The organism is Amphibacillus sp. MSJ-3 (assembly GCF_018919165.1).
Taxonomy (GTDB): domain Bacteria; phylum Bacillota; class Bacilli; order Bacillales; family Amphibacillaceae; genus Amphibacillus.
Genome location: NZ_JAHLQM010000002.1, coordinates 115,343 through 161,211, shown reverse-complemented (window position 1 = coordinate 161,211; position 45,869 = coordinate 115,343). Strand labels below are relative to the sequence as shown.

The window sequence follows — 45,869 nt, the reverse complement described above, 5'->3', positions numbered from 1 at the left end:
ATCAGTGAGTAAGTGTGGTGCAAAAGGGAAACCCATTCAGTGGGCCTTTTAGGCCGAGGCCGGTAACATAGGCTTTCAGCCGCAGAGCAAACCACCAGTTCACACTGGTGGTTTTGATTATAAGAGCTACTCAATTTTGCCATTGAATCAAACCAGGATATGTTTCTTATTTACTCAAATCAATCTTCTTATTAATAAAATAAATAATAAATCCACCGATCGTCATCGAAACCAGTTCTCCTAATGCAATGGTTAGATACATGAACCAAAAAGAGCTGGGTTCTTCAGAAACAAGATAGATTTGTCCAGCGATCGTAAACATTGATAAAGTGGCAATGATGGCTGTTACGGTCATCTTTACTTTTAAGTTTTTGATCTGTTTGGTTGCTGCTCTTGAAATAATCAAAACTAGAAAAGTAGACAAACTACCAACGACTACATCGATAATTCCAAAAGGTGAGAAGAAGTTAACAATCACAACACCTAATGTTACCGCAAATACATAGCGTTTATGTAAAAGGGCAAGGTAGTTAAACATTTCGGATAATCTAAATTGGATTGGACCAAAGCCAACTGGGGCGACGGCGAGTGTGATAACAATATAGAGTGCTGCAATTAGACCCATTTTCGCTATTTCTTGGACAGGTCTACTTGTCTTTGAGGGATTTGTATTCATCATATTTCTCCTTTGTAAAATAGCAAGTGCTATCTTAGTAATAACTATGACCAAAGGATGAGAGCTTTATCGCCCTAGCTAAGTGCCATAGTGCAAGTTCAAAAAAACTTGCTTGTCCATTATAACAGAAAATATTAGGGATGAACAGGGTTATTTCATTGTCCAACCCCCATCAATAGGAATAGTTGTTCCGTGTATATAGTCTGCTGCTTCACTAGCGATATACAGGGTGAGATTTGCGACCTCTTCTGGTTTTGCCCATCTACCAGCTGGCGTTTCATTCGCAACCCACTTAGCCATCTCTCCGTCCCCAGCAAAATCTGCTTGATTCATCGGTGTTTTAATGGCGCCTGGTGCAAGTGCATTTGCGCGGATTCCTGCATGGGCATAATCATAATCCAATTGTTTTGTATAACCAATAATGGCATGTTTTGAAGCGGTATAGGCTGCCCCGCCACCTCCTGCAACTAGTCCTGCAATCGAAGCCATATTGATAATGCAACCTTTTTTCTCTTGCAACATATGTGGTAATACGGTATTAGTCACTAAATATGTTCCCTTTAAATTCGTTTGAATGACTCGATCCCATAAGTCTTCATCTGTTTCTAACGTTTTTGCATAGTTATCCAGAATTCCCGCGGTATTGAGCAGAATATCGATCGTGCCATTTTGCTTGATCGCATGATAAACAGTTGTTTCTACCTTACTCTTTTCTGAAATATTACCAAGTCGGTAGTCAAACTGATCGTTAAATTGCTTTTTTAATTGGGACAACTTGTCTTCCTTAATATCAAGGGCAAAAACATTTGCACCCTGAGTTAAAAAGGCCTGGGCTTGTGCATAGCCAATTCCTGAATTAGCACCTGTAATAAATACACACTTTCCTTTAAATTCTTCAAATTGCATCCTAATCACCTCATGAGAAATAACCTGAAATTTATCCGGATTAATTTCAATTAATCAACAATTTCCCAATCATCTGCAAGTAAGTCACAAACTGTTGGGGTGAACATCGTATACCCTTCACCTTGAACATTGATTAGAAAATATGGATTTAAGCGCTCGCCATCGATCATACTCTCATCAACTAATTTGACATAGAGTTCAGCACCCGCCCAACCTTGTCGAATAATTTTTTTTCCAGCTTTCAAATGTGGTAAGATTTCTTCAAATGTCATATCAAATCATCCTTTATCTATTGATATTGAAATTATAAAGGAATCGTCTATGAATGACAAATGAGAGTAAGGATACTAAAGCCACCTGTAGGTAGGTGATTGGCCAGAACCTTTAATCACTTGTCTCACACGATTTAGCGATCTATTTATATAAATTAGATCAAAAAGGAATAAAAGCCAAAACGGGTAATATACCAATAAGAGGGATATCTATCTGCTGATCAAGTACTTATAAAAAGGGGATGATGAGATGGCACAATTAAATGAATCACTCACATTTAAGCGTGGTTTAACGATAAAAAATCGAGTGATTATGGCACCGATGACAACGATGATGAGTTTTCAAGATGGTGTTGTAACGAGAGATGAATGTGCTTATTATGGGCTACGATCTGGAGAAGTAGGAGCAGTTATTACGGGTGCGGCAAATGTCCAGGAAAATGGTAAGGGATGGGAAGGACAATTGGCTGTTTACCATGATCGCTTTATTCCAGGCTTATCCAGGCTAGCTGCATCAATTAAAAAAAATGATACAAGAGCTATTTTACAAATATTCCATGCAGGGCGAATGACAAATTCTAAGATCCTCCGAGGTGTACAGCCAGTTTCGGCAAGTGCTGTTCCTGCTGAGCGTCCGGATGCAGAAACACCTAGGGAGTTGTCGAGTGAAGAAATTACCGACTTAATTGAAAGCTATAAACAAGCGACTGAGCGTGCAATTAAAGCTGGGTTTGATGGGGTTGAAATCCATGGCGCAAACACTTACTTGCTTCAGCAATTTTTTTCTCCCCATTCCAATCGCCGGAAAGATGAGTGGGGTGGAAGTCGGGAGAAGCGGTTTAAGTTTATTAATGATCTTGTTGGAGCAGTGACTGAAGTTGTCGATCGATCAGAAAGGAAAAATTTTATTGTTGGTTATCGGTTTTCCCCAGAAGAATTTGAGACGCCCGGCATTCGTTTGCCAGATACTTTGTACTTAATTGACCAGTTAGCAGATAAACCATTAGACTACCTGCATGTGTCTTTCAATGACTATAAACGAATCTCGATCAGTGAGGCATATCAGGATAAGCCAATCATTCATTACCTATATGAAAAAATAAATGGTCGCCTCCCTTTTATTGGTGTAGGTGATATTAGAACGAAGAAGGATGCGGAAGACGTTCTCGAAAAGGCAGATCTTGTTGCACTTGGCCGTGCCTTACTGATTGATCCGCATTGGACTGCAAAAATTTTGGCGGATCGTGAAGATTTAGTTCGAAAAGAATTATCAGAGTATGAACGGGAAGAATTAATGATCGAAAACGGTGTCTGGGCCTTTTTGGAAGGGATGATGCCAGAACGATTAATTAAAAAATAAGTTTATTTTTAGCCCCCACCAAAGTATCGGTGGGGGTCAGTTTGTTTAGCTTGCTAAAAAAATAAATCTAAATAAACAAATGGCTTAATATCCAAATTCCTCTAACAACAGATATTCAATTATCTAGTTCGATTGTCATCATTATCTCTATTTCGGTCATATTCAAAGTCCTCGCCAAATTCGACACCATAATTGACACTACTTGTGTTGAGTGAGCGATCGCTGTCTGTCTGGTCTACCGGGTCAAAAAAGTAAGATAAACAGACGAGACCACTTAGTCCTATAAGGCTGTATAATAAACGGGATAAAGCAGCACCCTGTCCACCAAAGATGAAAGCCACTAAATCAAATTGAAAAAACCCGATTAGCCCCCAGTTAATTGCTCCGATTACCGTTAATACTAAGGCAATACGCTTAAATGTGCTCATGAAATCATTCACCTCCTCATCCAAGTTACGATCAGTTTTATCTTTTGCTCTAAACAAAATTTCATACAATCAATATGTGGAATTGGGGATAAAGTTAATCTTTAATCACAAGGATTTCCTTTTCCTGCGTAAATAAAAAAACAAAGGTGAATGACCTCTGTTTGCTTTTACCACTGGATCTTTTCAAATTGTTGACTAGAATAAATCTTGTTCTTTCGGATAAGAATAGAAGTATAAAGGGGAAAATTCAGATTGGGGTCGAAAAAAAGGAGAGGCAAACTTATTATTCTCACGGATCATTTTGCCGATTGCTTCCTCTATAAAAATAAATAAAGTGGCCCCCACTAAGTGAAGGTCCACCTTATTCTTGAATAGCTAACGAATGGTTTCAAAGCATTTTTAAAATGTTCACATTCATTTAATCAAAAAGTCGAATTCAATTTATAGGTTCGATCATTTCAAAGGCTCTCTCAATCGGTTTGTATAAGATAAAAGCCATAATGAAATTCCCAACAGCATGATAAGTATCAAAAGGGATCCCGGCGATGTAATAGGCCAAAAAATGGTCAAAGATAATGTATTCAAACAAGGACATGATAAAACCATGAAAGTATCCTGCGAAAAAGCCGATTAAAGCTAATAGGTAAATGAAGTATTTCTTATCCTTCAAATGGCGAAAAGATCCACTTATGATTGCAATAAGTGAAAAAGAGATAACTTGTGGCAGATTCCAAATGCCAAATCCTAAGAATAAGTTACTTACTATAATACTAATTGTTGCAACAAGTACGCCGTTTGTTCTACCCATCAGAATAGCTGTAATCATAATGATCATGGTAAGGGGTTGAACATTTGGAATGAAGCTCATATATATTCTGCCGATAACGGCAATACTGACCAACATGGATAACATGGTTAATTTCCTAACAGTCAACTTACTACTCCTAACTTTGGAAGCCAAATTCTATGATATCTTCATTGTGTTCTGCCAATAACGCAATACTGACCAACATGGATAGCATGGCTAATTTCCCAATAGTCAACTTATTACTCCCAACTTTGGAAGTCAAATTCTATGACATCTCCATTTTCAACCTTGTAATCGGCAGCTCCTACAGAAGCCATTTCCCCATTGATTGTATACATCCAAGCATAGGGTTCATCTTCCTCCGCTTTAATCCCATTGATGGCAGTAATAAAACCATTGTCCTCTTCAATGTCAAAGTTATCTTTCAAAATGTCCATTAAAGTCGATCCTTCTTCAACTTCTAATTCCTCTTCGGCAAGAATTTCTTCGCCGTGTTCTTGTGAAATGATGAGTTCTATTTGTAATTGCTGAACTTCACTTTGTGTTGATTGTCCACCATTATTATTCGGGTCAGTCGATCCACAAGCAAATAAAATATTTGTAGCTAACATTAAAGGTAAAAATAATTTTAAAAATTTCATATGATTATAACTCCCTCTAGAGAAAATTTTTTCAAACAAGAGGGCGTCGTAATAGTGACGCCGCTCATAAACTATTTATCCTAGCTTAACGAATTGTAAGTCCCCCACAACAAAGCAATTGAATGACATGTGAGGAATCAATAGTAGCCAAAGCCTGATTCGTTCATCTCACACTTAGGGAATAATGAAAACACCACTGAGAGACATTTTACTTATCTAATTGGACAAGCACCTGTAGTACAACCATCATTCCCAATATCTGCATCTTCAAGGTTATCAGTTACCTCGTATTGTTCAAGTAATTCAGCAGTAAATGGCACCATCTTTGCCTTTTTCTCCTCGAATTCACCTTTTGTGATGGCTTCATATGGCATCAATTGGTATGTTCCGCCATCTAATGCTAAGAAAGATACACCAACAAAGTTATCCCAACCTTGTTTGACTCTTTCCTCAGCCCTACTCCATTCATTAGGTTTAACGGTAATCGTATTTGATGTGTTGTGCTCTGTGTAATTATTTTGGAAACTAAAGTAGTTATCGAATTGTTCATCAACGGAAATATCATCTTTTGTTTTATCTGCTCCAGAAGCGACAGGGAAATCAACAACAAGCGTCTTGGCATTGGCCATTCGCTCTTCGTAAGTGTCTCCTTCTGTCCCAACTTCAGGATTTACGGTCCATCCGAGATCTAAGGCTACTTTAGCAAGTGGATCAGATGCATTGATTCTGATTCTTCTAATGTAGTAGGGCGAGTGTGACCAATGTAAGCCACTAGATACAGGTGAATCTGTTATTGGGTTTCGCGCAACTTGACTTAGCGTTCCTTCTGGTTTTACTGCTGTTACAAGTAATGGTGCGCTTATTCGCAACTCTCTAGCATACTTGTCAGCCTCACTTCTTGATGCATGGTGTAATTTCCTTTGTAACTCCTCTTCTTGGGCTTGAGTATAGCCTAGCAAGGCCATCGCATCCTTCCAACCTGTTAATGATGTACCTAGCAAACGATCACGCTTTTGCACTTTATCCCATGCTTTAAGTTCAAGTTCTGCTAAAGTCATTCTCAGTCCAATTCGGGCAGAATCTCTTTGTGCCTGTAACAAACCTTCTTCATCAAGCGTTTGATCCTCATTGACAAAGGCAGTTAAGTTAACTGTTGTTAAATTACAAACGTTTTTACTGAATAAAATAATTTCAACACATGGATTTAGCCCAATCTCTTCCATGATATATTCCAACCTGCTTCTTGTTGGCTTGGTCTCCCCTAGTTGTTTCAGTATTCGTCGGGCCCCCTCTTCAAGGTTGACAAAGGCAGGCTCACCTTCGCCTTTTAATAATTCAAATTGTAAACTTAATCTTTCATCGCTTGGTTTGCTTGTAAAGGCAACAGAGTTATTACTCATTCGTCGATGGTCAATGTTTTTTCTTGGCTCTCGAACAGGATACATGTAATAGCCATTTACTTGATCTGCGAATGTGAGTGCTGTATCTTTATCATCGAAATACTTTAAGCTTTTTCCATCATCATAAGATACAGCATGTTGTTTTAGCGACATGTCTTTAAACCACTTTGGTAGTTTGATCCCATTTTTAACTAAGGTATCCTTAACAACTTCATGTTGATCAAAGTGCTCTTGTGACCAAAAACCATTAATCCCGTATTTGGCAAGTAGAACCTCGATGTCATCCGCGTCAGAAAGGAAGATTTCAGCAGTACGCCGTACACCACCAACGACAACGTTGGCACCAATTAAATTTGCCATATCAAGAATATGAATCGGTCTGACTTGACCATAGCCCTCTTCATCTACTGCAATGGGCTCTAAGCTATCATCAATCTTGTTACTCAGTACATTTGCAAAGCCTTCATACATTGATTTTAATGGTTCATGTCCAGAAGCTGTTCCACCAAAAGTTTTCAGTCTTTCACCATTTGGCCGAATAGAGTTATAGCTAAACTTAATTGTGTGAATATGTTTATATTTTTTATTCGTTAAGACATCTAAATATAAGTGAAGCGATTCAACCCAGCCTTCCTTAGAATCACCAATATATATTTTAACAAAGCCATTACCGATTTCAACAAGTTTAGAATGCTCGAGTCGCTCTTCTTTAGGAAGCGGCTTATACTCAGAATGAAGGACCTTCACATTAGTTTTGATTTTCGGCATCGCTTTGGCCATTTTTAGTGTAGATTTAATCCCAATTCCAGTACCAACTAACAATAAGTAAAAGACTTCAGGTAAATCTCCCCAATCTTTTATATTGGTAAAAGAACAATTAAAGTTACCAAGTGTGAATTTCTCGTTGATAACATCATTTCCACCGCCAAGCCATAGAGTACGCCCTGAAGGAAATTGTTTCGTTTCATAAATACTTAAAAATATCCGCTCTGCTTCTTTTTGTAGAGCTCGATAGTCTGGTTCTAATCCAATTTTCTCAAGATGATCACTTGCTAAGGTCATATTATAATTCACTGCACGTTGGACTGTTTCATGCCAGAATTCTCTTCTGTTTTTACCCGCTTTCCATCTAGAGTATGTTCTGGTGTAGACAAAACTCCCAATTTCAGTTAGTGGATTTGGCTTGTTTTCCACAACTTTTTCGACAAAATCGTCGGTAATATATTCAATTAACATGATTGCTCTCCTTCTCCTTGCTTTCTAATGGTAACCAATTCATTGAACCAAATGCTTCATATTTGAAAAACGATCATTTGATGATTAAGGATATCACTTGCTCCCTTTTATAATAAGTATCAGATATAGGAAAAGTTCATTTAAATCAGAACCGATCACTTATCTTTAGATAAACAAGGAATCTTTTAAGAAAAAAGTGAATTTGTTTAAATCCTTATTTTATCGTAGTTAAACTGACTAAAAAGCCCCTATTCCAATAACCTAAGGGGAAGGGTCGGATGATAAGAAAGGGGAACAGTCAGTAAAAGTCTGATTTGTTTATCTAAAAGTCAGTGAGGGTTGAGGAAAATGTCCACTGAATAAAAGGTTCACTTTTATATCATAACTGTAAGTGAAAATAAAATCAATATATTGATGTTTAAAAAGTATGTAAATACCACATATAGTTATTAGACGAATAACCGTCGAATCATATGATAACAGCTTTAATGGAATAATGGAATTTACCGCAGTGTAACTGTCAGTAAGACCCCTCCTTCTAGTATTTGAAGGAGGATAAGAATTGTAATTAGGGGGTCAACTGACAGTAACAGCCCGATTGGTTCAACTAACATTCAGTGGGATGGGGAATTCAGCCTAAGGCCACCAGGTCCTATGGGAAGGTCTGCACGGCATAGCTAATGTAAGCCCAACCTCCACTGAATGAAGTTTCACTTTACCGCAGTGTAACTGTCAGTAAGCCCCTCCTTTAAGTATTTGAAGGAGGATAAGAATTGTAATTAGGGGGTCAACTGACAGTAACGGCCCGATTGGTTCAACTAACATTCAGTAGGATGGGGAATTCAGGCTAAGGCCACCAGGTCCTATGGGAAGGTCTGCATGGCATAGCTAATGTAATCCCAACCTCCACTGAATGAAGTTTCACTTTATCGCAGTGTAACTGTCGGTAAGACCCCTCTTTCAAGCATTTGAAGGGGGTCAGCTGATATTAGAAGTCCTGCTTTATCATTAATGGCCTGTATCTGAGCGACTTATAGAGGACTTGGAATGTTGATTTGCTTACACTTATATAACGGAAATAAGGCGATCCCGACTCTTATAAATGAAAAGGGTAGTCACTTCACCAAACGGAGAACTCAATTGACTTAGAAAGCAGATTTAACAATCGGGCCAGGCCATAACTGATTTGCTGACTTGGAACAATCTGCAGAAAAAAATAGAAAAAGAACGACTCAAAATAAAAATGATTGAGGTTATTAAAGAATAATATGTTAACATATAAAGTGATGTATTGCATTATTTGTAGCACATCACGATTTGAGTATGAGTGAAGAAAGGGTTGTGAAAAATGCTAGGGGCTATTGAAGCTGGTGGAACAAAGTTTGTTTTGGCAATAGGAAATCAGTCAGGAGACATTCTTGATAAAATCGTTATTCCAACAGAACATCCTGATATAACAGTACCAAAAGTTATCGACTACTTTAAAGATACAAAGATTAAGCGACTTGGTCTTGGCGGATTTGGTCCAATCGATATTAACCAAGACAGTCCTACTTATGGGCAAATACAGCAAAGCCCAAAAACAGCTTGGGTTGATTATCCTTTAGGGGCTGTATTACAAGAGAAACTAAATATCCCTATTATTATTGATACAGATGTAAACGTTGCAGCAATGTCAGAAGCGAAATTCGGAAGTGCAAGAGATGTTGATTCTTGTTTATATATTACGGTAGGGACAGGAATAGGGGCGGGTGCCTATTATCATGGTCGGACTTTACAAGGCTTGTCCCATCCAGAAATGGGTCATATTAAGGTTCGCCGTCACCCAAAGGATACTTACAAAGGAACATGTCCTTATCATGAAGACTGCCTAGAGGGTCTAGCGGCAGGACCTGCTATTGAAAAACGCTGGGGTAAAAAAGGTGATCAGTTAGCTGATTTACCTCATGTTTGGGAAATGGAGGCTTATTATTTAGCGCAGGCACTGACAAATTATATTTATGTTCTTTCGCCTGAAAGAATTATTTTGGGCGGTGGGGTCATGAAACAAAAACAATTATTCCCATTGATTCGCCAAAATGTAATCGACATGCTGAATGGTTATGTGAGTTCACCATACTTAACAAAGGATAAAATCGATGAGTACATTGTATCACCTGGGTTAACTGATGAAGCGGGTATTAAAGGGGCCTTACATTTAGTAATGGAATAAAAGGATCGAGTAGAAGCACTCTAAGGAGCTTTTACTCGATCTTTATATTGCCTAATTTTAGTTCTTCTTAAAATATCCCACAGACTGATTATACCCATTTGAAAGGCTTGGGAAATTAGGAAGTATATTGGGAGAGGAGAAGATGATATGAAGGTCATTGATGGTTTCAACGACAGAGGGAATCTTTTTAAAGAAGATCGACTTGGTTTTGGAGATGATTATATGTTTATCCTCGATGGTGCTACAGGGGTGGCGAATAATCAAATTCCTAATTATTCAAGTGATGCTGTATGGTTTGTAGAAACAGCGAGCAAATTTCTGAATGAACAGCTAGCCAATGCATCAAATAAGAAAACGGAAATTATTTTAAAGGAATTAACAAACCATATCAATGCTCAATTTAAAACTTTAAAGATCGGAGATGTTAGTAAGCTTGAGATGCCCTCTGCAGCATTTATTATGGCCCGAAAGATTGACCAACAGCTTGAGCTTATTTCTATAGGTGACTGTACAGGGGTGATTGAATTTCATTCAGGAAAATATGAGCTCATTTATGATAATAGAATATCGAAGTTAGACAATAAAGTAGTCAATACGATGCAACAAATAAAAAAAGAACGCGATATTTCAATGATTGAAGCGAAACCTTATGTTAAAGAACTTTTAATAAAAAACAGGTTATTAAGAAATGAAAAAGATGGCTATCAGGCCTTGGATTTTACCGATATCGTGCTAGAAAAGGTTGTTTATAGAAAGGTTCCATATCCTATGGTTAAATCAGTCTATTTGTTCAGCGATGGAGTCGATAGCTATTTCAATGATTTTAAGTTATCTGATGGTCCGATCGGATTAATAAAAGATATTAAAGACAAAGGTGTCCATCAATTATTAGATCGCCTTCGAATCAAGGAAGAATCGGATCCTAATTGCGATCGCTATCCTAGACTTAAAATGAAGGATGATGCAACACTTATCTGGGCAGTATGTGAAGAAGCTTAATGGCTATGTCATTCAACCTCCTATTTTAAATTTTGTTAGAAACTAATTAGTGAGTCCCTCAACAAACTTAGGATAACTATGATTAGTTAATGAAGCAGTTAAAGTCATTAACGCTAATCAGGGTAAAGTTGATCTGTCTTCCTTTCCTTTTGGTTTATTTAGTTTTCTAAACTGGGAAGGGGTCATGTTTGTTTCACGTTTGAATGCTTGTGTGAAGAAGGACTGTGATGAGAAACCTGTGATGTTGGAAATCTCGCCAACCGTTAAATTGGTTGTCTCTAACAATATCTTTGCCTCTTCTACTCGGATTTCATTTAAATATCTAATGGGTGTGATCCCGACTTCTTCTTTAAATAGATGGACTAAATAGTATTTATTTATATTGCTTACTTTTGCTAGTGTGTCTAAAGTAATTGGATCTTGAAAGTTCTGTGTCATATAATACTGCGCTAGGGCAATCGTGTGGTTTACCTTTTTACCTATGCTTTTCTCAAGTTTGACCTCTTTCATTCGAAGTAGTTTTGTAATGAGAATTTCAATGATATTTTGACAAACACGCTCATAATTTAATTTTTTTCTTTAATTTCGAGTAATAATATGTCTAAATGGTGGAGGATATCTGCTTCATCATCTTTATAAGTGAATAAACCATAGGGATTATCTCCTTCAGTTAAGGAAAAAGAGATCCCTTCAATTCCTAAGGCGATATATTCTAAAGAATCTTGAGGGTTAGATTGTTCGGTGTGTTCAACATTTGGATTTATGACGACTAGATCGCTTTTTTGGACTGGGATTTCATGAGAGGTTAGAATGAATGAGCCTTTTCCGTTTACAATATAAAATAACTCAGTGAAATGGTGTGTATGTGTGATGCTATTCCAACCCTTATCATATGCGGATCGTGTGATATACAATAGTTTAAAGGGAATAGAATCATATTTCTTCTCAGTGACTTGATAGAATTCATGTGCCACGATATCTCCTCCTTTGGACACTATTTTATTGTTTATCCATAATGGGGGTAAATGGGAAATAGTCAGCAATATGTATAGGGTAAAGAGGAACCCAGCCTCCATTGTGCAAGGAAAATCATTAGATGGTAGATTGCCACTATTGCGTGCCTCGTTAATAGGATTAAATAATCTTTTCAGATCGATAAATGCGAATCATAATAATTCCAGTCTAAAATCAAATGTTTGCTAAGTCAATTTAAAGTTCTAAAAGATCAAGTTTACAAATAAGTATTTAAATAACCAACATAAAGTCAATGTTTGTTTAGTGCTTTTGTGTTGTTTATCCTTTGATTTTGTTGACTATTTAATAGGATGTGCGTATACTAGAAATAAATAAATGGAAGCGCATTCATGATTGGCGAGGGGAGTAAATGTGATGGGTAACGATAACATGTCTATTCGTGAAGATTTTTATTTAAATGGGAAGAAACTGAAGGTGATCTCAGGTGCGATTCACTACTATCGAATTGTACCAGAGTACTGGCAAGATCGTTTAGAAAAGGTCAAGGCGATGGGGTGTAATACAATTGAAACTTATGTGCCTTGGAACGTACATGAACCAGAAAAAGGTAGATTTCAATTTACAGGACAATATGATCTGATTAAATTTATCGAACTTGCTGATCAGTTGGGTTTGTATGTTATTTTAAGGGCATCACCTTATATTTGTTCAGAATGGGAGTTTGGCGGTTTACCGGCATGGTTATTAAAGGATCCGGGAATGCGGGTAAGGAGTTTGTACCAACCTTATATGCAACATGTAGAGGACTATTTTGACGAGCTCTTTCCAAGGATCATTCCGTATCAAATTGATCATAATGGCCCAATTATCTTAATGCAAGTTGAGAATGAATATGGTTATTACAGTAATGAAAAAGGTTACTTGAATCAGTTAGCGGATATGATGACAGGTTATGGGGTCACAGTGCCATTAGTGACATCAGATAGTACAAGAGAAAGTATTCTGAATGCAGGAGCTATTCCTGAAAAAGCGTTACCGACCATCAATTGTGGTGTGAACCTAAAAGATCGATTAGGGGCATTAAAAGCACTTAGTCCGAATAAACCATTAATGTGTATGGAGTTTTGGATTGGCTGGTTTAATATTTGGGGTGGTGAACATCAGGTTCGGAATCCTAAAGAATTGAATAAAGATTTAAAAGATATGCTTGAGATCGGTCATGTTAATTTGTATATGGCACATGGTGGAACGAACTTTGGTTTTATGAATGGGGCGAATTATTATGCAAAGGAAGTGGATGGTTACCAAGAAGAGGAATATGCACCCGCCACAACATCATATGATTATGGTGCACCAATAGATGAGTCCGGCGAATTGACGGATAAGTTCTACTCATTTAAGCAAACGATAGAATCGGTCATTGGCCAAGTCAATGACGAAGAAAAAGTTTTCTCCCCAGTTAAGAAAAAAGCATATGGGAAGTGGCCAGTTACTAAGAAGGTCAGTTTATTTAGCGTGATTGATGACATATCAAAACCCATATATCACGAACATCCGGTGACTATGGAAGCTTTAGATCAAGCTTATGGTTATATTTTATATCGAAGCCAGTTGGGACGAAAATCGATGACGCAAGCTATAAAATTAATTGGAGCCAATGACCGTGCCCATGTTTTCCTCAATGGAGTTCATCAGTTTACTGCTTATCGTGATAGCTTTCGAAAGAAACAAATGATTGAATTAATAGCAGATCAGACTAATCAATTAGATATTCTAGTTGAAAATATGGGTCGTGCTAACTTTGGCCCATATTTAAATGAGCAAAGAAAAGGAATAAGAACGGGTGTCATGCTTGATGAGTATCTTCATACTGGGTGGGAGCACTATTCATTACCTTTAACAAATCTAGAACAAGTAGACTTTTCCAAACCTTATCATCAACAACAACCCGCCTTTTACCAAGTATCCTTCCATGTTGAGGAAGTGGCTGATACTTACTTAACATTACCTGGTTGGGGGAAAGGTTGTGTCTTTCTCAATGGTTTTAACTTGGGTCGTTTCTGGGAGGAAGGGCCACAGGCCACCTTGTATGTTCCGTCACCTAGATTAAAACAAGGGGAAAATCAATTAATCATTTTTGAAACTGAGGGTAGAGCCTCAGGTCAGATCGAATTTGTTCAATCACCAATTATCCAAAATGCGTAAAGTGGAGGTTATCATCGATGAATGAGCAAGGGAAAATTAGGAGACTAGAAGATTTAGACCGTGGTTTAATAGCAATAAAGACAGAAACTGGTGTTTTTCTAAGCTGGCGTATTTCAATTGAAGAATTTGATCATGCAGAATATGAAATTTACCGAGATGGACAATTAATTCATCACATCGATCGAACTCAGAATAGTAATTACCTAGATAAAGAAGGAAAAGTAGATAGCTTATATGTGGTAAGAGCTATCACTCGAAATGGAGTAGAGGAATCAAATCAAGTGTCTGTTTTAGATCAGAATTACTTTGATATTCCACTTGATAAACCAGTTGATGGGATAACACCAAATGGTGAACCTTATACATATTCAGCAAATGATTTATCAGTTGGTGATGTGACTGGGGACGGTCGTTATGAGGTCTTCGTAAAGTGGTATCCAAGTAATGCAAAAGATAATGCCCATACTGGCTATACAGGTCATACCTATTTAGATTGTTATACCTTAGAAGGAGAAAAGCTCTGGCGAATTGATTTAGGGCCCAATATTCGATCAGGTGCTCATTACACACAGTTTCTGGTTTATGACTTTGATGGTGATGGAGTTTCTGAATTAATTTGTAAAACGGCAGACGGAACCATTGATGGTCAAGGTAATGTCATTGGTGATCGATCGAAGGATTATCGCAATGAGAAGGGATTCATTCTTGATGGCCCAGAATATTTAACTTTATTTGATGGGCGGACAGGTAAAGCTTTAGATACGATTGATTATAAGCCAGATCGGGGTGTCCCGGGAAGCTGGGGTGATCATGACGGAAATAGAATTGATCGATACTTAGCGGGAGTAGCTTACTTAAATGGTGAAACAGCAAGTGCGGTCGTTTGTAGAGGGTATTACACAAGGGCTGTGTTAGTCGCCTATGATGTTGTCGATAAGAAATTAGTTGAACGTTGGTGTGCTGACTCCGATAATAATATGCCGAAACTCGCAGGGCAAGGTGCTCATTCGCTGAGTGTAGCTGATGTCGACAATGATGGATTTGATGAAATCATATATGGTTCAGCAGTTGTTGATCACGACGGGTCCCTTCTATATTCAACAGGGTTTGGTCATGGAGATGCGCTGCATGTCGGTGACTTTGATCTAGATAATCCTGGTCTGGAAATCTTTATGACCCATGAAGAGAGCCCGCATGAACATGGTTTTGAGCTTCATGATGCTAAAACAGGAAAAGTATTATTTAGTCTCCCGTCAGATGGAGAGGATATTGGTAGGGGTGTTGCTGCTGATATTGATCCAAGATTTAAAGGAGCACAACTTTGGGGCTATGCTCCAGAGGAATCAAATCGCGTTGCTGGGACGGAAGCTTTTTATACGAGTAAAGGGGATCCTATTGAAGGCCCGATTCCGCCAGCAAATTTTGTTATTTGGTGGGATGGTGATTTAGGGAGGGAAATACTAGACCATGATTTTGACCCAGCCATTCAGGCGGGAGTTGGGACGATCATGAAATGGAATTGGGAAACCGAGCAATTAGACTTGTTGCTTAGGGCAGATGGAACGCTTTCAAATAATGGGACGAAAGGGAATCCTAATTTACAGGCAGATTTATTCGGTGATTGGCGTGAAGAAGTCATCTGGCGTCTTGAAGATTCAAGTGCATTAAGGGTCTTTACGACAACAGATCTAAGTGAGCATCGCCTATATACACTTATGCATGATAGTCAATATCGGGTAGCTATTGCTTGGCAAAATGTTGCTTATAATCAACCGCCACATCCTAGCTTTTATATTGGCTTTGATCAATCTGCTATGCAAATTCCTCTACCTAAGGTTAAACTGGTTCGAAAAAAATAATGAAATAGAAGGTGAAGGTTATGAAAAAAGGATTAGACCGTATCCGACACAGATTGTTGAAGACGCCTTCGCATATAGGAAAATACAAGAGAAAGAATATTGTCTTACTATTATTATTTCTATGTGTACCAAGCTTACTGATTGGGATTTTAATTAATTTTTTTGGTGTAAGTCAGTTAAAAAAGGATTTCATTGAAACACACGAGAAACAAATAATAAACCAGGTGGATTATATTGATTCACAAATGCAGAGTCTAGAAGTAAATTTGAATTACTGGTCTTATGAAAATTTATTCAATAATAATATTGACCAAATAAACTTTCAAGACCAGTATCAACTTGCTAGGGAAATCTCGGGATCATTATTCTCTAAGCAAAATGGCAATAGCTTGATTGAGCGAATCAGTTTATTTGTAAATAGCGAAACCCCATTTGTCTTTAATCCACAATTCCGCTGGACGGGGGATGATCAGTTATCTAACTACCAATATTATCTCCAAAAAGAGGATACCTTTTATTGGGATCAGAATTTACTAATGTCTGAGGAAGATCATCACTTGTTTCCGCTTGTACTTGTGAAAAATATACCTACATTTGCTCAAAATCAGAAAAAAACAAATGTCTCATTTATTGTTGAACTCAATCAACAAGCTGTATTGCAAATGATTGATGGTTTAAGTTTAGCGAGTGAGGGTTTTTCCTTTATTGTGGATAAACAAAGTGGAATGTTGATTTCATCTGATATGAAGAGTAATCGATTTGTTGAGGAAGTTCTTATTGAACAAGGACTTGGAAATGATTCGTTTACTGTTGATTGGGAAGGGGAGGACTATTCGGTTTCTTCAGGAACGATTAATCGGGTAAATGCAGATTGGCTTTATATATCTGTCGTTCCGATTTCTTTTATGACCAAACCGATTAACCAATTATCCCAAACCATTATGATTATCAGTTTAATAGGTCTAGTCCTATCCTTTATTATTGCAAATGTGACTTTCCGATCCATTTACCGACCGGTTGAAAAGATTTTAGAACTATTTAAAGGAAATGCCTTATCTAATAAGGATGCTTTTCATTTAATTGAATCCAATTGGAAGAAACTAAATAATGAAAAGGAATTGTTAGAGAACCATGTCGCTACTTTAAATGAAAAACTAATTAGTAATTTCTTTTTTCAATTAGTCGAGGGTTTTTTGCAGAACCAGAGTGAACGAGAACTAAGAATGCGACTTGCCCAATATCAAATTTATTTAGATCATGAAACATTGCGCTATTTGGATATTCAAGTTTCAAGTAAAAAACATCAAAGTTATATCATCAAATGGATGAATAACATTTTTGATGAGAGCTATTACGTGATCCATTTTAATGATCACTTTCTTGGTATTATTTTTATTATTCAAGATAATGAACAATTTGAAGAACAAATAAATGAGTTATATTCAGCTATTAAGGCAGATCATAAATTTGAATTAGCAATTATGTATTTGAGTCAACCTGTTCAAGACCTTAGTGATTTGACACAAGCCGTTGAGAAAATTAGACAACGGAAATATAAAACTCGTGCACATGATCAACTCGTTTTAATTCATATGCCGAGTGTAATTAAGAATTCAGAGCAAGCAGGCGATATTTACCCATTTGAAATAGAACGGCGAATTTTAAAGGCGATTGATCTTTCTGAAATGGAGCAGGTTACCGAAGGGGTTGACCAATTTGTAGCAGCTATTCAGGAATATGATGAGCGCTCGATTCAATATAACTTTATTCAACTTTATGGCTCCATTCAAGCACGGATTATGAAGGAAGGTATCTACCCATTTGAACTATTTGAAGGGAAAAATATCGTTAAGGAATTTATCCATGCCTATGATATGGATACTCTTAAAGCTATTTTACTAGACGATGTTATCCAACCGTTTATCATGAAGCGGAAAGATCATTTGATTTGTAAGCAAACTCAGATGATTCATATTGTGACTACCTATATCGAACAAAATTATATGTATGATATTTCACTTGACCAATGCGCGGATGAATTAGGTTTAAATTCATATACCTTGAGTAAAATGTTTAAACAGTGTAAGGGGATTAACTTTATTGACTATTTGACAAATTATCGGATTGAACAGGCGAAGCATTTGTTAAGTACTTCCACAATAAAGATTCAGGAGATCGCAACATCAGTTGGATACCAACATAGTTACTTTAATCGAATCTTTAAAAAACATACCAACATGACGCCTGGCCAATATCGAAAAATGCAACAAACGGCTAACCTTACTCAAATTTCGAATTTTTCCAGCCTAAACTGGCCGTAAGTGATGAGATAAGGAAGGAATCTTTTATTGTCAAATGGCTAGTAAAGATCCGACTGCTTCATCTAATATTCAATAGAGATGGCATCTGCAGAACAAAGATTCACTTTATAGAAGAGGTGTGATTATGCTAACTATTTTTTTAGCGGGAGACTCAACGGTAGCAAATTGTCCGCTACATGAATATCCGATGGCTGGTTGGGGGCAATGTTTCCAGGAGTTTTTTGAAAGAGATAAAGTAAGCGTTGTCAATATGGCTAAAGGTGGTGCGAGTTCAAATAGCTTTATAGAAGACGGCTTGCTTAATGATATATTGAATCGAATAAGACCTGGTGACTATGTTTTTATTCAATTTGGTCATAATGATCAAAAAGAATATGGAAGCAAGACCCCGGAAAGGTACAGAACTATGCTCACAATTTACCTAGACAGGGTTCAAGCAGCCGGTGCCGATCCTATTCTAGTTTCACCTGTTCATAGACGTTTCTTTGATCAAACAGGGAAATTGAAAAATACCTTAGGTGAATTTTCGGAGACGGTGAGAGAGTTAGCCCAAAGTAGATCGATTCCCTTCATTGATTTATCGAAGCAAACGCAGGAATTATACGAAGACTATGGTGAGGAGAAATCGAAGAAACTCTTTACTTGGTTAAGGCCTAACGAACATGTTAATTATCCCGAAGGAGTAGAGGACAATACCCATTTTTCAATTGAGGGGGCAAGATTAATTGGGCAACTTGTTTGTGAAGAGTTAAAAAAGAATCAACATCCGCTTGGAAAATACATCAAATCAATTGAGAGGTGAAACAAATGAAACAATTTAACTTTGTTAAGGGAGATTTGATTTACCACAATCCTTTAGCGAAGGCAGAGGATTTGTCCGATTTCAAAATGGAAGGCTCTATAAAGACAAGTTTTGAAGATAAAAAGCTAATCCTTGAAAATGAAATGGATCCGGAGGAACATGGTGACTTCGCACATTGGGTTCTTTGGTGTAGAAAGGATTTTCCAGATGAAATCATTGTTGAATGGAACTTTAAACCGCTTAGAGAACCAGGTTTATGTATGTTTTTCTTTTCAGCTACTGGAAAAGAAGGCCAGGATATTTTCTCGCCAGCTTTGCCTAAACGGAATGGGCATTATCCCCAGTATCATTCAGGTGAAATCAATACCTTACACTTATCTTATTTTAGAAGGAAATGGGAAGAAGAACGAGCATTTTGCACATGTAACCTCAGGAAAAGTGCGGGTTTCCACTTAGTTGCCCAAGGTGCTGACCCAATTCCAAATGTAAAAGATGCTAGAACAGATTATCAATTGAGGCTAATCAAATATCGAGATATTGTGCAATTCTCTGTCAATGATTTGGTTGTATTGGAATGGCAAGATGATGGAAAAACATTTGGAAATATATATTCAGGAGGAAAAGTAGGCTTTCGGCAAATGGCACCGATGAAAGCTTCTTATAGTCAGTTAAAGGTATATAAAGCAATCAGGGAAGAGTAATCTACTAGAGGATGTGATCCAATGAATGATGATGGAGTACTGGGGAAATTATATGTTGCTTTTGACTTTGTCTATCGGTTAATTTATTTAAATTTACTTTGGTTTAGTTTTACACTTATTGGTGCCTTTATCTTTGGGATTGGTCCGAGTACGATTGCCCTCTATCATGTGATTCGAAAGTGGTTAAGAAAAGAATTAGGTAATGATCAACATATTTTTAAAGACTATTTGCAGGCATATAAGGATAATTTTATAAAAGGTAATATTATCGGGTTAATCGTTATCTTTGTCTACTTTATGTTTTTAGTTAATTACCGATATGCCACCTTACGGACTGAACTTGTCTTTCAGTTTATTCGTGTATCAACAGTTATTCTGGCAATTATAACAACGATTATGGCCACCTATCTTGCACCACTTTATGTTCACTATAAGTTGACGATAAAGGAATACTTTCAAAAATCATTTGTTCTTGCTATAGCACATCCATTACCAACATTATTAAATGTCGTTTGGTTAATCATTGTTGGCTATTTATTTAATGTTTTATTTCCATTTTCATTATTATTAGGTGTTAGCTGTCTAGCATATGGATTGATGGGGATAACTTATTCGTCTTTTGTTCGTAATGATCGACTTGTTGAAGAAAAACTAGGCAGGTCATTAACAAACGTTGAGGTGGAGGAAAAAAGGCTATCCTGATTATATGTGATTGATAGGTAGCGGATTAAGACAACTTAGGTGAAGGAAGGGAATGCAATATGCAAGTCAAATGGTTAGAGGGTGCACCGGGAGTTAAGAGTGGGGTTACTTTTGGATTGCCCTGGAAGCAGGGTGTATTAACACACTTAAGTCACTTTCGACTTAATCAATACCCTGTTCAAAGTTGGCCAATGGCTTTTTGGCCAGATGGAAGTATAAAATGGACGGCACACGCAACCGTCATCGATAAAACAGAAGAAAAAGAATTTAACCTGATTAAAGATGATACATCGGTCTGTGAAGATGGAATAACAATTTCGGAAACCGATACTGAAGTGATGATTGATATAGGTTGTCTTAAGTATAGTTTAGCCAAGTCCGGTCATTACCTAATAAAACGTATAGTGGATCGTGATGGAAGTTTAGTAGCAAGGGACGGTCAAGTCGTTGCTGTTATGGAAGAAGGTCAGCTAGAAGGCGGACAGCGGATAACAACTGAGCAGGTCTTAGTTGGTGAAATAAGTAAGCTTGTTATTGAGAGAAAAGGGCCATTACAGGTGACTGTTAAGATAAAGGGTGTTTGTGGTGAACAGAATGAATGCCCTTTTACAATTCGACTAATTTTCTATTATCAATTACCGCAAATCAAAGTCATCCACACTTTCTTTTATAATGGCAATCCTGATCAACATTTTATTAAGGGATTGGGTCTAGAATTATCAACAAAGTTAACTGGATCGCCCTATAATAGACATATTCGTCTAGCAACAAAATCAGGTATTTATAATGAACCTGCTCAATTATTGGCATCAAGGCGATTTAGACAGTCCGATCTCTATCGAAAACAAATTGATGGAGAGATTGTTCAACCTACTAAAGAAACTGAAGCTATTTTTAATCAGGCAAAAGGCCAAGCAGTTTGGCAGGATTTTAAATTTACGCAGACTTCCTACCAGGGTGGGAGATTTAGAAAGCGAACAAGTAGTAAGCAAGCCTGGGTGGATATTCCAACGATTAATCAAACGCGAGGTCTTTTATATGTGGGTGGGGAAAATGGTGGAATCTCAATTGGTTTAAAAGATTTTAATGAGAAATACCCGAGTCAATTAGGAGTACGTGGAGTAGCTAAGGATCTGACGACACTATCAATCTGGTTTTGGTCCCCAGATCAAGAGGCTATGGACCTAAGGCATTATTCAAATGAGACCCATGTTAAAAGTGCTTATGAAGGTTTTGATGAGATGCGGGCAACACCTGTGGGAATAGCAAATACTAGTGAGGCCTATCTTACTTTCTTTGCTAGTCATCCATCGAAAACGATGCTATTCGACCTGGCACATGACTATCAAAAACCAAGTCTACTAATCTCAGATCCTAAATATTATTATGAGTCTGGTGCAACTGGAATTTGGCCGTTAAAGGAAATGTCCAATCCTAAGATTAAATATTTAGAAGAACAGTTAGATCAGCTACTTTTGTTTTACCAAAGGGAAATTGAGCAAAGGCATTGGTATGGATACTGGAATTATGGTGATATCATGCATACTTATGATGCGACTAGAAAACAATGGTTCTATGATATGGGTGGTTATGCTTGGCAAAATACAGAGTTAGTCCCCAATCTATGGCTTTGGTATAGTTTTTTCCGAACGGGTAATCCAGAGATTTTTAGATTGATTGAGGCGATGACGAGACATAATAGTGAAGTTGATCGTTACCACTTTGGTGAATATAAAGGGCTAGGTTCACGGCATAATGTCAGTCATTGGGGCTGTGGCTGTAAAGAAGTGCGGATCAGTATGGCCTGTTTATATAAATATTATTATTATTTAACGGCTGATGAAAGAATGCTTGACTTATTAGATGAGGTAAAAGATGCGGATCAAACGCTTGATCAGCTTGATCCAATGCGAGAGCATTTCCCAGAAGAGGTAGGTTTAACTCACGCACGAGTTGGACCAGATTGGGTTGCCCTTAGTTCTAACTGGATGTCAAGATGGGAGAGAACAGGAGAGCGCGTTTACTTAGAAAAAATATTAACAGGTTTAAATACATTGAAGAAAATGCCACATCGCTTACTGACAGGGCCAACATATTGTTATGATACAAGGACATCCGAATTAATACCTATTAATAACGATGAGGGTAGTTATCATATGGTGATTGCCTTTGGTGCTCCACAAGTTTGGTTAGAGTTAGCTGATTTACTAAATGATGAAGCATTCAAAGATATGATTGCGGAGTTTGGACAGGTATATGCCATGTCTGAGGATGAGAAACTAAACTTTTTTAATGGACAGTCAAAAGGTGATTACTTCCATTGGCCGATGTTTGCGAGTGGTCTAATTGCCTATGCAGCATCGAGATTTGACGATCAGGAATTAGGGAAACAGGCTTGGCAGCTACTTCTAAATGAATCCTTAAGCGATATTAAGCTTCCGGTCGTAATCGATCAAACAAACAGTTGGGAGACCTTAGATGAAATACCTTGGGTAACGACAAATACGGTATCACAATGGGGCTTAAACGTTTTAATGTGTTTACGATTTATCCCGGACCAACTGGACGAAACCTTTCCATCTCAATAATACCAGAAGAGTATTAGGCTAGATGCGGGGAGCGACAATAGCGAGGCCCCGAATGGGTGGGCTAACATTTAGTGAAGAAGAGGGCATCAGAGAGAGAATTTTTTAATCCAGCTAGCGAAAAAATAGGTCTAAACTTAATAGAGTAGGAGTGACGTTAATGGACACAATTCATATTTGTTTTCCCGAGGGAAAGCATAAAGTTTTGACTTTTAGTTATGATGATGGGCGTGGTGCAGATAAAAGGCTAATTGAGATTTTTAATAAATATCATTTAAAAGGTAGCTTTCATTTGAACTCAGGTTTTATCGATCCAAAGAGTTCTTCAAATAGGATCCATGATGATTATATTCAGGCCTATGATATTAAATCTATTTATGAAGGTCATGAGGTTGCCTGTCATACAGTTACACATCCAACAATTGCCCGAACGCCGATAGAACATGTTGCACTTCAAGTGATTGAAGATCGACGCTTTTTAGAAAAGATTACAGGTAACCCGGTGCAAGGTTTTTCATATCCAAATGGATCATATAATGAATCGATAAAGGAATTGTTACCACAATTAGGGATAAAATACGCTAGAACAGTGGGGAGTTCAGGGAATTTTAATATGCCTGAGGATTATCTTCAGTGGCAAGCAACTTGTCATCATAATCACCAATTACTTGAATTGGGTGCGGCATTTAAAGAATTGTACAAAACACAATACCTCTACATGATGTATGTTTGGGGACATAGTTTTGAATTTGATCGAGATGATAATTGGGATTTAATTGAACAATTTGCACAAATGATTGCGAATCAATCGGATATTTGGTATGCAACCAATATCGAAATCGTTCGTTATATGGAGGCAGCTAAGCAACTAGTTATAGGCATGGATACAAGTTTTGCTTATAATCCGTCAGCACTTACGGTATGGATTAATATAAATGGTGAGATTAAAGCAATTCAGCCAGGTGAAACAGTATCTTTGGCCAAAACAAAGAAAGTTGTCTTAATCGGTGATTCTACAGTTCAAAGTTATCCAGATAAATCAGAACCGAAAGCAGGATGGGGCCAATACATTGATCACTATTTTACAGCGAAAATCGACTTTCAAAATTATGCGATCGGTGGGAGAAGTACGAAGTCATTTATTAAGGAGGGCCGACTTGATCAACTGGATGAAGTCATTAAGGCGTCTGACTTTGTCCTTGTTCAAATGGGGCATAATGATGCGAGTAAAGATAAGCCCGAGCGTTATACAGATCCAAACAATGAGTATAAAGCATACTTGAAACAATACATTGATTATATTAGGGAGAGGGAAGCCACTCTGATTTTGATTACACCTGTTCCAACCTTATCAAGGGAGAATGGCCGTTATAAAAATAATTTTGCAGCCTATTGTCAAGCGATGAAGGAAGTAGCCCTAGAAGAACAAGTTCAGATCATCGATTTAATGGTTGATACAATCGAAGCTTATCAACAACTAGAAGTGGCAAGGGTTGAACAGTTTTACTTAGTTTCGCTAGGGTATGATGACCATACCCATTTTACAAAGGAAGGAGCGAAAATGGTGGCTTCTATTTTAGCCAAAAGATTAACAACAATAGATGCGTCATTCGCGGAGGAAGCTCTGTTCTAATCTGTATTCCTGCAGATTAACTGACTATGATTCCTCGACATCACCACATCAATCATCTAAGAAAAATGGCTGGCTTATAAATGTGGCCAAACAGTTAGTAAAAGCTGGATTCATTCATCGGATACTCAGTGAAGGATGAAGGGAACCCCCTAGCGAATTCAGCTTTTCTTTATCAGATTTACTCAAAAAGCAAAAAAGTCTAATTAAAGCAAAGAAGTGATAAAACGCTGATATCAACGTTTATGACTTCTTTTTAATTAGCCTAGCAAGGATGCAAAAATCTCTTATTGCAGGAAATTTGAAAGCGCTTTATTGTTAGTTGTGAGTTAGTTGAAAGGTAAGACCAACAAATTGATTGAAGGAGTGACAGGTAAATGAATTCAATTAGAAAAAGGGGAGTTTTGTTTATTGTTGTTTTATTTGGACTCTTATTTTTAGCCGCATGTGGTGACAGTGATGATGCTTCAAAAAATAACGCATCATCAAATGGAGCTGGAGGTAGCGATGGAGAAGGAGAAGAAACAGTCCATTTTGAGGAAATTAATATTATGGCCCCTACTTTTGAAACAACAGCCCCACCAGCTGACAATGATTGGGAGTTAGCCGTAGAAGAGTTTACAGGTAAGAAGATTAATATTAATTGGGTCCCAAATGTTAACTATGAGGATCGTATGAACGTCACACTTGTTTCTGATGATATACCTGAAGTAATGGTCATTCAGGGAAAAACACCAGGGTTTCTGAACTCAGCAGAAGCGGGAGCCTTTTGGGAGCTATCTGATTATCTGGATGATTATGAATTTCTAAGTCAATATAATGAAGACGTCCAAAGAAATGCTTCAGTCAACGGTAAAGTTTATGGGCTTTATCGTAGTAGAGATATTATGCGTTCAACAGCCATCTTAAGAAAGGATTGGCTTGATAATTTAGGGTTAGACGTCCCTGAAACAGTTGATGAATTCATTGATGTACTATATGCATTTACAAATGATGACCCGGATGGAAACGGTGTCGATGATACAGTTGGTTTAATCATTCCAACCTATTATGGAAGTCTTGATACTTTAGCTGTCTGGATGGGAGCACCAAATGTTTGGGGAATTGAAAATGGTGAATTTATCCCGAACTTTACAACAGATGAATACATGGAATCTTTAGAATTAGCAAGACAGTTAGTTGAAGATGGTGTAATCAATGAGGACTTTACGACTTTAAGCCCGGACGATTGGGATAGTGCAATGTTCACTGGACGTGGTGGAGCAATTATTGATGTCTATTCAAGAGCGATGTCAGTGAATGGTTTATTTGCTGATGAAGCTGGTAGTGATGGTAGTGACCCAAGTGAATATTTTGTTGAGATAACTGGAACACTTCGTGCATCTGATGGTCAGGAATATGGTCATCCAACTGATGGATACTCAGGATTTTTAGCTATTTCTAAATCAAGTGTGCAAACAGAGGAAGAACTTCATGAAATCTTAGCATTCTTAGATCAGTTATGTTCACCTGAAGGTGCTAATTTATTGAATAATGGTATAGAAGGAGTTAATTACGAGTTAGATGATGAGGGCTACGTTATTCCGTTAGAGACAGAAGAGGCTGTCGCTCTAAATCCATATATAATGAATCAAATGGCTATGTATGGTGATGGTTTATATAAACCAAAAGCGGATAGTGATTTAGCAATTAAGCGTTATCAATTGATGGAGGATAATGAAGAACACGCTGTATTTAACGAAGCTGCATCATTAGTTTCTAATATTTATACGACTCAAGGGACACAACTAGATGAGATTATTGAAGATGCCAGAATTCAGTATTTGGCAGGTCAAATTGATCGAGAGGGCTGGGATGCTGCTGTTGATTTATGGTATAACAGTGGTGGTCAAGAGCTCATTGATGAATTAACGGAACTATACGGAGAAATGATGGATTAAAGCAATAGTGAGGGTGACAATATAGGGATTTAGCTTGTCACCCTCGTTAAAGAAGGAAGGGAAAAGATTTGAAAGACTTAACTGTTAATGAGCCAAGCCTAAAGATTGAGAAAAAATCGTTTCGCGAAACTATGAAAACAATATGGGTTAGAGATAAATGGTTATATGTTCTTCTGATTCCCGGTGTTCTATATTTTTTGATTTTCCGTTATCTACCAATGGGTGGAGTGGTCATTGCTTTTAAAAACTATGTTCCATTTTTGGGGATTAAAGATAGTGCTTGGGTAGGATTTGATCATTTCGTTCAGTTCTTTAATAGTCCGGATTTTGGAAGGTTATTAGGCAATACATTATGGATTTCATTTTTAAGTTTAGCATTTGGGTTTCCTGCTCCGATTATTTTGGCTGTTTTGTTAAATGAGGTACGACATTCAATTTATAAAAAATTGGTTCAGACCTCCGTCTATATTCCACACTTTCTATCGTGGACAATTGTTGTTGGTTTAACGCATCTCTTGTTTTCGGTAGATGGTGGTGTGATTGTTGAGCTGGTGCAAAATATTTTTGGTGTACGCATCAATTTCTTGGCAGATCCCAATTGGTTTAGACCACTGATTATCTTGCAAGGCATTTGGAAAGGTGCTGGTTGGGGAACGATCATATTTTTAGCGGCTATGTCAAATATCTCATCTGAACAGTATGAAGCGGCAATTATGGATGGTGCAGGAAGGTTTCGACGTATTTGGCATATTACACTTCCAGCCATTAGAAGTACGGTTGTCATCATGTTGATTTTAAATATGGGTTCTGTACTTAATACAGGATTTGACCAAATCTTTTTAATGATGAATCCACTAAACCGTACAGTAGCGGATGTATTTGATACTTATGTTTACAATGTTGGTATAACGAGGGGATCCTATTCCTATAGTACAGCAGTTGGTCTCTTTAAATCTGTTGTAGGTATTATCTTAATTTTAACAACAGACTTTATTGCTAAACGAGTGGATGAAGATAGTGGTCTTTTCTAGGAAGGGAGCTTAACAACAATGAGTGCTAGTATTCATAAATTGCATAATACCAAACCAGGTCGTGTGTTTGACGTTTTTAATCTTATATTTTTAGGTCTCGTAGCGATTATCACTCTACTACCTTTTTTATATGTTATTGCTGGTTCATTCGCAACTGAACCAGAATTAGCTAGACGTGCATTCTTCATCATACCTGAAACATTCACATTTGAAGCCTATCGATTTATTTTTTCTTCTGAAGCTTTTGTTCGAAGTATTATAGTCACTATAGGTGTGACAGCAGTCGGTACCTTAGTTCAATTATTTTTCACCTTTACAATGGCATATCCACTTTCAAAGAAAAAATTACGAGGCAGATCATTTCTCATTAATATGGTTATCTTTGCCATGCTATTTAGCGGTGGAATGATCCCTACTTTCCTAGTGATCCAGGAGCTAGGGCTAATTGATACCTATTGGGCCTTAATTTTGCCTGGTGCCATTAATCCATTTAACCTCATTATTATTAAAAACTTCTTTCAAAATTTTTCAACGGAACTTGAGGAGGCAGCCAAGATTGATGGGGCTTCAGAAATAGGGATTTTTTGGCGGATCGTTTTACCCTTATCAAAGCCGATTATTGCTACATTTGCCTTGTTTTATGCGGTAGGGATTTGGAATGATTTTATGAGCCCATTGCTTTATCTGAATGATAGTTCGAAATGGACTTTACAGTTAATATTGAGGCAAGTAACGATCGCTTCCGATCCGAGTGCCTTGGCAAATATGGATCCAGACTATATTCCGCCGGCAGAAGGAATGAAACTTGCTATTATTGTGATTGCAACATTGCCGATTATGTGTGTCTATCCGTTTTTACAAAAACACTTCGCAAAGGGCCTTTTGATTGGTTCGGTGAAGGGATAATGGCATTTTCGATCTTACCCTCTATTTTAAATATCCATGAAAAAAAGCATATTAACTAATATATGCTTTTTTCATGGATTAGATGGTGAAACGCGTCTATTAAACACCCATTTCAATTACGCCATCTTTATTTAACAGGGATTTTAAGATTTTTTTAACAAATATAGCTGATTTCACTTTTACATCAAGACTAGGTGAAATCTCAATTTTATACTGGTTTTGTTCAATATTATTTTTTAACTGATCAATCGTGTCACACGCTGTTTCAAATGTATTATAGACACTGCCATATTGAAAGAATTGATGGGTATCACTTCCCGCAACAATTGGTAAGCCAAGTTGATTAGCAAACGACGTCAATTTATCATAGTAAGGATTCACTCCATATGTGTAAAGATCTTTGCCATTTAGATCTAATGCATCTAGACGTTTAAGTTGTTCGTAATCATGATGGTGAAGCGGTGTGCTCTCACGAAAGGCATGAGCACCTATTTTCAATACATTGAAACGATCAGCGAGATCAAGTAGTTCTGCAAAGGGAATGAATTGATCCTTTCCTATATGGTGATCAAGTGATGAACGGATAGCGATAATATCCTCACGGTCACCGATTAGAAGAATATGTCCAATTTCTTTTACGTCTACTTCAATGCCTGGAAATAGCTTTAATCCATCGACAAGGTAATAATTATTTTCGTAAGTATAGTTGTCAGCCAGATAATCATAAATATCATAAAAACGATCTGTATTAAAGTGCTCAGTCATCGCGAGAGCATCAAGGCCACTTTCTTTCGCCTCTTGCATCATTTCTTGGAAATACTTCGGCATAAAGGATGATTTTTTTGAAATCTTAACATGACTATGAAAGTCTATTTTCATTGTTGTTCCTCCATTCATTGATTAAATCTTTTAAAAATAATTAATTCCAATAACAAACAAACTAACAAGATAGATAAATGAAAAGGTTAGAAAACCATAATCGCGTGGTTTAAATTCTAAATGAGCGAGTTTAATTGCTTTTACCTTTGGATGATTGAAGGCATAAAAGCTCCCCTTTGTTTCAAGTGCTTCAACTGTTGTGCGGGCTTTTTTTGCTGTTGTTAACATTAATGGGTAAAAGGAAAAAATTGCAATTTTAATAAAATAACTGATTGTTCGCCAATAAAGGAAACCATGTTTTTCTGGTGCCTTTCCACGTAAACGAAACGATAGAAAGACATGATGGTATTCTTCAATTAGGCTAGGTAGCATCCGGTAGGCATAAGAAATACTAAATGATACTTGCCCTGGTAGACCAATTTTTAATAATCCATCACTTAACTTCTCCGGATCCATCGATGTAAAAACAGCAATACTTGCTAGTGAAATAATTGAGAGCTTCAACGTTAATAGAAGAAGCGGCATCATTGTACTTAAACCACCACCAAAGAATAAAGAAGCAATCAATAAATATCCCCCTTGTCCTAACAAACCTAAACAAAGAATAATTATGATTAATGGACTTGCTCTTGTGACAAGCATCATCATGACGACAAAAGTAAACAAACCAATCAAGATTGCCTGATTATAAATAAACCATGGAGCAAAGCCAAAAAATAAGTACCAAATAAATAATGTTCTTGGATCAAGTTTAGCTAAAAAGGTTTGATCGTTACCATAGGCTGTATTTAAGAGCTCAATTTTAATTTGTTCAACAGATAGTTTATCCAGTAACTTTTGCCCGTATTCCATCATGAACCTCCTCATCGTGATTCTTTATTGCTTCAACAAAATCATTGACTGTATATGAAACAGGTGACATATTTAGCTGTTGACTTAGTGTCATGATTTGAGGCGGATGTAGCCCCGCTAAATTCAATAAACTATGATTATTAAAAACACTTTCCCTTGTACCATCATGGAGCACCTGTCCATCTTTCAGGACGATAATACGATTTGCCCATTCAGCAACTAATTGCATATCATGAGTTGCGATGATAACTGCTTCGACTTTATCTTTTAGTTTATGAATTAATTTGGTAATTTGTTTTCTTGTTGCAATATCAAGATTGGCTGTTGGTTCATCAAGTAGAATGATGGAAGGATTCATCGCTACACCAATAGCTAGTGAAGCTCTTCGCTGTTGACCACCACTCATTAATCGGCTGTCCCGGTGCTGTAGATCACTTAAGTCAAATTGCTCCAGGATTTGATCAACACTCGCCTTATAATCAGGTACCTTTCGTGCTTTTAAGAAAAACTCTACGTCCTTTCTTACTGAATCCTCGATAAACATTTCCTCAGGATTTTGATAGATATAAGTAACAAAGTCAGCTAGTTTTTCCGGAGAATAATCTTTTGTATTCATCCCTTTAACAAGGACATCGCCTTGTTCAGGTTTGACCACACCTGTGACTAATCGCATAAGTGTTGACTTACCAGCACCGTTATTTCCTACTAATGCGATTCGATCCCCATCATTAATTGTTAGATTAATGCCATTAAGGATCGTTTTCTTCGATCGGGTAATCGTTTTGTAGGAAAACTTTACTTGATTTAGCTCGATGATTGAAGAACTTATTTCTTCACGTTCTAGTGGATGATTTTTGACCCTTGTTTCACCCCGGTTTTGGGGAAAGTAATCTATTGCCTCTGTGAGTGTAATCGGATAGGCAGTGTTTGGAAACAACTGAGATTGAAAAGCAGCCTGAGTCACTTGAGGTGGAAAGATCTGTCTGGAAAAAAGTTGATCAACACATCTTAAAGCATCAGCCGTTTTATTTTTCCAAACAATTGACCCCTGATCCATCAGGACGACATGTTTACAGTAATCAGCTATGAACTCAGTATGGTGTTCGATGACAATAATGGTCATACCATATTTATCATTCAACATTTTCAATACATCATAGATTTCTTTAGCATGGAAGGGATCGAGTTGGGCGATCGGCTCATCAATAATCAGTATTTTTGGTTCCAATGAAATAGCACCGGCAAGGGCTAGTAAATGCTTTTGTCCACCGCTTAGTTGCCAAATAAATTCATCATCGTGTCCCGTTAGTCCAGCGAGTTCAAGTGCACGTTTGCCACGCTCTTGATAATCTGGATAGCCAAAGTTTAAAGGGGCAAAACTAGCATCCTCTAATACTCGTGCCCGAACTAATTGATTATCAAAATCTTGATAGACATATCCCACATAACGAGAGAGTTCTGCCACTTTGTGATCCATTGTATTTAGGCCGTCAATAAAAACTTCACCTGAGAAATCGCCAACGTAGTAATGTGGGATGAGGCCATTTAATAATTTACAAAGTGTCGACTTGCCACTTCCGTTACTCCCAATAATAGCAAGGAAGTCACCTTGCTCAATCGTCAGATTAACTTGATTTAGAACAGGTTCCTTACTACCTGGATATTTAAAGGATACTTCCTCAATTCTAATTTGTTCCTTATTCATTGAGTTTCCCTCAAATCTGGATAAGTTACATTTGTCTTAGTTTTTCTTTTGAGTAAATATACAATCGTGATGATTGCAATGATTGCAGATAGGGCAATACTGACCCAGATCAAGCTCCCTTCGAGACCGGAATCCCATTCACGATTAAAGTCTGTTTCTGAAAGAACCTCAGAGCAAAAGGCTAGTAATGCTAGTATGACACCACCACTAATTAGACGGGGTGTAATGATTTCGCTTGTAGAAAACTTCATCGTATTATCTCTTGGTTTCATCCCGAGTAAAGGTTCAATTTTCCCATATAAACGTGGTACAAGATAAAGTGTTGGTAGTAGTGCAAAGAGAATTCCAGAAAATAAGATATCATTTAGAAAGGAAAATCCCTCAATAACTACAACACTTTCAGCAAGTCCAGATACTGCCTCCAATTCCTCAACGCCAATCCAGACCTTACCGATGTCAACCATCATACTAATAAATTGATGGATAACAACACCAGAGATTGCTGCAACTCCTACTTGCCGACGGTTTGTCGGATCTTTAACTAGGGTACCCGCAATGAAGATCGCAAGTGAAAAAGATAGAAACTTCTCTACTTCACCAAAACCTCCAAATTGTCCAAGCATGATTTCACCAAAAATCACTTCACCAAGTGACGCCCCAATTGCTGCATAAAGTGGATGGAACAACATGGCTAGTGTGAGTGGAATAAAGGCAAAATACTCAATTGAAAATTCAACTGGGCCAACATAAATAGATGGCACCAATTCGGTGATCATATTGGACAGGCCATACAAGGACATTGACAATATAAAGACCATCATTTTTTGCGAGCTTGTTAAGACATATCTTTTTTGTATTTGATTCATGAGTAGAACCCTCCTTTGGTTATCTTACCTTCATTGTAATTGGAAAATATTAAGTAAGTATAAAAAGGATGTAAAGCTTATGTAATTTTTATTTCCTTACAAATTTAATGATAAAAAAATTACATTCAGTTTAATTCCAATGATTTTGTATGATAAAATCTAAAAAAAGGAGTTTCTTTAATAAGGGGATATAGGAGGGAAATGAACATGGAGAAATTAAATTGGGATACTGAATCGATGTCACCAAATCAATATAAAATTGCAGACTATATTCAGAAAAACTTAAATTTTGTTTTACTCTCAACCGAACAGGAGATTTCAGATGCGCTCCAAATAAGTATCGCCTCAGTTTCACGTTTTTGGCGAACAGTTGGCTATAAAAATTTCAAAGAGTTTAAAACGACGATGCGAAAGCAGTTGAATATTTCCCCCGCTGGAAAAATGGAGCATATAATGAACCATGTAAATGATGGTGAGATCGAGCATCATCAATTGCATTTATCAATCAACCATCTTCAAAAGACAATCGAATACTTTTCACAACAAGACTTTAATCAAGCGATTGAGTTATTAGTAAAGGCTAAACAACTATATATTCATGCCCCGGGTCCATCCTATGGTTTAGCTGAATTAATGAAATATCGTTTAGCTAGATTTAATTTAAAAATTTCAATTTTGCAAAAGGGCGGGAGTGAAATACTAGAAGATCTGATCCATCTTACAAAGGATGATGTTGTTCTTATCTTTGGCTTTGTTCGTTTATTACCAGAAGCCCAAGTCATTTTGAAGCACGCAAAGGAAGTTGGTTTCAAGACCATAATTATTACTGATCAACTGGTTTCGAGTTTTACCAATAATGCTACAGTCAGCCTTTTTGCAAGTAGAGGAGAAATGTGGGAGTTTCACTCGATGATTGGCCCTACTTTTTTAATTGAAAATATTATTATTGCGATCGGGTTAAAGAATAAAGAAGAAAATTTGGAACGTTTAGATACTCTTAGTGAATTAAGAGGGAAGTTTTCAAATGAATTACCTAGATAAATCAAACAAAGGTTTCACTAAAGAATATAATGGTGGAACCTTTGTTTATTTGAGTTATATATAGATGAGTAATTAATAACTAAACAACCAAACTTCAAAATGCGGTTGTCCCTATATAGCGATCTACTTAAATCTACCAACCTAAATTGGTTTGGGGAATTTTGAAGGGGTTAAGGGATGTCATATCTTGGTTCACTTAAGGAACAATCAGTGATCATAAAGTGTTCTCTTTTGAAGTTTCACTTTGTGTGGATTAAGAGATACTCCCCTATTGGGAAAACTGCGGTTAGGTATAAAAACTATTGAAGGGGTTAGAACTCCCGAATGATTATCCTTTTAATTGATTACTATCTTGCCTATACTTAAGTAAAGCTAATCTATAAATTATGAGGAGGTATATAATATGACATTACGAAAAGACTTCTTATGGGGTGGTGCGATTGCGGCAAACCAGGCGGAAGGTGCTTATCAGGAAGACGGCAAAGGAATGAGCTTAGTTGATATATTACCAGCTGGTGGCGATAAACGTTGGGATGCCTTAGCTCATCCTAAAAAGGCGCTAACAACTACTTATGATCATTATCCTAGCCATGAGGCAATTGATTTCTACCATAGCTACAAAGAAGATCTTAAACTATTCGCTGAGATGGGTTTTAAAGTTTTCCGGACATCGATTTCATGGCCGAGAATTTTCCCAAAGGGAGACGAGTTGGAGCCAAATGAAGCGGGACTGAAATTCTATGATGATCTATTTGATGAATGTCACAAGTATGGAATGGAACCCTTAGTAACAATTAATCATTTTGATACACCACTTTATTTAGCAACTGAATATGGTGGCTGGCGTAACCGGAAGCTCATTGAATTTTATGAACGTTATGCAAGAGTTATCTTAGAACGATATAAGGATAAAGTAAAATATTGGCTAACCTTTAATGAAATCAACATGGTGCTTCATATTCCATTCTTTGGCGGGGGATTAATGTTCGAGGAAGGTGAAAATGAAGATCAAGTTAAATTTCAAGCTGCTCACCATCAGTTAGTGGCTTCAAGTTTAGCGACGAAAGCAGCGAAGGAAATTAATGGTGAAAACTTTAAGGTGGGCTGCATGCTTGCCGCTGGTGAGGTCTATCCTTATTCATGTCATCCTGATGATATGATGAAAGCAATCGAGGCAAACCGCCATCAATATTTCTTTATTGATGTTCAATCACAAGGCGAATACCCATCCTATACAAAACGTATGTTTAAAGATCTTGATGTTAAAATTGAGATGGAGCAGGGTGACGTAGAAATTTTAAAACAATATCCTGTAGACTTTATTTCATTTTCTTATTACTCATCACGTCTAACAAGTGCCGATCCTAGTAAATATGAGGATGGTACTTCGGGGAATGCATTTGCATCACTTCAAAATCCGCATCTTAAAGCCTCTGAGTGGGGTTGGCAAATTGATCCTGTAGGTTTACGGGTAACAATGAATCATCTATACGACCGTTATAAAAAACCACTCTTTATCGTAGAAAATGGTTTAGGTGCAGTGGACAAGCTTGAAAACAACACAGTTGAGGATGATTATCGAATTGACTATATGAGAGCCCATCTTGAACAGATGATAGAAGCTGTTAAAGATGGAGTCGATTTACTCGGATACACTTCTTGGGGTTGTATCGACTTAGTAAGCGCAGGTACAGGCGAGATGAAAAAACGTTATGGATTTATTTACGTAGATCGTGATAATGAAGGAAATGGAACTGGGAAGCGCTACAAGAAGAAGTCATTTGATTGGTATAAAAAAGTGATTGAATCAAACGGAAAACAATTGTAAGTCTAATTTTGAATAAAATAATTAAACTAAGGCCGGTGTTGATTGTTGGAGTTAAATCAACACCGGCTTTGTTCTGGGTAAATCGTTTTAACTTGAATTTAAAATATCTCATTCAAATTAAGTTCTACTAGAAATAGATTTAATTATTGAAGGGAAATAATCAATTAATTGCATATGATTAAGAATGATGATGGCCCTAGAAAAATAAATTTAGGCATTTCTATTGGTTTATTTATAGATATGATGTGGAAATTTCGGAGATTGATTAAAGCTCTATTTAATGGGTTTGTTTCCACTGATTGAAGTTTCACTTTATTGATTAAATTTAAGTGAATTTGAACAAACTATGAATAAATACAGATTAATCCCGAAAGGAGTGCTGAATAAGTGAGAAAGAAAACCGTTATCTTCTGTACGATCCTCTTCTTTACTTTTATTTTATCTGCCTGTCAATCTTCAGAATGGAATAGCCAACAGGAGAGAGAACAGATAAATAATAATCAAGAGGATGAGGCTATTGAAACGAATGCATCGAAGGAAAAAGTACTTGTTACATTAATGAATAGTGAAGGAATGCAAGTTGCAACAGCAACATTGACAGAAAAAGATACGGATGGCGTTCATATTGTACTTGAAGGGGAGAACCTGCCACCGGGTGAGCATGGTTTTCATATTCATGAAGTAGGGGAGTGTATTCCACCAGATTTTGAATCAGCCGGTGGACATTATAATCCTACAAACAGCAAACATGGATTTGAACACCCAGAAGGTCCTCATGCTGGTGACCTTGAAAATATTGTTGTGAATGAAGATGGAACTGTTTATGCGGAGTTGGATGCACCAATGGTAAGTCTCAAACGTGATCATGAAAATACCCTATTTACGAAAGCAGGGACCTCATTAGTCATTCATGCGAATCCTGATGATTATATTTCACAGCCTTCAGGAAATTCAGGAAAAAGAATCGCTTGTGGGGTAATAGGAGAATAATTAGTAAATAATCACTTTTATAAAAAGGCCTTAGCTCATTAATCCGAGTTAAGGCCAAAAATATCTGTAGAGCTAGCAAAAAAATCATTTTCTATCCAAAGGATAAATATGCTCAAATTTTTAACTTTGGTTTTCCAAGCTTCCTCCAAAAGTTTAAAAAGTACCACTGTTAATCTGATTTTAGACAAAGGGTTCTCACTTCAAAGTATATGAAGGGCAGGACTGGTGATTAGGAAAATTAAAGTTTTCTTATCTCAAGCAAAGATCAGTGGGGATAAGGGGAAGGCAAACTAAACCCACCAGATCCTGTGGCCCCCACTGTTCTTTATTTGATCGAACAAAGTAGACGACCCAATTGGCGCTAGTGAGCTATTGGTATAATTCATTCAACAATATAAGTTGAGCAGTGAAATGTTTTAGATCACTTGAAATGGGAATGTTAATTATATCTATTATATTGTTGGGTTTAAGTTTGTCGCTAAATTTATAATCAAGTAATTAAATGGTTTATAGCATGTTAACGCAAATGTTTTTTAAATACTTGAATAAATAAAATGAAAGGACGGGATTAGATGGTAAAGGTAGCCGTAATAGTGGGGAGTTTGAGAAAAGAGTCTTTTTCAAGGAAAATTGCAGAAAACGTTGCTAGTCTATTTCCAAAAGACTATCAGACGGAGTTTGTCGAAATTGGCCAGTTGCCACTCTATAATGAGGAATATGATAGCAATGCACCAGAAGAATATGTTTCATTTCGGGATGCGATTCGCAGTGTTGATGCAGTATTGTTTGTTACTCCAGAATATAACCGCTCAGTACCAGGTGTATTAAAAAATGCAATAGATGTAGGTTCACGTCCTTATGGGGAAAGTGTTTGGAATGCTAAGCCGGCGGCTATTATTAGTCAATCAATTAGTCAGCTAAGTGGTTTTGGGGCGAATCATCATTTACGTCAATCACTAACATTTCTAAATATGCCTGTCGTCCAACAACCAGAAGTGTATCTGGCTAATTCCCCAGACTTATTAGATGAGAATGGAAAGCTAAATAATGAACAAACGATTCAGTTTTTGCAATCATTTGTCGACAGCTTTGTTGATTTAATAAAAAAATACCAATAGCAAGTGGTACTTTTATTTAACCATGATCAACTAAAAACTTATCAGGGCTAAAATCTTAATTAGGATTTGGCCTTTTTTTATTTTTTAAAAACAGATAAGGATATTTAAGGACAGTATAATTAAATTATTTTGTCACATTTTAACTATCCATAACACTTAGATTAATAAGTAAGGGAAATTAAGAAGACAGTTGGAAGCAACCAGCTGTGAAAGATCTGATAGCTTCATCTCCTGTTCAATGGAGAGAAAACTGTCCCAGAATAAAAAAAGGTCACTGAAAAAGTTATAATTAGCGTATTTTTAAAGCTAAGGTAGGGAGTATAGTCCAAACTTAACCTTAAAAATACTGATAAGTGACTAGTTAATTTTTAATGCTTTACTTTTTCAGTGGCCTCGAATAAAGTTTATTTTTTTAATTATCTTCTAGGGTATTAACGGCTTGAACAATTCCTTTTGAACCAAGGGACAACTTAAGTGCTAATGGCGTAGGGGAATTTGTCAATAAACGCTGGGTATAATAGTACGATAAAACTAATGGAATGACAGCACTAATCCATGCTAATGGATTAGACATAATTGCCCCGCGAAAACCAAATAATTTCGAGAGTATAATTGCCCCGAATATTCTAGCGACAAGTTCCATTGCTCCTGCTAATGTAGGGGCAAAACTATTCCCTAATCCTTGTAATGTAAGCCTCAAAACAAAGATAAGTGCTAAAAATGTATAAAATGGTGATTGAATTTTAAAGAATTGATCTGTTAAATCCAAGACAGCCTCATGGTTTCCATCAACAAAAAATGATGATAAGAAGCGACCATTAAACCATAAGATGATTCCAATTGTAATACTATAGCTGATTGTTAATTTTAATGCGACACGAACGCCTTTTCTTATTCGATCAAATTTCCCAGCCCCGAAGTTCTGAGCTGCGTAAGTCGACATGGTTACTCCGATGGTTTGAAGTGGCATTGTCAATAATTGATCTATTTTGGAAGCGGCGGTATAAGCAGCAACAGAAAGTGCACCCAATTGATTTAGTGTAATTTGAACCGCAATGGTTCCAACTGCAATAATGGAATATTGAAAGCCAAAAGGAAGTCCAATTCGTAAATGCTCTTTATACTCTGACCACTTCAGTGTCCAATCCTCTTTGTGAATCCGAAGAATAGGAACATGTTTCTTTATATAAAGCAGGCAAAGAATCGAGGCAACAATTTGAGAAATAATAGTCGCATATCCTGCCCCTTCCACATTCATATTAAAGGCTAGGATAAATAGATAGTCCAAAACGACATTTAAGATAGAAGCAATGATTAAAAAGATTAACGGTGTTCGACTATCACCAATTGCTCTCAACACATTGGATAGATAATTAAACAAAACAGTTGCTCCTGTTCCAGCAAAGATAATTACTAAATAATCATGAGCTTGATCAATGATTTCTGGAGGTGTTTGCATTAATATTAAAATTTCCCTTGTATTTGCTGTTGCTAAGATTGTTAAGATCATACTTGCAATCGCAACAATTATTAAGCTGACACCTAAGCTACTTCTTAAAGCGGCTTCATCTTTTCGACCAAAACGTTGGGCGGTGATCACTGCCAATCCTGCTGTTAACCCAATAGCTAAGCCGAGAATTAAAAAGGTAATACTACCGGTAGAACCAACGGCAGCTAGGGCATTCATACCCAGTGTCTGGCTAACGATAAATGTATCAGCCATACTATAAAATTGTTGGAATATATTCCCCAACAACATTGGAAGAGTAAAGAAAAGTATTAATTTCAAAGGGTTTCCGGATGTCATATCTTTCCCCATCATGCACCTCCTATTTAATGCAATAAGTCATTGTATGTCTACAAGCATGAAAAAGATGATCTGAATGAAAGCCAAGATCATCTTTTTGTATCAAGGGTTTATCCCAGTATGATTGATTTTATTTACCCTACTATGAAAATGAGATAAGACTCAATGATTGAGGGTAAGGATTTCAACATATTAATCTACAATACAGGGTGGTAAATTTATTTTAAATTAAACAAATTAATATTCATTAGATTAAAGAATTTTACTTAATAATTTGTACTTTGTCAATAGTTCTTCCATCAACTTTTAAAATTTTAAAGGTCAAATTGTTTCTTTCCATAACATCATTTTCAGCAGGAAAGTTATTAAATGCTTTTAATAAATAACCAGCAAGTACATCTTCTTCTTCTGGAATGTCAGTTCCAAAGATCGAATTCAAACGATGTAAAGTGATTTTACCATCACAAATGATCTCAGTTTCGGTTAACTTTTCAACCAACAGATCACCTTCTAAATCTGTTTCATCTTCAATTTCTAGTCCAATCATTGTTTCGATAATATCTTCATGTGTTAGAATACCTTCTGTTCCACCATATTCATCTAAAACAATAGCCATATGTTTTTTCTCAATTGTCATTTGTCTAAAGACCCATTCAATTGAATGAAATTCGTATGCAATCAAAGGTTCATCAATAAAGTTTTCTAAAGACTTCTCTTGTTGTTCAGACCAATGAATCAGATGCTTGGAATGAAAGACGCCAATAATATGGTCAATATCTTCATCATAAACAGGATACCTTGAGAATGGATATTGAAGTAAAGCTTTTTTTACCTCATCATAAGTTGAATTGTGTGGTAATGCTACAATTTCAACTCGGGGTGTCTTTAAAACGTCTTTAACATTTAAATTATGAAAATCAAGGACGCCTTTAATACGATAAGATTCATCTTTTTGGAACATCCCTTCAGAATCCGCAATTTCAATGATTGCTCTTAATTCTTCTTTTGAGACGGATACGCTTTCAGGTTCATCTTTAGATAAAGCTTTAGTAATTAGGGTTGTTAGCCAGTTTACAGTAACAGTTATTGGCTTGAAAATAGAAACGAAAGCTGCAATAACCGGATAGACAATATATGAGATTCGCTCCGGAAATGCAGCTGCAATTGATTTTGGCACAATTTCTGCAAAAATAATGATAACAATAGTTAATATTGCTGTTGCTATTCCGACATTATAGCCATAATCGATGGCAATGGTTGTTACAAGAGTTGGCAGAACGATATTTGCTATATTGTTTCCGATTAAGATACTTGTAATAAATTCGCTAGGCTTTGAAACTAAGTCTAATAATTTTTCTGACTTTTTGTCACCGTTTCTTACTTTAGTTTGCAACTTTATCCTATTTGTGGATGTTAGAGCTGTCTCGCTTCCAGAAAAGAAAAATGAAGCAAATAATAAAAAGATGATCGCAATGATCACGAAAATTTCCTCCTTATTGATACCAATAAAATATATTTAGTTGACTTAATTATATACTATTACCCAGATATAGAAAAGTAATATCTTTTAAAATTAAGTCTATAACAATCTTCACTTAATCTGATTATTGTTTGATAATTGGGAAAATCCCTGTATATATGGTATAGAAATGGGTTTCCGCGCATAAAACTGCGTTTGTCGCGCATAAAGGTCCCATTTCCGCGCATAAAAGTAGAATTGCCGAGCATAGAAGTGTGATTAGCGCGCATAAAACCACAGTTTCCGAGCATAGAAGCAAGTCATGATTAGAGGGAATTGGAAGCTTTCAAAATTAGCAGTAAAAAACCTTGTTTTTTATCCGATCATATGTAAAGATAGATGACAAGACACCGGTTATTTGTCAATAAAGAATGGAATTAACTGGGGAAGTTGATTTGATTTTAGATACAGTCATTTTACACTTAACTATTTTACTAATTTGATTAAAAATACTGATAAAAGTGAACGTGATAGATAAGATTAAGTCAGTTATTTCGTGATGGGAAAAAACGCATGCTCAAAAAATATAAAAGGGATGTGGCTTGTCAATATGAATCAAGTTAAGTTGAAAAGGATACTAGAGAATTTTTTTATTGAAGATTTGGGAGAAGGCGATCAAACAACAGATTTGATCTTTCCACAAGGAAAACAAGGTAAACTTGTCTTTTTGGCTAAAGAGGCAGGTATCTTTTGTGGGAAAGATATTATTCAAACGGGTTTTTTAATACTGAATTCAGGCATGGATGTAAACATTGTTGCTAGTGATGGTGATCAGGTGGTTCCGGGTCAACAATTGGCGCTTGTCACTGGAGAAATAACAGATTTATTAAAAGGAGAGCGGGTGATTCTTAATTTGATCCAGCGTATGAGTGGTATTGCTACATTAACCTCTAAAGCTGTAGCAAGATTAAACAATGATCAAATTAGGATTTGTGATACACGAAAAACAACCCCGGGACTTCGTATGATCGAGAAGTATGCTGTTCGTTGTGGCGGTGGTTATAATCACCGATTTGGCTTGTATGACGGGGTGATGATTAAAGATAATCATATATCTTTTGCTGGTTCGATTAAGCGAGCAGTTCAATTCGTACGAAGTCAAACTGGTCATATGGTAAAGATTGAAGTGGAGACAGAATCAAAAGAGCAAGTCATTGAGGCTGTTGAAGCGGGTGCGGATATTATTATGTTTGATAATTGCCCGCCGGATCAGATTGCACAGTTGATAAAGCTTGTGCCTGATTCAATTATTACAGAAGCATCAGGCGGAATTGATATGGAGAATTTAGCACTTTTTCGTGAGACAGGGGTTGACTATATTTCTCTTGGATTTTTAACACATTCATATCACGCACTAGATATTAGTGCTGAAGTTTTACTAGATAAATGAGGGGGATTATAAAATGATTGTGGCAGATAAGCAAAGGTTGATAGTTGAGGAGATTAACAAATGGAAGGAAAAACACCATGCAATTATACTGGCACATAACTATCAAATGCCAGAGATCCAAGATATTGCAGATGTGCTTGGTGATTCATTAGCGCTTGCTCGAGCTGCTTTGACTACAGAAGCGGATGTTATTGTTTTTTGTGGTGTTCACTTTATGGCGGAAACAGCAGCTATCTTGAATCCAGGAAAGACAGTATTACTTCCTGATTTAGAAGCAGGCTGTTCCTTAGCTGACTCAATTACCGTTGAACAACTTCGCAAATGGAAGAGTGAATATCCTGATGCTGTAGTGGTATCTTATGTAAACACATCAGCAGAGGTCAAAGCGGAAAGTGATTATTGCTGTACGTCATCTAATGCTGTTGAGGTAGTTAACTCTATTCCAAGAGATAAAGAGATTTTATTTTTACCAGATATGTTTCTTGGTCAATTTGTAAAACGCGAAACAGGTCGTGACAATATTCATATCTGGTTAGGTGAATGCCATGTTCATGCGGGAATCAGGCCAGATCAAGTGGAAGATGTTATTCGTCATCATCCGAAGGCAGACTTACTCGTTCATCCAGAGTGTGGTTGTTCAACTTCAAGTTTATATTTGAAAGCTGAGGGAGTCTTGCCTGAGGATAAAACACATATTTTATCAACGGGTCAGATGTTAAAGCATTCAAAAGTCGCTCAAGCAGATGAATTTATTGTTGCGACAGAAGTTGGCATCATTCATCAGATGGAAAGGCAAAACCCTGGCAAGCGCTTTTTGGCGGCTAACCCAGAGGCTGTTTGTCCTTTTATGAAAATGATCACATTGGAAAAAGTACTAACCGCTTTGAAAGAAAAGAAGCATGTCATTACTGTACCCGAACAGGTGGCCGGGAAGGCGAAGCAGGCGATCGATCGTATGGTGACAATCGGATAACTTTCTTAATAACATCACAAAGCAATTAAACTTTGAAAGATAATGTTTAACACTTTTAAAGTCATTGCTGAGTGATGTTTTTTTGTCTATTTTGATGGAATCAAAAAATATAAACTTGTGAGTTGAAAATATGTAAGCGGTTAGTTATAATAAAAATAGTATTTCCTAATAGTAAAATAAATTTCCATATAGGAAAAAGGGGTGTTCATTTGAAAAAGCATGAAGTTTTATCTAAATTACTTGACCAGAAGCTTGTCGCTGTTGTACGTGGTGATTCAGTAGAAGAAGCACAAGAGGTTTCTGAGGCATGTATCACTGGTGGGGTTAAAGGGATTGAATTGACATTTACTTTACAAGGTGCAGAAAAGGTGATTGAAAATCTATCGGCTGCATATAAAGATGATGAAGATGTTGTGATTGGTGCTGGAACTGTTTTAGATGCGACGACAGCTAGAATTGCTATTTTAGCAGGGGCACAATTTATTGTTAGCCCAGGCTTTGATAAAGAGACGGCTTTATTATGTAATACTTATCATGTGCCATATTTACCAGGGTGCGTCACTATTACAGAAATTTTAACAGCTTCTAAATATGGTGCTGATGTAATCAAACTCTTCCCAGGTGATTTAGTTGGACCTGATTACATAGGTGCAGTAAAAGGACCACTCCCACATGTTCAACTAATGCCTACAGGGGGAGTAAATGAAGATAATATCACCGATTGGTTTGATAAAGGCGCTGTTGCTGTGGGGATTGGTAGCAATTTAACATCATTGAAGAAATTGGGCTCATTGGAGGCAATTACTGAGCAAGCACAAAAATACGTTGAAAAAATTTCTTATTTAAGGTAGGTTGCAAAATGAAAAGGATTGTTACTTTTGGGGAAATTTTATCTCGACTATCGACAGAGCAAGGTCAGCGTTTAGCGAGTACGAATCAATTACAACTCCATTTTGGTGGAGCGGAGGCTAATGTAGCCGTCTCCCTATCTCAATATGGACATCATACGGCTGTGGCATCTAGAATACCAGATAATATGCTAAGTGACCATGTTGTGAATTATTTGAGATCCATGCGTGTAGATACAGATTTAATTGAGTTTGGTGGAGATCGCCTTGGTTCTTATTACCTTGAAGTAGGTGCAGGGAATAGAGGATCAAAAGTAGTTTATGATCGTAAGTATTCAAGTTTTTCACAACTTAAAGAATCGATGCTCGATTACGATCGTATTTTTGAAAATACTTCAATGTTGCACGTGACAGGTATTACAACGGCCTTATCTGAGGAATTAGTAGATATCGTTGAAAATTTATTTAAAGAGGCCAAGAAGAGAGACATCCAGGTCAGCTTTGATTTTAATTATCGAATGAAACTATGGTCACAAGAGGAAGCAGGCCGAGCATTTAAACGCTTACTCCCATATATTGATATTTGCTCATGTGGTGAGTTAGATCTGATTTATCTACTTGGGTATCCAAAAGTGGACCAAGAATTGTCTGATGAAGAAAAATTGCTAATTTATTATCGACAATTAAAAGAAGATTATTCCAATATAAAGCTTTGCATTTCAACAAAACGAGAAAGTATTTCTGCTTCACATAATACTTTAAAAGGTTATTTGTATGCAGATGATACACTCTATCAATCTAGAACTTATGATATCGATCATATAATCGATCGTGTTGGAGGGGGTGATGCTTTTGTAGCCGGTATTCTTCATGGATATATCAATGAATGGGAACATGATGCAACTGTGTCTTTTGCAACAGCTGCTTCAGTTATAAAGCATACAATATCAGGAGATGCCAACTTGACTACTGAAGCTGAAGTCATGGAAATGATCAATAGTGGGAATCAAATTTCAAGGTAATGATATAAGGAGGAAAAGAGGATTATGAATATGGAAACACGTTATGCACACAACCCAGAAGGAATTAAAAGATTTACAACAGATGAATTAAGAAAGGAATTTTTAGTAGAGTCTATTTTTAAACCAGGTGATGTCATCTTAACTTATACACATCACGATCGTATGATCTTTGGTGGAGTAACTCCAACAGATAAAGAACTCACTATTAAATTAGACAAAGAGTTAGGTGTTGACTATTTCTTAGAAAGAAGAGAATTGGGTATTATTAACATCGGTGCAGATGGTTACGTTGTTCTTGATGGTGAAGAATACGAAATTAATAGTCGCGATGGACTTTATGTTGGTAAAGGGACGAAGGATATTCTATTCCGTTCAAAAGATGCAAGCAATCCTGCTAAGTTCTATATAAACTCAGTACCGGCACATAAAAAATATC

At 36.8% G+C, this 45,869-nt stretch carries 38 protein-coding genes (1 of these 38 cut by a window edge); 23 read left to right on the top strand and 15 right to left on the bottom strand.

Translation table 11 applies throughout. From position 1 onward, the window contains the following. Positions 1 to 166: 166 nt before the first annotated feature. From KQI76_RS01495 to KQI76_RS01485, 3 genes are all read right to left on the bottom strand, one after another. Positions 167 to 676: a QueT transporter family protein gene (locus KQI76_RS01495; RefSeq protein ID WP_216398527.1), complete on the bottom strand. Its 510-nt coding sequence runs from the start codon at positions 674 to 676 to the stop codon at positions 167 to 169. Between the two features lie 150 nt (positions 677 to 826). Then, positions 827 to 1,582, bottom strand: coding sequence for a 3-oxoacyl-ACP reductase (locus tag KQI76_RS01490; protein ID WP_216398526.1), 756 nt, complete (start codon positions 1,580 to 1,582; stop codon positions 827 to 829). 50 nt (positions 1,583 to 1,632) lie between these two features. After that, positions 1,633 to 1,854, bottom strand: a complete 222-nt coding sequence (locus KQI76_RS01485; RefSeq protein ID WP_216398525.1) for a DUF2829 domain-containing protein — start codon at positions 1,852 to 1,854, stop codon at positions 1,633 to 1,635. 250 nt (positions 1,855 to 2,104) lie between these two features. Here KQI76_RS01485 and KQI76_RS01480 point away from each other — a divergent pair, with 250 nt between their 5' ends. Beyond that, the gene (locus KQI76_RS01480) at positions 2,105 to 3,214 is read left to right on the top strand and encodes an NADH-dependent flavin oxidoreductase (RefSeq protein WP_216398524.1); all 1,110 of its coding nucleotides are present in this window, start codon (positions 2,105 to 2,107) and stop codon (positions 3,212 to 3,214) included. Between the two features lie 119 nt (positions 3,215 to 3,333). Here the strand turns inward: KQI76_RS01480 and KQI76_RS01475 are convergent, their stop codons facing one another. The 4 genes from KQI76_RS01475 to nrdJ form a co-directional block, all read right to left on the bottom strand. Beyond that, on the bottom strand, positions 3,334 to 3,642 hold the full coding sequence (locus KQI76_RS01475) for a DUF378 domain-containing protein (RefSeq protein WP_216398523.1): 309 nt from the start codon (positions 3,640 to 3,642) through the stop codon (positions 3,334 to 3,336). A gap of 436 nt (positions 3,643 to 4,078) precedes the next feature. Further along, positions 4,079 to 4,576, bottom strand: coding sequence for an ECF transporter S component (locus KQI76_RS01470; protein ID WP_216398522.1), 498 nt, complete (start codon positions 4,574 to 4,576; stop codon positions 4,079 to 4,081). 113 nt (positions 4,577 to 4,689) lie between these two features. Next, positions 4,690 to 5,091, bottom strand: coding sequence for a DUF4430 domain-containing protein (locus KQI76_RS01465; protein ID WP_216398521.1), 402 nt, complete (start codon positions 5,089 to 5,091; stop codon positions 4,690 to 4,692). 212 nt (positions 5,092 to 5,303) lie between these two features. Further along, the gene (gene nrdJ, locus KQI76_RS01460; protein ID WP_216398520.1) at positions 5,304 to 7,727 is read right to left on the bottom strand and encodes a ribonucleoside-triphosphate reductase, adenosylcobalamin-dependent; all 2,424 of its coding nucleotides are present in this window, start codon (positions 7,725 to 7,727) and stop codon (positions 5,304 to 5,306) included. 1,348 nt (positions 7,728 to 9,075) lie between these two features. On the opposite strand from nrdJ, the gene KQI76_RS01455 reads away from it, so the two are divergent. Both KQI76_RS01455 and KQI76_RS01450 read left to right on the top strand, forming a co-directional pair. Further along, the gene (locus tag KQI76_RS01455; protein WP_216398519.1) at positions 9,076 to 9,939 is read left to right on the top strand and encodes an ROK family protein; all 864 of its coding nucleotides are present in this window, start codon (positions 9,076 to 9,078) and stop codon (positions 9,937 to 9,939) included. 147 nt (positions 9,940 to 10,086) lie between these two features. Then, on the top strand, positions 10,087 to 10,938 hold the full coding sequence (locus tag KQI76_RS01450; RefSeq protein ID WP_216398518.1) for a protein phosphatase 2C domain-containing protein: 852 nt from the start codon (positions 10,087 to 10,089) through the stop codon (positions 10,936 to 10,938). 117 nt (positions 10,939 to 11,055) lie between these two features. On the opposite strand, the gene KQI76_RS11990 is transcribed toward KQI76_RS01450, so the two are convergent. Further along, positions 11,056 to 11,448, bottom strand: coding sequence for a helix-turn-helix domain-containing protein (locus KQI76_RS11990; protein WP_371817634.1), 393 nt, complete (start codon positions 11,446 to 11,448; stop codon positions 11,056 to 11,058). A gap of 56 nt (positions 11,449 to 11,504) precedes the next feature. Further along, positions 11,505 to 11,912, bottom strand: coding sequence for a cupin domain-containing protein (locus tag KQI76_RS11985; protein WP_371817633.1), 408 nt, complete (start codon positions 11,910 to 11,912; stop codon positions 11,505 to 11,507). A 415-nt stretch (positions 11,913 to 12,327) separates the two neighbouring features. Between KQI76_RS11985 and KQI76_RS01440 the strand changes: the two genes are divergently transcribed. The 11 genes from KQI76_RS01440 to KQI76_RS01390 all read left to right on the top strand — a co-directional run bounded on the left by KQI76_RS01440 (position 12,328) and on the right by KQI76_RS01390 (position 28,595). Continuing rightward, positions 12,328 to 14,118, top strand: a complete 1,791-nt coding sequence (locus tag KQI76_RS01440) for a glycoside hydrolase family 35 protein (protein ID WP_253288748.1) — start codon at positions 12,328 to 12,330, stop codon at positions 14,116 to 14,118. A gap of 17 nt (positions 14,119 to 14,135) precedes the next feature. Further along, entirely contained in the window at positions 14,136 to 15,977 is a 1,842-nt protein-coding gene (locus KQI76_RS01435; protein WP_216398517.1) for a rhamnogalacturonan lyase, read from the top strand. Positions 15,978 to 15,997: 20 nt separating this feature from the next. Further along, positions 15,998 to 18,298: an AraC family transcriptional regulator gene (locus KQI76_RS01430; RefSeq protein ID WP_216398516.1), complete on the top strand. Its 2,301-nt coding sequence runs from the start codon at positions 15,998 to 16,000 to the stop codon at positions 18,296 to 18,298. 124 nt (positions 18,299 to 18,422) lie between these two features. Further along, the gene (locus KQI76_RS01425; protein ID WP_216398515.1) at positions 18,423 to 19,100 is read left to right on the top strand and encodes a rhamnogalacturonan acetylesterase; all 678 of its coding nucleotides are present in this window, start codon (positions 18,423 to 18,425) and stop codon (positions 19,098 to 19,100) included. Between the two features lie 5 nt (positions 19,101 to 19,105). After that, entirely contained in the window at positions 19,106 to 19,801 is a 696-nt protein-coding gene (locus tag KQI76_RS01420) for a DUF1961 family protein (protein ID WP_216398514.1), read from the top strand. A gap of 21 nt (positions 19,802 to 19,822) precedes the next feature. Next, complete coding sequence (locus tag KQI76_RS01415) at positions 19,823 to 20,503, top strand: YesL family protein (protein WP_216398513.1); 681 nt, start codon at positions 19,823 to 19,825, stop codon at positions 20,501 to 20,503. Positions 20,504 to 20,562: 59 nt separating this feature from the next. Further along, positions 20,563 to 23,091, top strand: coding sequence for an exo-rhamnogalacturonan lyase family protein (locus KQI76_RS01410; RefSeq protein ID WP_216398512.1), 2,529 nt, complete (start codon positions 20,563 to 20,565; stop codon positions 23,089 to 23,091). Positions 23,092 to 23,248: 157 nt separating this feature from the next. After that, complete coding sequence (locus KQI76_RS11980) at positions 23,249 to 24,721, top strand: SGNH/GDSL hydrolase family protein (protein WP_216398511.1); 1,473 nt, start codon at positions 23,249 to 23,251, stop codon at positions 24,719 to 24,721. 374 nt (positions 24,722 to 25,095) lie between these two features. Then, positions 25,096 to 26,658 carry an extracellular solute-binding protein gene (locus KQI76_RS01400; RefSeq protein ID WP_216398510.1) on the top strand — a complete coding sequence of 521 codons (1,563 nt, stop codon included), beginning with the start codon at positions 25,096 to 25,098 and terminating at the stop codon, positions 26,656 to 26,658. 131 nt (positions 26,659 to 26,789) lie between these two features. Further along, positions 26,790 to 27,689, top strand: a complete 900-nt coding sequence (locus KQI76_RS01395) for an ABC transporter permease (protein ID WP_216398536.1) — start codon at positions 26,790 to 26,792, stop codon at positions 27,687 to 27,689. 18 nt (positions 27,690 to 27,707) lie between these two features. Beyond that, positions 27,708 to 28,595 (top strand): carbohydrate ABC transporter permease, encoded by an 888-nt coding sequence (locus tag KQI76_RS01390; RefSeq protein ID WP_216398509.1) that lies wholly within the window; start codon positions 27,708 to 27,710, stop codon positions 28,593 to 28,595. Between the two features lie 99 nt (positions 28,596 to 28,694). Here the strand turns inward: KQI76_RS01390 and KQI76_RS01385 are convergent, their stop codons facing one another. From KQI76_RS01385 to KQI76_RS01370, 4 genes are read right to left on the bottom strand one after another with little or no spacing between them, the layout of a single operon-like run. Beyond that, a complete protein-coding gene (locus KQI76_RS01385) occupies positions 28,695 to 29,474 on the bottom strand; it encodes a PHP domain-containing protein (RefSeq protein WP_216398508.1) in 780 nt (259 codons plus the stop codon). A gap of 30 nt (positions 29,475 to 29,504) precedes the next feature. Next, the gene (locus tag KQI76_RS01380; RefSeq protein WP_216398507.1) at positions 29,505 to 30,326 is read right to left on the bottom strand and encodes an energy-coupling factor transporter transmembrane component T family protein; all 822 of its coding nucleotides are present in this window, start codon (positions 30,324 to 30,326) and stop codon (positions 29,505 to 29,507) included. After that, positions 30,298 to 32,031 (bottom strand): ABC transporter ATP-binding protein, encoded by a 1,734-nt coding sequence (locus tag KQI76_RS01375; RefSeq protein ID WP_216398506.1) that lies wholly within the window; start codon positions 32,029 to 32,031, stop codon positions 30,298 to 30,300. Before KQI76_RS01375 ends, KQI76_RS01380 begins: the two co-directional genes overlap by 29 nt. Then, entirely contained in the window at positions 32,028 to 32,897 is an 870-nt protein-coding gene (locus KQI76_RS01370; protein WP_216398505.1) for a DUF8171 family membrane protein, read from the bottom strand. Before KQI76_RS01370 ends, KQI76_RS01375 begins: the two co-directional genes overlap by 4 nt. A 207-nt stretch (positions 32,898 to 33,104) precedes the next feature. Here KQI76_RS01370 and KQI76_RS01365 point away from each other — a divergent pair, with 207 nt between their 5' ends. From KQI76_RS01365 to KQI76_RS01350, 4 genes are all read left to right on the top strand, one after another. Then, the gene (locus KQI76_RS01365) at positions 33,105 to 33,938 is read left to right on the top strand and encodes a MurR/RpiR family transcriptional regulator (protein ID WP_216398504.1); all 834 of its coding nucleotides are present in this window, start codon (positions 33,105 to 33,107) and stop codon (positions 33,936 to 33,938) included. Between the two features lie 403 nt (positions 33,939 to 34,341). Continuing rightward, positions 34,342 to 35,766, top strand: a complete 1,425-nt coding sequence (locus KQI76_RS01360; protein WP_216398503.1) for a 6-phospho-beta-glucosidase — start codon at positions 34,342 to 34,344, stop codon at positions 35,764 to 35,766. Positions 35,767 to 36,153: 387 nt separating this feature from the next. Further along, positions 36,154 to 36,756 carry a superoxide dismutase family protein gene (locus KQI76_RS01355; protein ID WP_371817632.1) on the top strand — a complete coding sequence of 201 codons (603 nt, stop codon included), beginning with the start codon at positions 36,154 to 36,156 and terminating at the stop codon, positions 36,754 to 36,756. A gap of 572 nt (positions 36,757 to 37,328) precedes the next feature. Then, entirely contained in the window at positions 37,329 to 37,874 is a 546-nt protein-coding gene (locus KQI76_RS01350) for an NADPH-dependent FMN reductase (RefSeq protein WP_216398502.1), read from the top strand. Positions 37,875 to 38,286: 412 nt separating this feature from the next. On the opposite strand, the gene KQI76_RS01345 is transcribed toward KQI76_RS01350, so the two are convergent. Together KQI76_RS01345 and KQI76_RS01340 are read right to left on the bottom strand one after the other, a co-directional pair. Continuing rightward, complete coding sequence (locus tag KQI76_RS01345) at positions 38,287 to 39,693, bottom strand: MATE family efflux transporter (protein WP_216398501.1); 1,407 nt, start codon at positions 39,691 to 39,693, stop codon at positions 38,287 to 38,289. Between the two features lie 250 nt (positions 39,694 to 39,943). Next, complete coding sequence (locus tag KQI76_RS01340; RefSeq protein ID WP_216398500.1) at positions 39,944 to 41,161, bottom strand: hemolysin family protein; 1,218 nt, start codon at positions 41,159 to 41,161, stop codon at positions 39,944 to 39,946. Positions 41,162 to 41,750: 589 nt separating this feature from the next. Between KQI76_RS01340 and nadC the strand changes: the two genes are divergently transcribed. From nadC to kduI, 5 genes are all read left to right on the top strand, one after another. Continuing rightward, positions 41,751 to 42,590, top strand: coding sequence for a carboxylating nicotinate-nucleotide diphosphorylase (gene nadC, locus KQI76_RS01335; protein WP_216398499.1), 840 nt, complete (start codon positions 41,751 to 41,753; stop codon positions 42,588 to 42,590). 13 nt (positions 42,591 to 42,603) lie between these two features. Then, positions 42,604 to 43,563 (top strand): quinolinate synthase NadA, encoded by a 960-nt coding sequence (gene nadA, locus KQI76_RS01330; protein WP_216398498.1) that lies wholly within the window; start codon positions 42,604 to 42,606, stop codon positions 43,561 to 43,563. 209 nt (positions 43,564 to 43,772) lie between these two features. Then, entirely contained in the window at positions 43,773 to 44,414 is a 642-nt protein-coding gene (locus KQI76_RS01325) for a bifunctional 2-keto-4-hydroxyglutarate aldolase/2-keto-3-deoxy-6-phosphogluconate aldolase (RefSeq protein ID WP_216398497.1), read from the top strand. Positions 44,415 to 44,422: 8 nt separating this feature from the next. Next, positions 44,423 to 45,433, top strand: a complete 1,011-nt coding sequence (locus KQI76_RS01320; RefSeq protein WP_216398496.1) for a sugar kinase — start codon at positions 44,423 to 44,425, stop codon at positions 45,431 to 45,433. Between the two features lie 30 nt (positions 45,434 to 45,463). Continuing rightward, positions 45,464 to 45,869 carry the start of a 5-dehydro-4-deoxy-D-glucuronate isomerase gene (gene kduI, locus KQI76_RS01315; RefSeq protein WP_216398534.1) on the top strand. The gene runs 425 nt beyond the window's last position, so only the first 406 of its 831 coding nucleotides appear in the window; it begins with the start codon at positions 45,464 to 45,466; its stop codon lies off the right edge, out of view.

Bases quoted from the DNA above. Each gene is read 5' to 3' on its own strand.
- KQI76_RS01495 (WP_216398527.1), bottom strand. From the start codon at position 676: ATGAATACAAATCCCTCAAAGACAAGTAGACCTGTCCAAGAAATAGCG.
- KQI76_RS01490 (WP_216398526.1), bottom strand. From the start codon at position 1,582: ATGCAATTTGAAGAATTTAAAGGAAAGTGTGTATTTATTACAGGTGCT.
- KQI76_RS01485 (WP_216398525.1), bottom strand. From the start codon at position 1,854: ATGACATTTGAAGAAATCTTACCACATTTGAAAGCTGGAAAAAAAATT.
- KQI76_RS01480 (WP_216398524.1), top strand. From the start codon at position 2,105: ATGGCACAATTAAATGAATCACTCACATTTAAGCGTGGTTTAACGATA.
- KQI76_RS01475 (WP_216398523.1), bottom strand. From the start codon at position 3,642: ATGAGCACATTTAAGCGTATTGCCTTAGTATTAACGGTAATCGGAGCA.
- KQI76_RS01465 (WP_216398521.1), bottom strand. From the start codon at position 5,091: ATGAAATTTTTAAAATTATTTTTACCTTTAATGTTAGCTACAAATATT.
- nrdJ (WP_216398520.1), bottom strand. From the start codon at position 7,727: ATGTTAATTGAATATATTACCGACGATTTTGTCGAAAAAGTTGTGGAA.
- KQI76_RS01455 (WP_216398519.1), top strand. From the start codon at position 9,076: ATGCTAGGGGCTATTGAAGCTGGTGGAACAAAGTTTGTTTTGGCAATA.
- KQI76_RS01450 (WP_216398518.1), top strand. From the start codon at position 10,087: ATGAAGGTCATTGATGGTTTCAACGACAGAGGGAATCTTTTTAAAGAA.
- KQI76_RS11990 (WP_371817634.1), bottom strand. From the start codon at position 11,448: ATGAAAGAGGTCAAACTTGAGAAAAGCATAGGTAAAAAGGTAAACCAC.
- KQI76_RS01440 (WP_253288748.1), top strand. From the start codon at position 12,328: ATGGGTAACGATAACATGTCTATTCGTGAAGATTTTTATTTAAATGGG.
- KQI76_RS01435 (WP_216398517.1), top strand. From the start codon at position 14,136: ATGAATGAGCAAGGGAAAATTAGGAGACTAGAAGATTTAGACCGTGGT.
- KQI76_RS01430 (WP_216398516.1), top strand. From the start codon at position 15,998: ATGAAAAAAGGATTAGACCGTATCCGACACAGATTGTTGAAGACGCCT.
- KQI76_RS01425 (WP_216398515.1), top strand. From the start codon at position 18,423: ATGCTAACTATTTTTTTAGCGGGAGACTCAACGGTAGCAAATTGTCCG.
- KQI76_RS01420 (WP_216398514.1), top strand. From the start codon at position 19,106: ATGAAACAATTTAACTTTGTTAAGGGAGATTTGATTTACCACAATCCT.
- KQI76_RS01415 (WP_216398513.1), top strand. From the start codon at position 19,823: ATGAATGATGATGGAGTACTGGGGAAATTATATGTTGCTTTTGACTTT.
- KQI76_RS01410 (WP_216398512.1), top strand. From the start codon at position 20,563: ATGCAAGTCAAATGGTTAGAGGGTGCACCGGGAGTTAAGAGTGGGGTT.
- KQI76_RS11980 (WP_216398511.1), top strand. From the start codon at position 23,249: ATGGACACAATTCATATTTGTTTTCCCGAGGGAAAGCATAAAGTTTTG.
- KQI76_RS01400 (WP_216398510.1), top strand. From the start codon at position 25,096: ATGAATTCAATTAGAAAAAGGGGAGTTTTGTTTATTGTTGTTTTATTT.
- KQI76_RS01395 (WP_216398536.1), top strand. From the start codon at position 26,790: ATGAAAACAATATGGGTTAGAGATAAATGGTTATATGTTCTTCTGATT.
- KQI76_RS01390 (WP_216398509.1), top strand. From the start codon at position 27,708: ATGAGTGCTAGTATTCATAAATTGCATAATACCAAACCAGGTCGTGTG.
- KQI76_RS01385 (WP_216398508.1), bottom strand. From the start codon at position 29,474: ATGAAAATAGACTTTCATAGTCATGTTAAGATTTCAAAAAAATCATCC.
- KQI76_RS01380 (WP_216398507.1), bottom strand. From the start codon at position 30,326: ATGGAATACGGGCAAAAGTTACTGGATAAACTATCTGTTGAACAAATT.
- KQI76_RS01375 (WP_216398506.1), bottom strand. From the start codon at position 32,031: ATGAATAAGGAACAAATTAGAATTGAGGAAGTATCCTTTAAATATCCA.
- KQI76_RS01370 (WP_216398505.1), bottom strand. From the start codon at position 32,897: ATGAATCAAATACAAAAAAGATATGTCTTAACAAGCTCGCAAAAAATG.
- KQI76_RS01365 (WP_216398504.1), top strand. From the start codon at position 33,105: ATGGAGAAATTAAATTGGGATACTGAATCGATGTCACCAAATCAATAT.
- KQI76_RS01360 (WP_216398503.1), top strand. From the start codon at position 34,342: ATGACATTACGAAAAGACTTCTTATGGGGTGGTGCGATTGCGGCAAAC.
- KQI76_RS01350 (WP_216398502.1), top strand. From the start codon at position 37,329: ATGGTAAAGGTAGCCGTAATAGTGGGGAGTTTGAGAAAAGAGTCTTTT.
- KQI76_RS01345 (WP_216398501.1), bottom strand. From the start codon at position 39,693: ATGGGGAAAGATATGACATCCGGAAACCCTTTGAAATTAATACTTTTC.
- nadC (WP_216398499.1), top strand. From the start codon at position 41,751: ATGAATCAAGTTAAGTTGAAAAGGATACTAGAGAATTTTTTTATTGAA.
- nadA (WP_216398498.1), top strand. From the start codon at position 42,604: ATGATTGTGGCAGATAAGCAAAGGTTGATAGTTGAGGAGATTAACAAA.
- KQI76_RS01320 (WP_216398496.1), top strand. From the start codon at position 44,423: ATGAAAAGGATTGTTACTTTTGGGGAAATTTTATCTCGACTATCGACA.